The organism is Azotobacter tropicalis (assembly GCF_059739045.1).
Genome location: NZ_AP046061.1, coordinates 1 through 52,303 on the forward strand (window position 1 = coordinate 1; position 52,303 = coordinate 52,303).

Below are 52,303 nucleotides of genomic sequence, written 5' to 3' on the forward strand. Positions count from 1 at the left end.
TCAAACTTAACGATATTATTTAAGAAAACTTATTTTATGGCTAATTTGATCCTGCTATTCAAAGATGGCTTTTTTGCCAAAAATCCTCACTGATTATGGCAATTTTGCATCCATTTTCGCGCAATTCGACTGCCTTCTTGATCTTGTTTCCATAGCTGCTATGCAGCCACTGCTCATTGCCAACGCTGCCTACACCAAAAATTGATCTTTTTGCTGACGCTTGCTCCGATCAGGCCGCCCCGCTCGATGACCAGTGCCTCGCACTCTTTTCGAGGCCGTAGGCCATGACACCAGTGAAAATGAATATGCGCCCATGCCAAGTGAGCGTTGGGGCGGGCTTGTCGAGAGGCAGGGTTGTGGAGGCGATGAAGGGGTGGGAGGTGCCAAGCTGCAGGCCTGAAAACTGTTGCAGCATGTCGAGCAGTTCGGCTGACTCTTCTTGATCGAGGATGCCGTCACTCAGCATGTCTGCCAAGCGGCGGTAAAGGATATTCACAACGGGTCATCGATGTGGTTGAGGTTGCCCTCGATCCAGCTTTTTAGAAATGTGGCCTCGTGCTGGTTGATCGATCCGTCGGCTGTCATGCCAGCGGCAAGGCCAATCAAGGCATCTACAGAGCGCCTATCGATCCGCTTCTCATGAAAAAAAGCGACTATTCCTGAACTCCTGGTGCAGGTCCACCATCCGAGCTTTCTCCCTTGTCGTCATTGTCGGTTTGTTGGTTCGCGTATTTAGAGTGATCGGCGGTATAGGTCAAAATCATGCCCGTGCGGGTACAGGTGATTGTAAGCTCTGCGCCCAGGTCGATATTCAGATCCTCACCACGCAAGCCTTGCCATTCGGCGAGATAATTGAGTGATCCGAATTTCTCTCGCTTTTTCAATTGACGGCTGACGCCACCTTTCCAGGCTGAGGGCGGCAGTTCTCCAGCTCTGCATTTTTCGACCAGTCCTTCATCTGCGGCAGCCTTGGTTCTGCCATTTTCCCAGCACTTGATTAGGCCTCTGTCTTCCGCGGCCCATGTTTCATGCCATGACAGTCCTGTTCTGATTGGAGTGCTGATGTCTCGGCGGATCTTCATCCGTGGCTTCCTGCAAGGGGGGTTATAGAGCGCCGCCATGCCAGACAATGCGGCCGATGATCTGTAGATGGCCGACTTCGGTGTCGGTGGCGATTTCGTCAGGGTATTGGCGTTTGTCTTCGTTGTCGCTGCGGATGACCCAGCCATTGGTCATTGTCAGGATCAGGCGCTTGATGATCAGTTCGCCATCTGGCCGACGAATAGCGTAGATATGTCGGTTCTGGGGAGTGGTCTGGCTTTCATCGAGCAGCACCACATCTCCATCATCTATCGTGGGGGCCATGCTGAAGCCGCTGGCGTAGAACACGCTCAAGTTGCCTTCCTTGAGGCCCATGCGTTTTAGCCAATCGCGCTTGAAGACCAGGCTTCCTTTACCTCGACGTGGTCATTCATATGGCCATTGCCGGCCGAGCCTTTCGCTGTGTGCTGCGGGATCAAGGCGTAATCGGTATCGGTGACATTGTGCCTCTGCTCTCCGTGCCCTCTGCAAGCCACTGGGCTGAGACGTTGGTTGCTCTAGCCAGGGGGAAAAGGTGCTCAGCCTTAACACTGCCAATGCCGTCTTTGAGCTGGCTGATGCGAGCTGCGGAAATACCAATTTCCTTGGCTAAATCGCCTGGCTTTTTGCCGCATGTGGTGATCGCGTAAGCGATGCGTTCTGAGATTGTTTGCATTAAGAGAGCTTAACCAATGTTAGGTTAAGTTTGCTTTTGTGGTTGCAATGATTTTTTAAATGCTCTTAAATTTTGGGCAAGGCTTAAGGAGGTAAAAACATGCTCATAACTGACGCCGTAGCCTACTTTGGGTGTAAGTCAAAGCTTGCTGCTGCGCTTGGCATATCGCCCGCCGCTGTTTCCCAGTGGGGCGAACGTGTTCCGCAAATGAGGCAGTATCAGCTTCAGATTTTGTCTGGTGGGAAGCTCCTAGTAGGCGACTCTGCAGGATCTTGCAGTCCTGATAAAAACCAGGCGGCCTAACCAGCCGCCCGGCCTGCCCAGCGTCCTCACCACAAGGGCTCCGGGCGATGTGGTTGGCATGCCACCGAGCACACCACGTACCAACGGCATGCCATCCACATCCACCAGGGCACGGATGCCCTGGGTTGCCAGCTTCTCCACCACAGAGGGGCTGGCTGTCACGACGGGTGGCAGCAGGAGCTTCTACCCGTCGCTCGGGGAGCAGGCGGCATCTCCACCATAGAACCGTCGCCTGCCAAATGTGACCACGCTTGCGAGTGACCACGGCGCGACTGTATCAGAGCAGGCGGGGCGTGGCACTGGCAGCATCGGGGAGTAAATGCCAATGCGACGTTCGTTCGCCGATCAATTCGAGCGCCTTGACCGGGAGGTGATGACCCTGCCGGATGCGCTCTATCTCGTTTCCCGCAATGAGTCGATGTGCCGCGGTGGAGTGACGGGCTTTGCCTATGCCTTCAACCGCAATCCGACGACCATGGCGCACAAGTTCGACGCAGGCCACCCAGGCCATAACCTCAATACCATCGAGCTGATGGACTTTCTGCGCTATGTGAGCCCGAGGGGCGTGCGATCGTGCTGGATAGCTTCCATGCAGAACTCGGCGACTCGCAGTGGTTCAGCACCGCTCCCTATGAGGAGGAGGCTGAGGTGACCTTGCTGGTGGCCGGCGCCGGTGAGGTGCTGCACACGGCTGCAGACGCCGCGCAGACGGTGGCCTCGCATATCTCCGATGGAAAGATCGATGCGCAGGAGCTGGGCGAAGCCCGCAAGCTCGCGGCCCGCATTGTACGGGTGGGGGTTGGCCTGTGGCGCCGAGCGCTGCATGTCCATATGAGCAACCAGGGAGCGGAGGCCTCTCATGGTTGAGCGCATGGACGACGTTCTGGAGCAGTTCCGGCAGTTCGGCCTGGAGGTCGAGCTGCCGCTTTGTTTCGGCAAGCTGACCCGGGTGAAGGCCGAGGGCGACAAGGGCAAGGCCCGCACGGGCTGGTACATCGTCCACGAGTACCGGACCGAGCAGGGCGAGACGCTGGTCTTCGGCGCCTACGGCAACTGGCGTCTGGGGGCGTCGGAGAAGATCAAGATCAAGGGCGTGCGGCTGACCGACGAGGAGCGCGAGCTGATGCGCGCCCGCCAGGAGGAGGCCAAGCGCCGGGCCGCGGAGGCGCAACGGCACGCTGCGCGGCGCGCGGCCAGGCGGGCAGCGGCCTTGTGGCCAAGGATGGCGGAGAAGGGCGCGAGCGCCTATCTGCAACGCAAGCAGGTGGTCGGCTTCGGGGTGCGCTATGCGCCGAGGAGCGGGGCCGTCCTGGTGCCGATGCGTACCGCCCGCGGCGAGCTGGCCGGGCTGCAGGTGATCTACCCGCAGAAGCAGGAACAGTTGGGCCGCGACAAGACCTACTGGCCGGCCGGCATGGCGAAGGAGGGGGCGTTCCATCTGATCGGCCCGCACCCGGAGCCGGGCGAGCCGCTCTTGTTGTGCGAGGGTTACGCCACCGGCGCAAGCCTGCACATGGCGACCGGCTGTGCCGTGGCGATCACCTTCGACGCCGGCAACCTGCTGCCGGTGGGCAAGACGCTGCGGGAGCAGTTCCCCGGCCGGCCGCTGATCTTCTGCGCCGACGACGACTGGAAGACCACCCGCCCGAACGGCGAGCCGTGGAATCCGGGCGTGGAGAAGGCCACGAACGCCGCCACCATCCTCGGCGGCCAGGTGGTGGTGCCGGTGTTCGGCGCCAGGCGCGAGGAGAAGTGGACCGACTTCAACGATCTGCACGTCGTCGAGGGCTGGAAACGGTGCGCCGGCAGGTGCTGGCGGTGGTTCGTCCGCCGGCGGCCGGCGGCTGGAAGGACAAGCTGCAGCGCAGCGAGTCCGGCGCCTTGATCGCCCATGCCTTCAATGTGGCCCTGATCCTGGGCAATGACGAGCGCTGGGCCGGGGTGATCGCCTACAACGCCTTCAGTTCGAAGATCGTGAAGCGCCGTTCGCCGCCCTATGGCGGCGGAGTGGGAGAGTGGAGCGACCTGGACGATGCGCGCGTGGTGATGTGGCTGGCCGAGCAGTACAACCTGCGGGTGAAGGCGCCCAGCGTGGTCGAGGCGGTCAGCGTGGTCGCCAACGACCATGCCTTCCACCCGGTGCGGGAGTATCTGCAGGGGCTGGAATGGGACCGGGTGGCGCGTCTGGAGAGCTGGCTGCATCTGATCTTCGGCGTGCCGCTGTCGCCCTACAGCATGAAGGTGGGCAAGCGCTGGCTGATCTCGGCCGTGGCGCGGGTGATGAGGCCGGGCTGCAAGGCGGATGCGGTGCTGATCCTCGAGGGCGCGCAGGGTGCGGGCAAGTCCACGGCGCTGTCGGTCCTGGGCGGCGAGTGGTTCATGGATACGCCGTTCAACCTGGGCGACAAGGACGGCTTCCAGGTGATCCGCGGCAAGTGGATCGTCGAGCTCGGCGAGCTGGACAGCTTCAACAAGGCCGAGTCGACCCGGGCCAAGCAGTTCTTCTCGGCGTCCGTCGATACCTACCGGGAGAGCTACGGCCGCCGGGTGCTGGACGTGCCACGCCAGTGTGTTTTCGCCGGCACGACCAACCAGGAGGAGTACCTGAAGGACACCACCGGCAACCGTCGTTACTGGCCGGTGACCTGTCAGAAGGTGGAGCTGGAAGCGCTGCGGGAGCTTCGCGACCAGTTGTGGGCCGAGGCGATGTTCCGCTTCCAGGCCGGCGAGGGCTGGTGGGTTGAGCGGGGCGAGGCCGACCAGTTCGCCGAGGAGCAGGATGCCCGCTACACGGTGGACCAGTGGGAGCACCCGATCCGGGAGTGGCTGGAAGATCCGTCGAGGGGCGAAGCCGTCACCGGCGACCAGGTGTTGCGCGGCGCGCTGAACCTGGACTACGGGCACTGGGGCAAGCCGGAGCAGATGCGGGTGGGGCACATCATGCATCGCTTGGGCTGGCGGCGTAAGCGGCTGCCAGCGTCGACGCGCAGCGGTGTTCGGCCGTGGGTTACCAGCGGCCGGCCAGCTGGAAGGTCGCCAGCGAGCCGGAGGAGACGCCGTTTTGATCAAGTCTATCGACGACGTGCTCAAGCGCTGGGGCGAGCAGGTGGATGGTTATGCGGGCGGCTTCGGCGGCGGCAACCTGATCGCCATGCTGATGGACTGCCGGGGCGAGCTGATCCGGGGTACCCGAGGGAGCCGGGTGCTGATGGATGATGACCTGGCCCAGGTAGATCTGGTGGTCAACGGTTTGCGCTATGACCTGTTCCGCCTGGTGCACGAGCATTACCGTGGTGATCCGTTGAGCACGGTGGCTCAAAAGGCCAGTGCGCTGGGCTATCCGCGCATCGATGCCTATTACCGCGCGCTGGATACGGCGCATCGAAATATCTTGGCCGAGCTGCGGAAGAGGATGGCGGCGTGAGTCTGCCTGTCGCTGTCCGGCTGCCTTGCCTTGTCCCGCTAGCGTTTTCGCTGGCGGGCCGCCTGCGGGCTGCGTGGTTTCTGGCGTTGTCCCACTGTCCCACCTGCAACGCACCCGCGCAGGTGGGCGCGCATAGTGAATGCGCGCATTACGCGCAGCATTCTTTAGCCCTATACGCGATAAATCATGAGGACAGGTAGGACAGTAGTACAAGGCTAATAAATTCAATGTGTTATAGCGTCTAGCCTGTTTTTTTAAGGTGAGTCATACAGGGCAGGGAAGGAAAAAGCTGAAATCCAATAGGGAGAATTTACGACGTACCAAGGATGTTCAGCGGACGTAACAGGGATATTGATGGGATGGCAGCGAAAAGGGATTGCTGCCATGCGAATCGAGGGGTAAAAAGTCGTCATTCTTGTATAGGTGCGAGCACAGCAAGCGGCTCCACCCGATCCAGCAAACCCGGCCATCGCGCCGGGTTTTTATTTTCTCCCGGTGCTGTGGGGTTCCCCGCCCTGGTCACCTGCACCACGCCGGCGTCAGCCGGCACCTATCACTGCGGCCGGCCTGGTCGCTCTTGCCCGCTCCCCCTGCGGGCTTTTTTCTTCGAGGAGGACCGGCATGGCGGTCGAGCAAGGAGTCCAGCCGTCACTGGCTGATTTGCCCACCTGGATGCTGCTCCTGATTGCGGTAGCCGGTCTGGTCGGCGAGATGCGCCAGGCGGATGCCGCCGGCGTGGCGGTCGGCGAGATCGTCAAGCGAGTGCTGTTGCGGTTTGGGTCGTCTGCGCTGTTCGGCATGGCGTCGCTGTTCATCGCGCACTCGCTGATCGGTGATGTGTGGATCTCCGGCGGCATCGGCATTGTGGTCGGTCTGCTGGGGGCGGATATCGCCGGGGCGCTGTATGCGCGCTGGCTGGCGAAGCGGGCGGGGCTGGGTGATGTCGACTCGCGGGCCTGACCGGCGCGGCACGTCAGCCTCGCGGGGCTACGGCTATCGCTGGCAGCTGGCTCGGGAGGATCACCTGCGCCGGCATCCCTGCTGCTCGATGTGCAGCACCGAGGCGCGGCCCGTGCCGGCTTCGGTCGTCGACCACAAGCAGCCGCCGCGTCTGACCGAGGCGAAGGCGAGCGGTGATCCTGCGCAGATCGCCGAGGCTTGGCGGTTGTTCTGGTCGCGGGACAACTGGCAGTCGCTGTGCAAGCACTGCCACGACTCGGTCAAGCAGCGCCTGGAGAAGTCTGGGCGCTTGGCCGGCTGCAGCGCTGACGGCAGGCCGCTCGATCCTCGCCACCACTGGAACCGCCAGGGGTAGGGGGGGTGAAAAACTTCAGACCCTTTCCGTTCTAGACCGCGCCCTGAAGTCTTCTCGCAACGCCGGGAAAAATGGGGGGTGCCCCTTTCCGGATAAAGGTGTCCCTACATGAAATCTGAGGTGTTCTTATGGCTGGGAATTCGAATTCTGGCCGCCCGCCGAAACCGGCGGTAGTCCATCTGCTGACCGGCAATCGGAGCAAGCGCAATCTCCATGAGCTGCAAGATGAGGCCGCCAATCCAGCGGTTCCAGTAGCTGCGCCAGACAAGCCCGATTGGTTGGATGAGGATGCCAGTCGTGAATGGGATCGGCTGATTGAGGATCTGCTCACGCTGGGCTTGGTTTCTCGCCTGGATGGCCAAGCTCTGGCGCAGTACTGCGAGGCGGTGACCGAGTATCGCCGGTTCACCTTGCTGATTCGCGAGTTCAATAACAGCGCGCTGACGCCGCGCGGTGGTGATGTGCAGACATACCGCACAGGCGCCAAGGATCTCTCCATCTGGCGCAAGCTGCGCAACGACGCCCAGCGCCGGGCCGATGATATTGGTCGCCAGTTCGGGTTCACGCCGCTAGCGCGTCGGGGGCTCAAGCCTGCCGCGCCCCAGGGTGAGCTGTTCCCCCATGAGCCACGAGACGCCGCAGACCGATACTTCTCCTGATCGGGTCAGCGCCTTCGCCCAGGCCGTGCTGGCCGGCAAGATCGTCGCCGGTCCGGACGTGCGCAACGCCTGCCGTCGGCACCTGCGCGACCTGGAGGCCGGCGCCCTGCGCGGGCTGGTCTGGAACCAGGAGGCGGCCGACCGGGCCATGGGCTTCTTCGAGGACGTGCTCTGCCTCAACGGCGGCGACTACGAGGGGTTGCCCTTCATCCTCGCGCCCTGGCAGGCCTTCGTGGTCGGCAGCCTGTTCGGCTGGTACACAGACGACGGCTACCGCCGCTTCCGCACGGCCTACATCGAGACCGGCAAAGGGTCGGGAAAGTCTCCGCTGGTGGCCGGCATCGGCCTGTACGGGCTGATGGCCGACGGTGAGCAGCGCGCCGAGATCTACGCGGCGGCGACCAAGAAAGACCAAGCGCAGATCCTGTTCCGCGACGCGGTGAGCATGGTCAACATGTCCAAGGCGCTGCAGAGCCGCTTGGTGCAGTCTGGCCGAGACGAGAAAGTCTGGAACCTGTTCTACCCGAACACCAACAGCTTCTTTCGGCCGATCAGCTCCGACGAAGGCCAGTCCGGCCCGCGTCCGCACATCGGCCTGCTCGACGAGCTGCACGAACACAAGACGGCCAGTGCCGTGAACATGATGCGCGCCGGCACCAAGTTCCGACGCCGCGCGATGATCGTGATGATCACCAACAGCGGCTCGGACAAGAAGACCGTCTGCGGCCAGTATCACGACCTGGGCGTGCGCGTCTGTGCTGGCCAGGAGGACAACGACACCCTGTTCGCCTTCATCTGCTCGCTTGACGAAGGCGACGACCCGTTCAAGGACGAGGCCTGCTGGCCGAAGGTCAACCCCTCGCTGGACTTCATCCTCGAGGGCCAGACCGACGGCATCCCCGGGCGCAAGTACCTGCGCGAGCAGGTGCAAGAGGCGCGCGGCCTGCCCGCCAAGGAAGCGGTGGTCCGGCGCCTCAACTTCTGCGAGTGGACGCAGGCCGATTCCCCCTGGATCAGCTGGGACGTCTGGAGCCAGGCCGAGGAGCGCGTGCCCATGCGGGTGCTGCGCAACCGCCCGGCGGTGGCCGGCCTCGACCTGTCGAGCACCACCGACCTGACATCCTTCGTCCTGCTGTTCTACCCGACGGCCGCCGATCCGCACTGGCGGCTGCTGCCGTACTTCTGGATTCCCGACCATCAGCTCGAGGAGCGCGAGCGGCGGGACAAGGTGCCCTACAGCGTCTGGATCAAGGACAAGCACCTGGAAACCACGCCCGGGCGGGCGATCAGCAAGCTGCACGTTTTGCGCCGGCTGCAGACCATCTGCGACTACTTCGAGGTGCGTCAGATCGCCTACGACCGCTGGCGGATCGAGGACCTGCGCGAGCTGATGAGCGAGCACGACATCGTCCTGCCGGAGATGGTCGGCTTCGGCCAGGGCTTCAAGGACATGGGCCCGGCGGTCGACGAGTTCGAGCGCCGCCTGCTCGGCCAAGCGCCCGAGCCCGAGGGCGAAATCATCGACCTGGACCCGGACGACTACCAGCTGCTGGCCAGCGAGGCGCCCGAGGTCGAGACCCTGCGTCACGACGGCAACCCGGTGCTGACCTGGAATGCCGGCAACGCCGTCACCGTTTCCGATCCGGCGGGCAACCGCAAGGTCGACAAGGTCAAGGCCATCGGCCGCATCGACGGCATCGTGGCGGCACTCATGGCCACCGGCGTCAGCGGCTCGGCCGCGGGCGACGGCGGCTCCTCCATCTACGACGAGGGCGTAGGCATATGACAATCGTACTGGTGCTGCTGTCCTGGCTCGCCGGGCTGGCCGGCTTCGGCCTGCTGGTGTTCGGCGTGGCCCTGTTCCATCTGCCCTTGGCCTTCATCGTGGCCGGAGTTGGCTTGCTGGCCTGGGCCTGGCGGGCCGACCAGGCCGTGGCGCACCTCAAGCGGGGAGGCTGAGCATGTTCTTTTCCAGCCTGCTGGGCGCCGGGCAGGGCACGCTGACCAATCCGGACAGCGGATTCTGGCGTGGCCTGATCGGTAGCGGCCGCACCAGTGCCGGCGTTACCGTCACCCCGGACAGCGCCCTGGCCCTGCCGATCCTGCAGAACTGCGTCACCCTGCTGGCCGAGAGCGTCGCCCAGCTGCCGCTGGAGCTGTACCGCCGGCAGGACAACGGCCAGCGCGAGGCGGCCATCAACCATCCGCTGTACGACGTGCTGCGCTACCAGCCCAATGGCTTCCAGACGCCCTACGAGCTGCGCGAGTGCCTGCAGATGGCCGCCGGCCTGCGTGGCAATGCCTTCAGCCTGATCGAGCGCCGCGGCGACGGAAACGTCATCGGCCTCTGGCCGCTGCTCAACGACAAGGTGGTGGTCTGCAAGGGCGCCGACCTGCTGCCCTACTACCAGGTCGGCAGCTTTGCCGAGCGTCTGCCGATGCGGCAGATCCACCATGTGCGCTGGATCAGCGGCAACCACTACACCGGCCTGTCGCCGATCGAGCTGCATGCCGACGCGGTGGGGCTGGCCCAGGCCGTGCGCCAGTACACCGGCAAGTCCTTCGCCAACGGCGCGGCCGTCTCCGGTGTTATCGAGCGCCCGCGCGAGGCCTCGGCGATCAAGGACCAGGGCACCATCGACCGCATCCTCGACCAGTGGGGCAGCAAGTACGGCGGCATGGACAACGCCAAGAAGGTGGCCCTGCTGCAGGAAGGCATGACCTTCAAGCCGATCTCCATGACCAACGTCGATGCCGAGATCGTCGGCGTCCTCAAGCTGACGGCCGTCGACGTGGCGCGGATCTACAAGATCCCGCTGCCCATGGTCAACGACTTGGAGAAGGCCAACTACAACACCATCGAGCAGTTGCTGATCCAGTTCGTGGTGTTCGGCCTGCTGCCCTGGGTGAAGCGGCACGAGCAGGCGATGATGCGCGACTTCCTGCTGCCGGCCGACCGGCGCACGCACTTCATCGAGTTCAACCTGTCCGGCCTGCTGCGCGGCGACCAGAAGAGCCGCTACGAGGCCTACGCCATCGGCCGCCAGTGGGGCTGGCTGAGCGTCAACGACATCCGCAGGCTGGAGAACATGCCCCGGTCACGGGCGGCGACATCTACCTGCAGCCGCTCAATATGGTCGACGCTGGCAAGGGTACGCCCGACCTGACCAACCCCAACACGCGGGCGCAGCTCGAGCTGCAGCAGCGCGAAATCGAGAGGATCCTGGCGCAATGAAACACTACCTGCGCACGTCCAGCCTGCTGTTCAACCAGCCGCTACTGGTCGCGCCCGACATGCTCGATCTGGGGGTGCGCTGGGCCAACCAGGCGATGAACCTCAACATCGTCAACATCGGCGCCGCCGGCAACGCCAAGCTGATGGAGGACGACGACAGCTATGCCGAGCGCCTGGCCGTCGCTGAGGAGCAGCGCCGCGCCGCCATCGCCAAGACAGGCGTCGAGGTGCTGCCGGTGCACGGCGTGCTGGTCAGCCGCGGCAGCCACATCAACGCCTGCGAGACCATGACCAGTTACGAAGGCCTGCGGCAGCAACTGCGCCAGGCGGTCGCCGACCCGCTGGTCGAGCATATCGTGCTGGACATCGACAGCCCCGGCGGCGCCGCCACCGGAGCCTTCGAGCTGGCCGCCGATATCCGCGCCCTGGCCCGGCAGAAGCCCATCACCGGCATCGTCAACTACATGGCCTACAGCGGCGGCTACCTGATCGGCAGCGCCTGCAGTGAGCTGGTGGTCAGCCAGACCAGCGGCGTCGGCTCCATCGGGGTGATCGCCAGCCACATGGACCGCTCCAAGATGGAGGAGAACATGGGGGTGAAGGTCACCACCGTGTTCGCCGGCGCCCACAAGAACGACCTCAGCCCGCACGAGCCGCTCAGCGACCAGTCGCTGCAGTACCTGCATGACCTGGTGCAGGAGAGCTACCAGCTGTTCGTCAGCGCCGTGGCCGAGTATCGCGGCCTGCCGGTCGAGCGGGTGATCGCCACCGAGGCCGGCCTGTTCCGCGGCAAGGCGGGCATCGCCGCCGGCCTGGCCGACCGCCTGCAGAGCCCGCAGGACGCCGTCGACGACCTGTCCCGGGCGGTCGCCCTCAGCCGCTCCACCCGCCAGGGCGGTCGCATCGGCCTGCGTGCCGCCGCGCTCGACATCCAATCCCGACTCTGACCGCGTTCGCGGCAGTCAACCAGCCCGCCCGTGCGGGCTTTTTCATGCCCAGGAGGCACGCATGTCCCTTGTACTTCAACTGCGCAGCGAACGCGCCAAGCTCAACGACGAGCTGCAGGCCCTGGCCAAGCTCGAAGCCGGCGGCGAGACGCTCAGCGCCGAGCAGCTGGCTCAGTTCGCCGAGCTGGAATCCCGGATCAATGCCCTGACCGACAAGATCGGCCGCGCCGAGATTGCCGAGCGCGCCGCCGCGGCTGCCGCCGTGCCGGTCGTCGAGAGCGCCCAGGGCATCGCCGGCCCGCCGGCCGGCCGCATCGAAGGCCCCTACGCGCCCAAGCCGGTGGCCGGCGCCAAGATGGCCCAGATGGTGCGCCTGCTGGCCGCGGCCCAGGGCAACCAGCAGCAGGCCGCGCAGATGGCCCAGCAGGGCGGCTACTCCGCCGACGTGGCCATGGCCCTGTCCACCGTCACCGCCGGCGCCGGCGGCGTGCTGGTCCCGGAGAACTTCGCCACCGAGGTCATCGAGGCCCTGCGGCCGAAGTCCGTGGTACGCCGCATGGGCGCCGTCAGCCTGCCGCTGAACAACGGCAACCTGACCCTGCCGCGCATCACCGGCAACACCAGTGTCGGCTACGTCGGTACCGAGACCGACATCCCGCTGACCGGCATGACCTTCTCCGACCTCAAGCTGTCGGCGAAGAAGGCGGCCGCCATCGTGCCGATCTCCAACGATCTGCTGGCCTTCTCCGGCGTCAACCCGCGGGTCGATCAGCAGGTGGCCAGCGACCTGACCGTCAGCATGGGTCTGTCCGAGGACCTGCACTTCATCCGTGCCGACGGCTCCGGCGTACTGCCCAAGGGCCTGCGATACTGGGCGCCGGCCGGTAACCTGGTGCCAATGCCCGTTGGCACCGCCCTGGCGGATATCGACCTGTTCCTCGGCGGGCTGATGCTGCGCCTCGAGGCGGCCAACGTCGACCTGTCCGCCTGTGGCTGGCTCATGGCGCCGCGCACCATCCGCTGGCTGCAGACGCTGCGTGACGGCAACGGCAACAAGGCCTACCCGGAAATCGACCAGGGCAGGCTCAAGGGCTACCCGTTCGCGCTGACCACCCAGATCCCGACCAACCTGGGCGTCGGCACCAACGAGTCGGAGATCTACTTTGTCAACTTCGCCGACTGCTACATCGGCGAGGTGGAGAACCTGGTCATCAGCTTCAGCCAGGAAGCCTCCTACAAGGACGGCGAGGGCAACTGGGTCAGCGCCTTCCAGCGCGACCAGACCCTGGTGCGCGTGATCGCCAAGCACGACTTCGGCCCGCGCCACGTCGAGTCCGTCGCGGTCGGTACCGGCGTCACCTGGGGCACCGGCATGTGATTCCCGCGCTCCGCCTGAGTGCGGGGCGCATCCTTCCCGCTTTCCGAGGATTGCCCATGAGCAAGCTGACCCCTGTCACCTTCACCAAGTCCTGGCGCGGCTACAGCGCCGGCGAGATTGCCGGCTTCACCGCCGAGCAGGCCCAGGCGCTGATCGACGGCGGCGTGGCCACCAAACCCGGTCAGCCGCCGACCAAGGCCAAGGCGACCCCCGCCAAGGCCGAAGTGCCGGCGCCGGCCGCCGATCCGGCGGTTGTCGAGCCGGCCGACGACGAGAAGCCCTGATGGCCCGGCGGATCGCCTACACCGGGGCGCCGGTGCTGACCCTGGAGCAGGTGGCCGAGCAGTGCCGCCTCGATACCGCCGACCTGCAGCAGGTGCTGATCGAGCAGATCATCATCCCCGGCATCACCGCTCAGGCCGAGGCCCGCACCGGCGCCGCGATCCGCGAAGCCGAGTACGAGGAGGATTGGCCGGAGCACTACGATTCCGGCCATGCCCTCGATGTGGGCCAGGCCAGCGAGGTGCTGTCGGTCGGAGAGCTGCAGGCGGACGGCACAGTCACTCCATTGACAGTTGCCCGCTTCCTGCAGCGCGGCGGCCGAGAGAGCTTCCTGCACTTCCCAGACGGTCGCCCGCCCGGCGTGCTGCGTATCCGCTATAAGGCCGGCGCCGACCTGGACGCCTACGCGGGCGTGCGCAGCTGGCTGCTGATGCAGGCTGCCACCGCCCATGAGTTCAGAGAAACGCTGGTGATGGGCGGAGGCCTGGCCGAGATCCCAGCATCGTTTCTCGACTCGCTGCTGGCCGATATCGCCGTACCGCCGAGGTTCTGACCGCTATGACCCAAACCAGCATTCTCGCGCCCGGCAACACGGCCGCGACCAGTACTGACATCGTCGTGCCGGCCGGCATGAGTGTGACCGTCGGCCTGTATAGCGCCGCGCCTGGCGTTCTTCCGTGCTCGGTACCGTTCGTGGTTACTCAGGACACGCCTGGAGCGGACAACTATGTCACGAGCCTGCGGCAGGACGCTCGCTCTGCTGTGCTGAGCGGACCAGGCACTTATCGCGTCAGTCGGCCCGCTTACTCCGGCGATGCCTTTGGTGTGTTCATGGAGGACTGACATGCGCGCCGGACCGCTTCGCCACCGCATCACCCTCCAGCGCCGCCAGACCGGCACCGACGCCTTCGGCCAGCCGCTGGGCGGCTGGGAGGACATCGCCACCGTCTGGGCCTCGGTCGAGCCGATCAGCGGTCGCGAGCTGCTGGCCGCGCAGCAGGTCCAGGGCGAGATCACCCACCGCATCCGCTGCCGTTACCGTGACGGCCTGACCGCTGCCGATCGGGCGCTGTTCAAGGGGCGGGTGTTCGACCTGCAGCCCGCCATCAACCCGGGCGAGCGCGGGGTATCACTGGAAATCCTGGCAAAGGAGGGATTGACCGATGGCTGAGATCCAGATGCACGGCCTGCAGGAACTCAAGGCCACGCTGAAAGACCTGCCAGAGCGCCTGGGCGCCAAGGTGGTGCGCGGCGCGCTGCGCGCCTCCGCCCAGGTCATCCGCAAAGACGCGCAGGCGCGGGTGCCGGTCCTCGAGGAGCCGGACCCGCGCCGCAAGCCGGGCACGGTGCGCAAGGCCGTACAGGTGCGGCGCTCGAAAAAGGACAAGTACGGCGTGTTCGTCGGCGTCAAGCCGCTTGGCGGCAAGCAGCTGCGCGCCTTCAAGGCCGCCGGCGGCACGTCGCAGAACAATCCGGACGACCCGTTCTACTGGATCTTCCTGGAGTTCGGCACGGCCAAAATGCCCGCCGCGCCGTTCCTGCGCCCCGCCTTCGAGACCCAGCACCCGGCCGCGTTGCGCCGCTTCGAGGAATACGCCCAGCAACGGGTGGTCAAGGAGGCCGAGAAACTGGCCCGCGAGAAGGGAATGCGATGATCGAAGCCGACCTGCGCACCGCGCTGCTGGCCTCGGCTGCCGTTACCGCCCTGGTCGGCCAGCGCGTGGCCGCCGGCGTACTGCCGGAGGGCGAGGCGCGTCCCGCCATCGTCTACACCTTGGTTGCCGGGACGCGCCCCGGCTCGCTCACCAGCGCGGGGGCGACCCGCCAGGCGCGCATGCAGATCACCTGCTGGGCGACCAGCTACGGCCAGGCCAAGGCCCTGGGCGATGCGGCCCAGGACGCCATCGAAGCCTCGGCGCTGTCCGAGGCCGTGTTCAACGGCGACCAGGACACCTATGACCCGACAGCCAAGCTGCACGGCGTCATCCTCGACTACTCGCTCTGGCAGTCGCCCGCGTAATCCCACGCCCCGCCTTCGCGGGGCTTTTCATTTGGAGACCCCACCATGGCCCGCAAAAGCCGCGCCGTGTCCTCGCAGGGCACGCGCTTTTTCATTCAGCAAGCCGCTGCCGCCGGTACGCCGGTCACACTCACCGGCATCAGCAAGGCCGCCAAGGCCGTGCTGACCTTCGCCAGCCACGACTTCGTGGTCGGCGAGGTGCTGACCCTCGCCGGCGTCACCGGCATGACTGAAATCAACGGCCTGGACGGCGTCGTCGGCGCGGTGACGGCCACCGAGGTGACCCTGGAGAACATCGACTCCAGCGACTTCACCGCCTACACCAGCGGCGGTACCGCCACGCCGGTGACCCTGATCGAGACCGACCAGCACAAGAGTTATTCCGGCTTCGATGGCCAGGCCTCGGAGATCGACACCACCACCCTGGTGTCCACGGCGAAGGAGAAGGCCCTGGGCCTGCAGGACTTCGGCGGCATGTCGTGCGACATGCACTACGTCGAGGACGATCCCTTCCAGGTCGAGGCCAAGAAGGCCAAGGCCGATGGCGAGCCGCGCTGGTTCAAGCTGATCAAGAAGAACGGTTACCGCAAGCTCTGGCAGGGCTATGTGCGCAGCCTCTCCGACGCCGGCGCGATCGATGGCAGCAATGCCGCCAGCCTGGCCGTGACCATTACCGGCGACATCTACGAGGTGAAATGATGCTGACCCGCGAGCAGATTCTTTCCGCGCAAGACCGCCCGCAGAAAGTGATCCCGGTTCCCGAGTGGGGCGGAGACGTCACCCTGACCGGCCTGTCCGTGCGCGCCCGGGCGGAGTACATCGCCGAGGTGTCGGCGCTGTCCGGGAAGGAGGGGGGCGCCGTGCGCGGTATGGCCAATGTTCAGGTTCGCCTGGTGGCCATGTCGATCACCGACCCGGCCGGCACGCCGCTGTTCAGCCTGGATGACGTCGAGGCCCTGGCCGAGAAGTCGCCGGAGATCATCGGGCGTCTCGCCGACGAGGCCACGCTGCTGAACAAGTTCGTAGTCGCCGCCGTCGAGGCCGACGCAAAAAACTGAGGTGCCAGCCGGAGCGGTTCACCCTGTTCCGGCTGGCTCGCGACCTCGGCATGACCGTTGCAGAGCTGGAGCGGCGTCTGTCCTCGGCGGAGTTCGTCGAGTGGCAGGCGTTCTACCAGGTCGAGTACGAGATCAAGACCGACACCCTGCCGCCCCTTGAAATCGACGACCCCGACGCGCACTCGGCGGCCATCGATGCCCTGTTTTAGGAATCCTCATGGCACTCGGAACCCTGACGATCGACATCGCCGCGAATGTCGCGCGCCTGACGTCCGACCTCGGTCGGGCGGCTCGGATCAGCGAGCAGCATGCCGAGGAGATGCGGCAACTCTGGGAGCGGACGAGTCAGCTGGTCGGTGCGGCGGTGTCGCTCGTCGGTACCGGCGCCTTCGCCGTCTGGATCAAGTCGAGCATCGATGCAGCTGCCCAGCTCGAGCAGCTGGCCGCTACCGCCAATGCCTCGACCGCCGAATTCCAGAAAATGGCCTTCGGCGCGCAGATGGTCGGCATCCAGCAGGACCAGCTGGCGAGCATCCTGAAGGATGTGAACGACCGGGTGGGCGAATTCATGCAGTCCGGTGGCGGCGAGATGGCCGAGTTCTTCGAGCGCATCGCGCCGGAGGTCGGTGTCACCGCCGAGCAGTTCCGCCACCTGAGTGGCCCGCAGGCGCTGCAGTTGTATGTCTCCAGTCTGGAAAAGGCCAACCTGTCCCAGCAGGAGATGACCTTCTACCTGGAGTCCATGGCCGATGACGCCACGGCGCTGCTGCCGCTGCTGCGCAACGGCGGCGCGGGGATGCAGCAGTTCGCCGAGCAGGCCGAAGCGCTCGGCCTGATCCTCGATGCCGAAACCATTGCCCAGGCGGTGAAATTCAACCAGCAGCTGAGCGTGCTCGATGCGGTAACCGGCAATGCCGGTCAGCGCATTGCGGGCGAACTGCTGCCGTCGCTGCAGGACATGACCGGCCTGCTGATCGACGTTTCGAAGGATGCCCAGGCGGCGAGCGTATCCGCAGAGGCGTTTGGCGCCGTGCTGAAGGGCCTCGCAACGGTGGGTATTGCCGTCGGCAGCACGTTTGCCAGCGTGGGGCGTGGCATCGGTGCCGTGGCGGCCGCGGGCGTGGCGGCGGCTCAGGGCGAGTTCGCCCAGGCCGGCGAGATCCTGCGTATGGTCACCGCCGACAACGAGAAGAGCGCCGCCGACGCCGAGGAGCGCATCCGAAAGCTCTGGGCAGGCGAATACAAGGCAGCGGGCGAGCAGGCCGCCGCGGTGGGGAAAACGCTGTCGTCCTCGACGGAGACGATGAGCGCGAGCGCCAGGACCTACCTGAAGACGCTGCAGGATCAGTTGGATAAGCAGGAGGACAACAACAACGCGATCAAGGAGGCCGAGCGCTGGATCCGCGACCACGCCGATGCGACCGATGCCGACAAGGCCAAGATTCTGGAGGCGGCCAAGGCGATCGAGGCGCAGAAGAAGGCGAACGAGGCTGGCAAAAAGGCCAAGGATGAAGCCGCCAGCGCTACGAAGAAGCAGACGGAGGCCATCCGTTCGCAGCTCGCTGCGCTCCAGGAGCAGGCGGCGACCGTGGGCAAGACCACGGCGGAGGTCACCCTCTACAAGCTCGCCCAGGACGGGGCGACGGCGTCACAGCAGGCCGAGGCAAAAGCCGCGCTCGATACCGTGGCGGCCTACGAAAAGCACCAACAGGCGCTGGAGAAGCGCGCCGAGCTGGCCCGGCAGGTCGCGCAGGTGGAGGAGGCCGGCTGGTCGGACACCTCGCGTGCCCTGCTGGCTTACCAGCAGCAGGTGGAGATCCTGCAGGCCGGGGTGCTGGCCGGGGTCATCAGCGAGGCGCAGCGCGACCGGGTTATCGCCGGCCTCGAGGAGCAGGCTGCGGCGGCGGAGAGGTCTGCCGATCAGATGACAGTGTTCATGGACGAGGCCGCCCGGAACATCCAGTCGGCCTTCGCAGACTTCCTGTTCGACCCGTTTTCCGAAGGGCTGGACGGCATGGCGGTCGGCTTTCTCAAGGTCGTGCAGCGCATGGCCGCCGAAGCGGCCGCGGCCCAGTTGGCCAATCAGTTGTTCGGTGCAGCAAACGCCAGCGGCCAGCGCTCCGGCGGCTTGATCTCTGCCGGCCTCGACTGGGTGGGGGGCTGTTCGCCAACGCCAAGGGCAACGCCTTCGCCGGCGGCGAGGTGATTCCCTTCGCCAAGGGCGGCGCCTTCACCAACAGCATCGTGGACACGCCGACCCTGTTTCCGTTCGCCAAGGGCACCGGCTTGATGGGCGAAGCGGGACCGGAGGCGATCATGCCGCTGGGCCGTTCCAGCGACGGATCGCTCGGGGTGCGCATGATCGGCGGCGGCAACGGAGGCGGGCAGGCCGTGGTGATCAACGTGGAGGTCAACATCCAGTCGGACGGCTCGGTAACCGCCCAGGCCAACAGCCAGGCCGGCCAGCAGTTCGGCGCGGATGTCGGGCGCTACATCGATCAGCGTTACAAGCAGCTGATTGCAAAGGACCTGGCCCCGGGCGGGCAGATCTGGCGCAGCGTGAACGGGAGGTAACGTGCCAATCGAGACATTCACCTGGGCGCCGGCGCCCGATGCCCAGGGCGACATCAACTACCGCACCCGCACGGCCCAGTTCGGCGACGGCTACGCCCAGGTGGTCGGCGACGGGCTCAACAACAAGTCGCAGTCCTGGCCGCTGACGTTCGTCCGGAAGGAGGCCGAGGCCCAGGCCATCCGCGATTTCTTCGACCGCCATGCCGGCTACCGGGCGTTCCGCTGGACGCCGCCGCTCGGCGAGCTGGGCCTCTGGCGAGTCGCCACGTACAGCCTGCGCCCCATGGGTGGCCGGATCTACACCATCGCGGCAACGTTCGAGCAGGCGTTCGCACCCTGATTATTGAGGTAATCCATGGCAGTTCAACTCATCGACCTCGGTACTCCGCCAAGTGGCCAGGACGGAGACAGTGGGCGCACTGCGTTCGATAAGATCAACCAGAACTTCAGCGACGCGGCCAATGCTGCCTCCCGGGTCGTTGGCCAGGAGGCCGGCCAGGTGCTCGTCGCGGGCGGCGCCGCGGGCCTTGCGTCTACCGCCGAGACCATCACCGACTGGAACAACGTCACCAAGACCGGCTGGTTTATGGGGCGAACCTCCCCAATGCGCCCTATGCCGGCGCCTGGTTCGTCGGCCACTACGAGAAGCACAACGACTCCTACGGCACCCTGGTCGTCCAGGCCTTCACCATGTCCTATCCGGAGACCTATACCCGGAACAAGGTGGCGGGCGTCTGGGGGGCTGGCAGCGGACGCTGACGCCGGCCGGGCTGGTCGGGACCGTGGCCGTCGACGGGAACGGCAAGCCCTCCGGCGCGGCGCTCGAAACCGGGAGCAATGCCAACGGCTGGTATGTCCGGTTCGCCGACGGAACCCAGATTTGTGGCCTGGCCACCGTGGTCACCGCGAATACGGGCGCCTCTGGGGCGCTGTTCATGGACGAGTTTGCGGGCGGCTCCTTGTGGACCTACCCGGCCCAGTTCATAGCGCCGCCGGCCGCGCATGGGCATCTCAATATCAGCAGCGCGTGGCTGACGGGTCAGTATCCGGCGACCATCAGTCTCGCCCAGGTGCGTTTCACCCTGCTGTCTGCGTGGTCGCTATCGAGCATTTCGATTGGCGCGTACTTCATGGCCATTGGCCGCTGGAGGTAAGCATGATCCTGAGTCTCTCTCCCGTGCGCTGCGACGAGGCGCTTTCCGTCGCGCGTGCTGGCGACACGTTGACCATCAATGGCGTCGCCTTCGACTTCTCCCAACTGCCCGAGGGCGCCTTCTTGCCGGCGGAGGCGATCGCTTCCGACTGGTTCGTCGGGCCGGTCGAGCGGATCGACGGCGAGCTGCACGTCACGCTGCGGCTGCCGCATGGGCCAACCCCCAGCCCGGAGCAGGCCGCCCCGCAACCGATCGCCATCGCGGCGGACGGCCCGGTGGCGTTGCCCCAGGCGCCCGCGCCCGAGCCGGCCCCGCTGCTCGAAGGTCTCGGAGCCCAGGAGACCGCCGCATGATCGACTGGAGCAAGCTGAAGACCGCCGAGCAGCGGGCCATCGATTCCGCGCAGGCGGCCTACGACAATGCTGTTGCGCAGCGCCTGGCGGCATATCGGGCCGAGTCCGACCCCCTCCGGCTGGAGATCGAGTACGACGCCGCTCTGGAGGGAATTGCGCCCGATTACACCCGATGGCGAGAGAAAGTCACCGAGATCAAGCAGCGCATCCCGCTACCCGAAGCCCCTCAGCCCGAGGGGCTTCCTGTTTCTGAGGGGACTACATGATCACGGCCGACGTCCAGCTGCTGGAGCCCGGCAGCGAGATCCGCCTGCTCGAGGTGGACTGTACTGCCTTCGGCGGCGACCTGCGCCGCTTCCACGGCCACGCCATCCCGCACACGGCGGCGGAGCTGGCAGCCTTCACGGGGGAGCCAGAGGAACTGCCGGCTAAGTCCATCTGGTGGAACGGCGAGGAGTACGCCGCCTGGCCGGTCGAGGTCGAGGGGCTGGAGGTCACTGGCGACGGCCGGGCGCCGACCCCGACGCTGCGGGTCGGCAACATCGGCGGCTCGATCAGCGCCCTGTGCCTGCTGTTCGACGACCTACTGCAGGCCAAGGTGATCATTCGCGAGACCTTCGCCCACTACCTGGACGCGGCCAATTTCGAGGGCGGCAACCCGCAGGCCGACCCGACGCAGGAGCGGGTCGACACTTGGTACATCGACCAGAAGACCAGCGAGACGGGGAGGTCGTCGAGTTCGCCCTGTCGTCGCCCGGCGATGTGCAGGGCCAAATGATCCCGGCACGGCAGATCCACGGCCTGTGCCACTGGGCGTTGTGCGGCGAGTACCGCGGCGCGACGGGCTGCGGTTACACCGGGCCGCCGGTTTCCACCGAAGACGGCACGCCGACCGACGATCCCGCCCTGGATCAGTGCGGCGGGCGGCTGAGCGACTGCAAGCCGCGGTTCGGCGAAAACGAGCCGCTCAGCTTCGGCGGGTTCCCTGCCTCCTCTCTTATTCGATAGCTATTCGAAAATTATCGGAGATATCCAGTGATTATTCAGAGTAAGAACTACGTTCCTGGCGTGTCCGGCTTCAAGATCCATAAAGATGGAAGCATTGAGGTTAATGACGGCCCTTGTCCATTTCGCCTTGAGATCTTGGATAAGTCCGAGCCGGATCGGAGCGGTAAGAACGAAAGCCAAAGTGGATTCGATGAGGCGATGGCCAAGGGAGCACAGGCCGTTATCGACTATATGGCCAGCCAGATCTCGGAAACTGCGATTGTCCGGGACGAAAAGTCGGCGCGATGTGAGGATGGCGGAAAAGAACAGATTATCCCGATGCAGCGTAAGTCTGGCGATGCCAGGCCTTTCGTGGTTATCGATGGAGCAGTCTATATCAACAGCGCAATGCTGGAAGCCGGCGTTTCGCCGGAGCAAAAGCCTTCCCTTGAGGAGAAGATCCTCGAGGTGATCAAAAGGCAGCTTCGCCCAGGCGGCCTGCTCTGGCGCACCAAGCTTGGCCGCTGATCATGGAGCAACACCTGATCGACGCTATCCGCGCCCATGCGGCGGCGGAATACCCGGCCGAGTGCTGCGGCCTGGTCGTGCGGATCGCTGACCAGCCGCGGTACGTGCCCTGCCGCAACCTGTCCGACCAGCCGGGCGGCCGCTTCGAGCTGGCTCCCGAGGACTACGCCGCTGTCGAGGACCTGGGCGAGATCGTCGGTATCGTCCACTCGCACCCGGACGCCACCAGCCGCGCCTCTCCGGCCGATGTCGCGCTGTGCAATGCCGGCGGGGTGCCTTGGCACATCCTCAGCTGGCCGGAAGGCGACCTGAACACGATCCGCCCGGCGCCGGTCCCGCTGCTGGGCCGGGCGTTCGTGCACGGCGTGCAGGACTGCTGGCAGGTCTGCGCGGACTGGTACCGCCGGGAGTGGGGGCTGGAGTTCCCGGGCTACGATCGCGCCGACCGCTGGTGGGAGGACGCCCGGGGCGAGAGCCTCTACGAGGCGCGCTATGCGACCGCCGGCTTCTACCGGGTCGACGAGCCGCGCCGCGGCGACATGCTCGTGATGCGGGTCGGCCGCACGGCCCACCCGAACCATGCCGGCATCTACTTGGGTGACAACCCAAGCCTTCCGGAGGAGGCGGCCCAGGTGTTCGGTCCCGGCCCGTTCCTGCTCCACCACCTGTACGGCCGTCGCTCGGAGGTCATCGTGTTCGGCGGCCAGTGGCTCGAGCGCACGATGCTGATTCTGCGGCACAGAGAGGCGAGGCAACCCGCATGACCCTGACCACCATCAAGCTCTCCGGCAGCCTGGCCAGGATCTTCGGCCGCGAGCACCGCCGCCAGTTGGACAGCGGCACGACGCACGAAGCCTTCCGGGCGCTGACGCGCACTGTGCCCGGCTTCGAGGCCTTCGTCCGCGCGGCCGAGAAGAAGGGCCTGCGCTATGCGATCTTCCGCAACCGCCGAAACGTCGGCGAGGAGGAGTTCGAGCTGGGCGGCACCCATGAGATCCGCATCGTGCCGGTGATCGCCGGCCGCAAGTCCGGCGGCATCTTTCAGACCGTGCTCGGCGCCGTGCTGATTGCGGCCTCCACCTTCGCCACCGGCGGCCTGGCTACGGCCCTGGTCAGCGCCGGCGCCTCCATGGCCATCGGCGGCGTGATCCAGATGCTCTCGCCGCAGCTCAAGGGCCTCAGTTCGCGGGAGGACCCCGACAACCAGCCCAGCTACGCCTTCGGCGGCCCGGTCAACACCGTCGCCCAAGGCAACCCGGTCGGCGTGCTCTACGGCAAGCGGCGCATCGGCGGGGCGATCATCTCCGCCGGGATCTACGCCGAAGACCAGCAGTAAGCCTCTCGCAGACACCCAGGCCCAGCCCCGCGCTGGGCTTTTTTATGCCCGCAGGAAACCCCATGACCGCAGCAGTCCCGATCCGTGGCCGCAAGGGCGGCGCGTCGAAGCCCCGCCAGCCGAAAGAGTCGCCGGACGACATCCAGTCCATCGCCTACGCCAAGCTCCTCCTGGCCCTGGGCGAGGGCGAGTTCGCCGGCGGCGTCACCGCCAAGGATATCTACCTCGACGGCACGCCGCTGGAAGCGGCCGACGGCACGCCGAACTTCAGCGGCGTCACTTGGGAGTTCCGGCCGGGGACTGTCGAGCAGACGCACATCGCCGGCCTGCCGAGCGTCGACAATGAGATCGCCGTCGGCGTTGAGCTGCGTAGCGAAACGCCCTGGGTGCGCGCCGTCACCAATACCCAACTCTCGGCCGTGCGGATCAGGCTTGGGTGGCCGGCTCTGCAGCAACAGAAGGACAACGGCGACATCGTCGGTTACCGGATCGACTACGCCATCGACGCGGCCACCGACGGCGGCGCCTATCAGCAGGTGGCGACCTACACCGTCAACGGAAAGACCACCAGCCTCTACGAGCGCAGCCACCGCGTCGACCTGCCGGAGGCCGTGTCAGGCTGGCAGGTGCGCGTGCGCCGGCTGACCGCCAATCAGGACAACAACAAGGTCGCCGACACCATGCGCGTGCAGGCGATCACCGAAGTCATCGACAGCAAGCTGCGCTATCCCAACACCGCGCTGCTGTTCGTCGAGTTCGATGCCTCTCAGTTCCAGAACATCCCGCAGGTGTCGGTCGAAACCCGCGGCCGGGTGATCCGCGTGCCGAGCAACTACGACCCGGAGACACGCGCCTACACCGGCGTCTGGGACGGTACTTTCCAGTGGGCCTGGAGCGATAACCCGGCGTGGGTCTGGTACGACCTGGTGCTCTCCGAGCGCTTCGGCCTGGGCCGGCGGATCACGGCGGCACAGGTCGACAAGTGGGAGCTGTATCAGATCGCCCAGTACTGCGACCAGCTGGTGTCGGACGGGCAGGGCGGCCAGGAACCGCGCTTCACCTGCAACGTCTATTTCCAGAGCCGCACGGAAGCCTGGACGGTGCTGCGCGACCTGTCCGCCATTTTCCGCGGCATGAGCTACTGGGCGAATTCGCAGATGGTCGCCATGGCCGACATGCCGCGCGACATCGACTACGTCTACAGCCGGGCCAGTGTCGTCGACGGGCGCTTCACCTATGCCTCGTCCCGCGAGAAAACCCGCTACAGCCAGGCGCTGGTCAGCTACGACAACCCCGACAACGGCTATCAGAGCGAGGTCGAGGCCGTTTCCGACAATGCCCTGGTGCGCCGCTACGGGGTCAACCAGCTGGAGCTGACCGCCATCGGCTGCACTCGGCGCAGCGAGGCCAGCCGCCGCGGGCGCTGGGCGCTGCTGACCAACTCTCGGGACAGAACGGTGACCTTCCGCGTCGGCCTCGACGGGCAGATCCCGCTGCCGGGCCGGATCATCGGCGTGGCCGACGAGCTGCTGGCCGGCCGGCCGCTGGGCGGGCGCATCAGTGCCGTGTCCGGGCTGGCGATCACCCTCGATCGCGACGTCCAGGTGCAGGCCGGCGACCGCCTGGTGCTCAACCTGCCCAGCGGCGTGGCCGAGGGGCGCACCGTGCAGAGCGTGGCCGGGCGCGTCGTGACCGTTACGACGACCTACAGCGAGACGCCGAGGGTCCAGGCCGTCTGGGCAATCGACGCTGCGGACCTTGCCGTCCAGCAGTACCGGGTGATGGGCATCAGCCGGCCGGAGCCGGGCATCTACGAGATCACCGGCGTCCAGCACGACCCGGACAAGTTTTCCGCCGTGGACACCGGCGCACGCCTCGATCCGCTGCCGATCTCGGTCATCCCGGCGGGCACGCAGGCGGCGCCGGCCAGCGTCACGATCGACAGCTACTCGACCGTCGATCAGGGCATCGCCGTCACCACGATGCGGGTGTCCTGGCCGGCGGCCAGTGGCGCTGTCGCCTACGTGGCCGAGTGGCGCAAGGATTCTGGCGACTGGGTATCGGTACCGCGGACGTCGGCGCTGGGCTTCGAGGTCTCCGGCATCTATGCCGGCCGCTACGTCGCCCGGGTGCGCGCCGTGTCGGTGGTCGACGTGTACTCGGTCTGGGCGACCAGCGCCGAAACCGAGCTGACCGGCAAGACCGGCACGCCGCCGGCCGTGTCCTACCTGACCGCCACGCCGCTGGTCTTCGGCATCCGGCTGGATTGGGGTTTCCCGGCAGAGGGCGCCGCGGACACCCAGCGCACCGAGATCCAGTACAACACCAGCGCGGTCGAGGCGGGCGCTCTGCACCTGGGCGACTATGCCTACCCGACCGACAGCCACACGCTGACCGGGCTGGCGGCAGGGGTGACGCGCTATTTCCGCGCCCGGCTGATCGACCGCTCGGGAAACATCGGCCCCTGGTCGAGCTGGGTGATGGGCCAGTCGAGCGCCGACGCGACCGAGATCCTCGGCTACATCGCCGGGCAGATCGGCGAGACCCAGCTAGCCGCCAGCCTGCTGGCGGAGATCGACCTGATCACCGCGCCGTCGAGCACCTCGGGATCGGTGGATGCCCGGATCTCCTCGGCGCGCAGTGCGCTGGAGGCGCAGCTCTCCACGATCAACGCGCAGCTGGCCGATATCGTCGGAGCCCAGGCCTACGACAACGCCACGCCCTACGTGCTGGGCGACCTGGTGACCTACGAGGGCGGCTTATACCGCGCCCTGCAGGCCACCACCGGCAACCTGCCGACCAACACAACCTACTGGGAGAAGATCGGCGACTACGCCAGCCTGGGCGAGGCCGTCAGCGCGCTGGCCGTGGAGCTGGACGAGCTGACCACCCGCGTGCAGGCCGGCGAGGATGCCCTCACTGCCGAGGTCGAGCGGATCGACGGGATCTTCGCTCAGGTCAATCCGCCGATGGCCGGCGACACCGGCTGGTATGCCGGCAGCGAGACGGTGCTGGCCGGCGTCTGGTCCGAGCAGTACGCCCGGGCGAGCGAAGACGGCGCCCTTGGCCGGCGCCTCGATGCGGTAGTAGCCCAGGCGCAGGGCAATGCCGCGGCGATCACCGCCGAGGCTACAGCCCGGGCGGATGCGGTAGAGGCACTTGCCGAGCAGATCGACACGCTGACGGCGACGGTCGAGGAGGACATCACCGCCGCGATCCAGTCCGAGGCGACTGCCCGGGCGGGCGCAGATAGCGCGCTGTCGTCGCGGATCGACACCGTCGAGGCCACGGCCGGCGACAACTCGGCGGCGATCCAGCAGACCAGCGAGGCCCTCGCCGGGCTCGACGGCGAGCTGTCGGCGATGTGGAGCGTCAAGCTTGCAGTCACCCAGGACGGCACCTACTACGGCGCCGGCATGGGCATCGGCATCGAGAATACGCCCGAAGGGATGCAGACGCAGATCCTGTTCCAGGCCGACCGCTTCGCCGTGATCAACGTCGCCAACGGCCAGATCGCCACGCCGTTCGTGATCCAGGGCGGCCAGGTGTTCATCAACTCGGCGGTCATCGGCGACGGCACCATCGACATGGCCAAGATCGCCACGGCGCTGCAGTCGACGAACTATGCGCAGGGCCAGGCCGGCTGGCGGCTGAGCAAGGACGGCAACTTCGAGATCAACGCCTCGGTAGCGGATGACGGTCGGATGTTGATCAACAATAACGGGGTCTATATCTATGACGATAATAACGTCTTGCGCGTTGAACTTGGAAAGCTCAACTGATGTTCGCCCTTAGAGTAAGGGATGGAGCGGGAGCGGTAATTCTGGATTCCAGCGATTTCACATATGAAGTGATCTACAACGAGGTTTTGGATTGGTCGGCGGTCAACTCGACCATCGAAACGACTATCACCATTGATGGGTTCGATCCATCGACGTGTGTGCTTTGTACGTTCTTGGAGTATCCCGGCAACTACAACCCTACCGCCGGGAATACCAGTTATCCGGGAATGCCCTATATCTATCCGGTCACGGGTAACCAGATCACCCTGCGAAGTTCCACGCCGGGGAATACCTCCGGTATCGCCTTTGCCACCGGAGTATTCCGGCTGATCGCCTTCAGGATGTTGTGATGTTTGGATTCCGCGCCCGAAACGATGGCGGATCGGTTCAGGTATCTGCCGAGCGTCCCTATATGAGTCTGCATGCCGAGGGCTCTCTTAACCTCGGCACGGCCTATCAGACGGTGATCAGCTTCCCGACCGTCTGCACGACCACACAGCCGCCGATGATCTTCGTCAGGCCTACCTGGACGAGCCAGGGGGAACTGCTGTCGCTCAAATGCGGGGTGATCGGCTCCCCGGGAAACTGGACGGGATTCCGGCTGGTCAACGGTAACACTTCACAGGTCAGCCAATTGGATTGGTTTGCCGCCGTATGGGCGCCGTTGACCGCCTCGGGAAACTACGGGATGAGGGTAAGAGACGGAAACGGGAATATCTGTTTTCACTCGTCCAGTCAGCTGATCAAAGTCAGTCGATTCATTACGTCATGGACGCGGGTTGCCTGGGATACGTTTCTCGCCGAGTTCAGAAGTAACGTCACCTTGGCGAGTGACGAATATGTGCTGGTGAGTCACTGCCATTCCTATTCGGTCGTGAGTTACAACGGGACACGGCATATCGGGGTGTCGGTCACGGCATCCGGTGTTGTCGGGCTCACCCTCAACGGATCAACGTCCAGTGTGGGTGTCGGTTATTTCCCCGTGCTGCTGGCCAAGAAAAGTTAATTGCTGACAACCCTCCAATCACCGGCCCGCTAATGCGGGCTTCGTTATTTATGGGGCCCCCATGCTAACCCGACCAATAACTAAGCCGGTTATGCGGCCTTTGGTAAGTTCTGTGTTAAAGCCCAATCAATCTACTCCGGCAAATATGGTTGTCTCCGGTGGGCAGGTTGTTTTCTCCAATGGTTCAGTCGTTGTGAGTAGCTGATATGCCAGTTCAACTAATTGACGAACTAGACCGGTTGAAGGTCAAGCGCACCGACTTGCTCAGCTTCAAGCCGCTGGACCGCTGGATTAACTGCCCCGGCGACAGCCGTACCGCCAACGGTTTCGGCGGCACCGCGCCGAGCATCACCGGGGAGAACTACGGCCACTCGGCCCATTACTGCAGCCAGACCAACGGCCGGGTGCGTACAGACAAGGCACGCAACACCGCCACGCCGGGACACACCACGGCCGACTGGCTCAACGATATGCCGAACAAGCTCGCTGCCGGCGGCGACGTGTTCGTCAACCTGATCGGCACCAACGACCGCAACCCGACCAACAACTTCTCGCTGAACCGCAGCAAGCGGAACATCGAGTCCGGGCTGAAGATGCAGCTGGACGCCGGCAAGATCCCGATCATGATCGCCGAGCTGCCCCGTGGGGGTGACTATGTGCTGACCGGCGATCAGCTGAGCTATCACCTGGGACTGCGTGAATGGGTGCTGGAGCGCATGCCCGAGCTGGGCATCCGGGTCTCGGACCCTTGGCCGCTACTGGTCGATCTGGCCAATGAGGCGCTGGCCCTGCCCAGGCCGGAGTTCTTCGTCGACCAGCTGCACCCGAACCAGCCGGGCGGCATCCTGATCGCGAAGACCACGGCGCCGCACCTGATCGATCTGTTCGGCACGCCTTTGATCCTGCCGACCTACGACGAGCCCTACGACGCCACCTACTGCAAGGGCGGCTGGCTGACCGCCAACCCGCTGATGCTCGGGACCGGCGGCACCAAGTCGGCTTCGGCCAATGCTACCGGGCCGGTAGCGAACAACTGGAACGTGGCCGGCTCCAGCTGGACCGGCGGCTCGGTGATCTGCTCGAAGGAAACGAACCCGGCCGGTGGCGAGTACCAGGTGTTCGAGCTGGGCGGTACGCCGACCCTCGCCGGCTCGAACCTGATCCTCGAGCAGGTCATCCCCCTGGCCTCGCTGGCCACCGGCAACATCCTGCGCGGCATTGGCAAGGTGGTTTATTCGGGGCTATCGGGCGTGGGCGGGGTGTCGCTCGATCTGCGCTTCGTGCGTGGCGGCACCGCCTACTTCATGAAGAGCTTGGACCGCTATGCCGAGGGCTGGCAGATGAGCCCAGGCCCGGAGGCCGGCCCGCAAGAGACGCCCTACCTGACCGCCGACCTGACAGAAACCGAGATCAAGCTGCGCGCCGTGATCTACGGCTGTCAGGGCGTGCCGATCCGCGGCACCGTGAAATTCGGCCAGATGACGTCGCACAAGATCCTGTAAGCCAGTTTTTCAATTCAACCCGAACCCGCCGCCTTGGCGGGTTTTTCGTTTTCACCCTACCTGAATGAGGTCACGATGGATCTTTCCCAATTCAACCTTGTCACCCCGAAGCCGGCGCAGACGGCAACGCCAAGACCTACTGGCCAGGCGAGTTTCCCGATAACGAATACTTCACCGTCTTGGAAAGTGGCGAGGTGGATCTCTGGACCCCGACCAAAGGCGACGCCACGACGCAGAACTCGGATCGTTCGCGCACCGAATTTCGGGAGATCGTTCCCGGTACCAAGACCCTGAAGAACTGGCAGCTGGGCGAGCATCCGGCGCAGTACCTGCGGCCAGCGATGACCCTGTTCCAGTTCAACGGTAACGGGCGGGTCTGTATCGGCCAGATCCACATCAAGGACATCTCCCGCCCTGTCCTGAAGATCATCGCCGACGCCAGCAAGGACCCGGAGCGCAAGGTATTCAGCATCCAGGCCAAGGTTCGCCAGGCCTGCAACCAGAGTGACGACCCCGGCTTCGTGCTGCTCGAAGGCGTGCCGATCGATGAACGCTTCAGCTATTCGGTGGCGGTCAGCGGCGGCGGGGTGGTGTCGATCAACGTCGCCCACGGTACTCGCCGTGGCGAGTGTCGCTTCAACTTGCTGCCGTCGTACCTCGGCCGCCTGCTGTACTTCAAGGCCGGGCTCTACGTCCAGGAAGACGCCACGGAGCTGACACCGTCGACTGACGGTGCACGGGCACGGCTGCATAGCCTTGTCGTCGAGCGCCCGTAACGCCGAGCTATCCCCTCTGATCATTACTCCGAACCCGCCGCCGGCGGGTTTGCTGTTTCTGGAGACTCCCCATGGCCCGACTCTCTGCCGCCGTCGCCGGCGGCGCGAACGTGTGCGCCTTTCTGGATCTGATCGCCTGGAGCGAGGGCACGGATAACGGCCGGCAGCCGACCCGAGACTGCGGCTACGACGTGCTGGTAGGCGGCGGGTTGTTCGCCGGCTATGCAGATCACCCGCGTAAGCTGATCAGCCTGCCGCTGCTCGGCATCAAATCGACGGCCGCCGGACGCTATCAGATCCTGTCGCGCCACTACGACCACTACAAGCAGGCGCTGGGCCTGTCGGATTTCAGTCCGATCAGCCAGGACAAAATCGCGCTGCAGCTGATCCGCGAATGCCGGGCGCTCGATGACATCAAGGCCGGCCGCATCGAGCAGGCGCTCCGCAACTGCCGCTCTCGGTGGGCGAGCCTGCCCGGCGCTGGCTATGGCCAGCACGAGCATGCCGCCGATGACCTGCTCGCCCAGTTCATCGCCGCCGGCGGAGTGCTGGCATGAGCCTGCTCGCTACCGCCACGGCGCTGCTGCCGACCGTCGCCGGACTGCTCGACCGGCTGATCCCCGACCCCGAGCAGAAGGCCGCGGCCCAGCTCGAGCTGCTCAGGCTGCAGCAGGAGGGCGCCTTCAAGGAGCTGGACGCGGCCCTGCAGATCAACCTGGCCCAGGCGAAGATCAACGAAGTCGAGGCGGCGAGCCAGTCCGGCTTCCAGGCCGGCTGGCGGCCGCTGGCGGGTTACGTCTGCGTGGCAGGCCTGGCCTACGAGTTTCTGGTCAGGCCGCTGTTGCCGTGGCTGCTGACCGTGGCCGGCACTACCGATGTCCCGCCGCTGCCGTCGCTCGACGACGTGCTGTTCGAGCTGGTGTTCGGGATGCTCGGCCTCGGGACGCTGCGGACGGCAGATCGCTGGAAGCGGATGAACGCGATCACGCCGAAATCGAAATGAAGGAGAGCGGCGGCCCCAGTGTTCCAGCACCCGGGCCGCCGCCGAACCTGCAGACTGTCCCTGCAAGCCCAGCCAAGGCTCCCCGCTCCGTGCACGAAGCGGGCGGGAGCCTATCACCTGTTCTTTTATACAGTAAAGGCTTGCACCTTATGACCAATCCCATCATCCCGTGGATGGGCGGCAAGCGCCGCCTGGCCGACCGCCTGATCCCACTCTTTCCGCGGCATGACTGCTACGTCGAGGTCTTTGCCGGCGGCGCGGCGCTCTACTTTCTTCGGCCCGTTCCCGCGCCCGTTGAGGTCCTTAACGACATCAACGGCGACCTGGTCAGTCTCTACCGTGTCGTGCAGAACCACCTCGAGGAGTTCGTCCGCCAGTTCAAATGGGCCTTGAGCAGCCGGCAGGTCTTCGAATGGCAGAAGATGACCCGCCCGGAAACCCTCACGGATATCCAGCGGGCCGCGCGTTTCTTCTACCTGCAACATCATGCCTTCGGCGGCAAGGTCTCCGGGCAGACGTTCGGCACGGCCACCACCGGCCCGGCCATCAACCTGCTGCGCATCGAAGAAAACCTCTCCGCCGCCTGGCAGCGCCTGGCCGGCACCTACGTCGAAAACCTGCCCTGGCTGGAGTGCGCCAAGCGCTACGACCGGCCGCATACCTTCTTCTACATGGACCCGCCGTATTGGCAGGCCGAAGGCTACGGGGTGGACTTCCCGTTCGAGCAGTACGAGCAGATGGCCGCGTTCATGCGCTCGTGTAAAGGCAAGGTGATGGTCAGCATCAACGACCATCCCGATATCCGCCGAGTCTTCGAGGGCTTCCATATGGAGCGCCTGGATATCCGCTACAGCAATACCAACCAGCGGCAGGGAAAGGCCGAAGTGACTGGCGAGCTGGTGATCATGAATTGGGAGCCGGATGCGCTGGCGGGATTGTTATGAGTTGAGCTCATTGGGGTAAGCCTTTCAGGCGAAAAGCTGTTGCCCTGGCGGCTGACGGTGGCCGGCGTGCAAGACGTGCCGCCACCGCTGGCGGAGCAGAACGGAAGGGTTCAACGGCGAGCCAATCCTTGGATTTCCGATTATGAGTTGGTTTATTACATACCGTACGTAGCCGGGATGGTATGTATCGATCAGCGCCGGCACGTCCGGCACCGCGGCCGAAGTGCTCCGATGGGATAATGAAGCTTTATCCCCGGGCAGCAGGCGCCGGGCAGCAAAAAGCCCGCACGCGGCGGGCTCGGACGGTACGGCGGGTGTACTGCACTCACTCGCCGCTTTGCGCGTCGTTCCACTCGACAAACAGATCGCTCAGCTCGTACAGCGTCATGGCGCTCAGCCAACGGAGCGGAGGAGTCCCAGCTGGGGCGAGCCCGGCCAGGTGGCTGATGAAATCCGGATCGGCCGTCAGCATCCGCAAGGGATTCAGGTACCAGTCGATATGGTCCTCGGCTGGTAGGTAGACCCCCAGCTTTCGCGCCAGGGCGGCCAGGGTGTAGCTGCGGCTGGACACGTCGCCGAGCGGGCTGACGATATGGAACCGCCCCTCCTGGTACTGCAACTGCTCCCCGCCGGCCGCCAGCTTGGCGGCGATCTTCTGTTTCATGGCACTGCGGTTGTGGTCGGACACATTAAGCTCCTTGCTCGCTCCGTTCTTCGGCATGCACTTCCATCGTGCGTCATCCATCATATTCCATGCGTCATGCGTCATGCGTCATGGCTTGTAGCCGGCCTTCTTCAGGGCCGCCAGTACCAGGGCGCTGACGTTGTGGCCGTCCTTCTTGCCCTTGTGCTTGTTCTCCAGCGCCAGCGCCTCCAGCTGCTCGACGACGGTGCTTGGCAGGCTGAGGGTAATCGACCGCCTGCGCTTCGGCTGCTCAGGCGCCTTGGCTGGCTCGGCCTGTATCTCCGGTGCCGACTCGCCCCCGAAGGGACGGTCTGCCAACTCTCGAGCAAGGCGCTCTACTTCCTCATGGCTTGGGGCCGGCTTCGCGCCGGCCCGCTCCCCTGCACGCTTAACGACCATCGCCGAATACCTCATTGCATAACGCTTCGATTTCCGCAGCAGCCTGCGAGTTGTCCGACTCCAGTACCGAGTGGCCGGTAGCCATCACGTCGCGGTAGGCCTTGCGGTAGAAACCCACTGCCTCGATTACCGAAATCTCGGGGAAGTCAGAGATGAACGCCAGGAACTCCTGGCGCTCGGCTTCCCGGACGGAGGGATTGGTGCTGGCCATCGTGTGATAGGCCGCCGCTCGCAAGCCAGGGTTCAGGTCGCGGACCCTGACGAGTTGGTCCTGCAGTTCCGCCAGGGTGTCCAAATCCAGCTGACTGCATTGGTGGGGCGCGATGATGATGTCGGCGGCCGTGGCGCCGGTGATCAGCTCACGGCTGTTGCGCCCCGCTACATCGACGATCACATAGTCAAACTTCTCGCCCAGCGTTTTCAGGGCGCTGGCGATGTTGTCCCGCTTTTCGACCAGGGTGATCGCCGGCTCCAGGCCGGCGGCCTCCCGCTCGGCATGCCAGCGACATGCCGACCGCTGCGGGTCGGCGTCAACCAGGCACACGTCATGCCCACGCTTGGCCAGCGCCACAGCGAGGTTGGTTGCCGTGGTGGTCTTTCCTGCGCCGCCCTTGTTGCTACCAACAATGGTGATCATATACATGAAGTCCTGTTCATGAAGAATGAAGAATGAAGAATGAAGAATGAAGAATGAAGAATGAACCATTGAATCATAGCTCATGCTTCATGTAAGTGAAGTATTACTAATGAAATCATGCGTCATGCGTCATGCGTCATGCGTCATGCGTCATGCGTCATGCGTCATGCGTCATGCGAGATTATGCCAGGACTGCATTCAGGCGGCGCAAGGCCGCATCGGTTGTCTCGCCAGGGTAGGCTAGGCGGCCCAGTTCGGCCTCGCTGATGGAGCGTGGTTTCTCTAGGTCGAGAGACGCTTTGGCTTTTGTGGGGGTCTTGCGCTTGGCTGCCCCTTGGGGGCGAAGGTGAAGATCAGGTGGCTAACCGTCCGTCCGGTCTTACGCTGGGTCCAGGACACCTTCAGCGGGCTATGCTCGTTGATCTGTTCGACGGCGGGATCAAGCACCCATTTTTTGAAATCCTTGATTGATTGATACCGGTCTTCAAGCTGGAGCCATTCGCGCAGCTGCTCAATCTCAAGCTCCCGCTTCCCTATACTGTCCCACTGCATCAGGATCTCGAACAGCCGGATTGCATAGGCGCTGGTCATCTTGGCCACGTCGGATAGCGCATAGCGGGTGAACTGCTCGGTCAGTTCGGACAGATAGGGGAGGATGGTCTTTCCGAAACGCAGCTCTACCCGGCCTTCCCCTGGCTTGTAAACGACATCCTGCACCCAGCGTGTCACCTGCCTTTCCGGATGTTTTTGCCCGTCTGGCTGCTTGAGGATCGTTATCCGACGCTCGAACAAGCGCTCAGCCGCGGCGCTGAGATCACGATAGGCGCCCTCCATGCTGGTACCGCACATTTCCGCAATCTCCGCCGCGCTCACGCTGTACAGCGTCTCATCGGTCAGGGGCTGGCCCCGGTGTAAACGAGAGATCGCGGTTAGCAGTATTCGCTGCTCGGCAACGCTCAGGCGATACGATGCCTCGATGATGTGATTCGACTTCACTACTTGGGGGTCTTGGGATGACAGATTATTGGCCACGAACGTACTGCCTTATGATAGGAGATTTATTCAGTTCTCCCATAATACCAACAATCCCTCCCTTTTTGGCTAACAATCCCTCCCTTTATAACTAACAATCCCTCCCCTTTTGACTAACAATCCCTCCCTTAATTGGCGCTGTAGCCCGCGGCTGGTGCGGCCTGCAGCCTGCCTAAAAGCTTTTAAAAGGAAAAGTAAAAAAAGGGTTTCGCCCTTATAGGGCTGTGGAAAAGCACAAAGCAGGGCTAGAAGAAGGGCTTAAACTCCTCCGCTCCACTAGCTAACAATCCCTCCCTTAATGAGCCTGGAAGCCGCGGGTGGCGTGGTCTACAGCAGACCTGTGACACATTTCCAATTTCTCCCTGCAAGACAACCAAAACCTCCCTTTATTGGGCTAGCCAGCCAGTCGTGACCGACGTATTTCTGATGCAATCGCATTTTTTCAAATCGGAAATCATCGATGCGGCTTCAGCGGAAATAAAAAAGCCCCGTGCAAGACGGGGCCTTGTTGATGCCGTATACGCTCAGGTCAGGCTCTTGATCGCTGCTCGGCCTGCTCCGGCGCTGATCCCCTTTCGCTGATGCGGCAGCCTGCGGTATATAGCGCCTCGATTCCTGCGAGCGTGTCCCATACTCCCCCGCTTCTGGCGGATTCCTCGAACAGCACCAGCATTTCAGCCTGGGCCGCTATGCGATCCTCTGCAGCGGCCTGCTCCGGCGCTGCAGTGTCGCCTGCCGCTTGATGTCGCAGCGGACTGAGCAGCCGCTTCCGCTTCAAGTAGTCCACCGCTTTCGCGGCAAGTGGCTCGTCATGGCCGGCCTCTTTGGCTGCAATGCGATCCAGCCGCTCGATCTCCGCCAGAATCAGTGCCCCGGCCTTCACCAGGTCGCGGCGTGCACTGGTGGGCTTCCAGTGTGATTCGCTCCACGGCCATCGCGGCGGTGGGATGGGGCTGGTATGGCCGATGGCGTGCCAGTAGGCCGAGGTGGCGTAGCTGGCTGCGGCGCTGGCGAGTTGTCCGCAGGTGTATTGGTCGTCGTGCTCGGGGCACCATTGTTCCTGCTCGATCTGCCGGTGGCGTTCGGCGATCACGTCGACAGCCGCTGGGCTGGCCGGATGGAGGTAGAGCGGTTTCAGCTGCTGTTCGCCGTTGGTCGCGGCGTCGAGTTTCGAGCGATAGACGCCGGCGGCGCCGAGCCAAGCGTAGGGATGTGCTGAGTGCCCTTTGCGCAGTGCGTCGTTTTCGGCGCTGAGTTGGTCGCGCTGCGCCATGAGCTTCCGGCCGGTTTCGGTCAATGAGTCGATTGCGGCTTGCTGTTCAGTTTTCATGCCGCGGCCTCCTGCTGCTCGGGGGCCAAGGTGGCGGCCAGGTCGCGCAGCTGCTGGGCATTGGTGCGTGCGTGGCGGGCCTTGGTGGTGGCAGTCATGGACTCCCAGGTGGTGGCGGCCATTTCGAGGTTGTTGGCGGCCTGGCGCAGCAGCGCGGCGTGCCCGGTGTTCAGGCCCTGTGCCGCTTCAAGGCGCAGGGTGATTTCCTCCAGGGCCTCGGCCGCCTGCCGGCGTTCGCGGGGGCGTTCGTTCTGCACCTGACGAAGCTCGGCCTGGGTGGCGGCGAGGATGCGTTCGGCGCTGGTCAGGCGCTGGCCGGCCTCGAGCAGCTCAGCGGTAAATTGCTCGCGGGCGGCGTCGTGGCCGTCGCGGTGGCCGCGTTGCAGGCCGAGGCGGATGCCTTCGGCTTTGCCGGCAGTTTTGCCGGTTAGGTAGCAGGTGGCGGTGGTTAGAGCGGTAGATAGGGTGATGCCAATCACGGTGGCAATATCGGTGGGTGCGATTTCCATGTGGTGTGCTCTGCAGGTAGCCGGGCTGCCGGTGGTGGAGACAGCCGAACTTGGTTGAGTTGCGGTTGGGTTATTCCTGCCCGCTGCCATCCGGTGGCGACAGACGGCGGGCGAGTTCTTCGTCGGCCAGCCAGGCGCGCTCTTCGATGTAGGCGGCCAGGTGGCGGAGGTGGACGTACTGCTGGCGGTTGTTGGTGGTCACCAGCGAGATAAGCGGGAGCGGGATGCGTTTGGTGCCGACTTCTGCCTTGAACGTCTGCTCGTTCATGTTGCGGAAGTAGCGCGCGCGCAGCTGTTCGAGGGGTATCAGCTCGTCGCCGAAGATCTTGAACAGCCGGTCGAGCGCATCCTGAGGCGGAGCGATCGCCAGGCGCAGCGGCGGCTGCTGGATGCGGTCATTGGGCTTGGTCACGGTTTCTTCTTCCTTGCCCGGAGGTTCCAGGCTGACTCGACGTGATCTTTCACCAGCTCGCGCAGTTCCTCTGGCACCTCGGCGAGCGCCTGCTGGCGTTCTTCCTTGGTGCGGAGGACGAGGATCTGCGCGGCGTATTGCCTAGGCGACATCGCGGCCTTCCCGCTCGAGCGGAGGCGGCGGCAGGTCGATATCCAGTTGCGCGGCCAGCCAGTACAGGCCGGCCCGCGTCACCCGCGTGGAACGGCTGTACTGCATGCCCAGCGTCGGGTGATACCAGTGGCCTTCGTGGACCGTCAGGTGCAGGCGGTCGCGCTCCGGGTGGGCCGGCAGGTTGCCGGCGTCGAGCAGGCCGGAGGTACGCATCCGCTTGATCAGCTGCGGGCGGCTGATGCCGAGGCGCGCGGCGGCGTTGGCGAGTGTGTGGGCCATCGGCGGACCTCTCAGGCAGCGCTGGCCGCCGGGGTGGCGGCGAGGGACAGGTGCTCGATGGCCTCGACGATTCGCGTGTAGGCCTTGTTCTCGTTCTCGTAGTTGGTGAGCAGGATGGTGCGCGGTCGCGATTCGCCGATGGCCAGGATGCCGGTGACGCCCGGCCGGGGCCGGTTGCGGTGGATGGCGACGCGGATCGGGTAGGCGTGGCCCAGGTGCAGGTCGAGGAAGCCGCCGCGCTTCACGACATGGCGCAACTGCTGTTCCTGTTCGCTGTCGAGCAGCGGCTCGTCCTCCGGCGGGATGACGGCGACCACGCGGACCGGGGCCGGCTCGGCGGAGTCCAGGCGGCCGTTGGCGATGGCCTCGACGAAGTCCGCCAGCAGGTGCGCCGGGCGAAACTCGCCGTGATGCAGGGTGAGGCTGTGGCGCTGGCCGCCAAGCTCGACGGTTGCCTCGGTGCTGGACGGGCCGCGCTCGACCTTCAGGCGGAACATGATGCTGTGCCGGGAAAAGGCCGAGCGGCAGGTGTGGTTGAAGCTGCCGTTCAGGTTGAGCTGGGCGGCGAGCAGGGTCAGGGTCTGGTCGCTGAGGGTGAAGGTGTTCATTACGCGGCATCTCCGCCGAAGGGGTAGTCGGAGGAGGGCGCAGCAGCTTTGAGCCTGGGCTTGCCGCCGTTGATGATCACAAGGCGTTTGGTGTCGGCCTGGAGCTGCTCGAGCAGCCGACGGTTGGAGGCGCACGCTGGGTGGACGTGCAGGGTTGCTGTGGTGTGCATGTTGACCTCGGCTCTATGGTGAAGAGACAAGGTCATTAAAGTGTTCTTACGAATAAGCGTCAATCAAACTTAACGATATTATTTAAGAAAACTTATTTTATGGCTAATTTGATCCTGCTATTCAAAGATGGCTTTTTGCCAAAAATCCTCACTGATTATGGCAATTTTGCATCCATTTTCGCGCAATTCGACTGCCTTCTTGATCTTGTTTCCATAGCTGCTATGCAGCCACTGCTCATTGCCAACGCTGCCTACCACCAAAAAATTGATCTTTTTGCTGACGCTTGCTCCGATCAGGCCGCCCCGCTCGATGACCAGTGCCTCGCACTCTTTTCGAGGGCCGTAGGCCATGACACCAGTGAAAATGAATATGCGCCCATGCCAAGTGAGCGTTGGGGCGGGCTTGTCGAGAGGCAGGGTTGTGGAGGCGATGAAGGGGTGGGAGGTGCCAAGCTGCAGGCCTGAAAACTGTTGCAGCATGTCGAGCAGTTCGGCTGACTCTTCTTGATCGAGGATGCCGTCACTCAGCATGTCTGCCAAGCGGCGGTAAAGGATATTCACAACCGGGTCATCGATGTGGTTGAGGTTGCCCTCGATCCAGCTTTTTAGAAATGTGGCCTCGTGCTGGTTGATCGATCCGTCGGCTGTCATGCCAGCGGCAAGGCCAATCAAGGCATCTACAGAGCGCCTATCGATCCGCTTCTCATGAAAAAAGCGACTATTCCTGAACTCCTGGTGCAGGTCCACCATCCGAGCTTTCTCCCTTGTCGTCATTGTCGGTTTGTTGGTTCGCGTATTTAGAGTGATCGGCGGTATAGGTCAAAATCATGCCCGTGCGGGTACAGGTGATTGTAAGCTCTGCGCCCAGGTCGATATTCAGATCCTCACCACGCAAGCCTTGCCATTCGGCGAGATAATTGAGTGATCCGAATTTCTCTCGCTTTTTCAATTGACGGCTGACGCCACCTTTCCAGGCTGAGGGCGGCAGTTCTCCAGCTCTGCATTTTTCGACCAGTCCTTCATCTGCGGCAGCCTTGGTTCTGCCATTTTCCCAGCACTTGATTAGGCCTCTGTCTTCCGCGGCCCATGTTTCATGCCATGACAGTCCTGTTCTGATTGGAGTGCTGATGTCTCGGCGGATCTTCATCCGTGGCTTCCTGCAAGGGGGGTTATAGAGCGCCGCCATGCCAGACAATGCGGCCGATGATCTGTAGATGGCCGACTTCGGTGTCGGTGGCGATTTCGTCAGGGTATTGGCGTTTGTCTTCGTTGTCGCTGCGGATGACCCAGCCATTGGTCATTGTCAGGATCAGGCGCTTGATGATCAGTTCGCCATCTGGCCGACGAATAGCGTAGATATGTCGGTTCTGGGGAGTGGTCTGGCTTTCATCGAGCAGCACCACATCTCCATCATCTATCGTGGGGGCCATGCTGAAGCCGCTGGCGTAGAACACGCTCAAGTTGCCTTCCTTGAGGCCCATGCGTTTTAGCCAATCGCGCTTGAAGACCAGGCTTCCCTTTACCTCGACGTGGTCATTCATATGGCCATTGCCGGCCGAGCCTTTCGCTGTGTGCTGCGGGATCAAGGCGTAATCGGTATCGGTGACATTGTGCCTCTGCTCTCCCGTGCCCTCTGCAAGCCACTGGGCTGAGACGTTGGTTGCTCTAGCCAGGGGGAAAAGGTGCTCAGCCTTAACACTGCCAATGCCGTCTTTGAGCTGGCTGATGCGAGCTGCGGAAATACCAATTTCCTTGGCTAAATCGCCTGGCTTTTTGCCGCATGTGGTGATCGCGTAAGCGATGCGTTCTGAGATTGTTTGCATTAAGAGAGCTTAACCAATGTTAGGTTAAGTTTGCTTTTGTGGTTGCAATGATTTTTTAAATGCTCTTAAATTTTGGGCAAGGCTTAAGGAGGTAAAAACATGCTCATAACTGACGCCGTAGCCTACTTTGGGTGTAAGTCAAAGCTTGCTGCTGCGCTTGGCATATCGCCCGCCGCTGTTTCCCAGTGGGGCGAACGTGTTCCGCAAATGAGGCAGTATCAGCTTCAGATTTTGTCTGGTGGGAAGCTCCTAGTAGGCGACTCTGCAGGATCTTGCAGTCCTGATAAAAACCAGGCGGCCTAACCAGCCGCCCGGCCTGCCCAGCGTCCTCACCACAAGGGCTCCGGGCGATGTGGTTGGCATGCCACCGAGCACACCACGTACCAACGGCATGCCATCCACATCCACCAGGGCACGGATGCCCTGGGTTGCCAGCTTCTCCACCACAGAGGGGCTGGCTGTCACGACGGGTGGCAGCAGGAGCTTCTACCCGTCGCTCGGGAGCAGGCGGCATCTCCACCATAGAACCGTCGCCTGCCAAATGTGACCACGCTTGCGAGTGACCACGGCGCGACTGTATCAGAGCAGGCGGGGCGTGGCACTGGCAGCATCGGGGAGTAAATGCCAATGCGACGTTCGTTCGCCGATCAATTCGAGCGCCTTGACCGGGAGGTGATGACCCTGCCGGATGCGCTCTATCTCGTTTCCCGCAATGAGTCGATGTGCCGCGGTGGAGTGACGGGCTTTGCCTATGCCTTCAACCGCAATCCGACGACCATGGCGCACAAGTTCGACGCAGGCCACCCAGGCCATAACCTCAATACCATCGAGCTGATGGACTTTCTGCGCTATGTGAGCCCCGAGGGGCGTGCGATCGTGCTGGATAGCTTCCATGCAGAACTCGGCGACTCGCAGTGGTTCAGCACCGCTCCCTATGAGGAGGAGGCTGAGGTGACCTTGCTGGTGGCCGGCGCCGGTGAGGTGCTGCACACGGCTGCAGACGCCGCGCAGACGGTGGCCTCGCATATCTCCGATGGAAAGATCGATGCGCAGGAGCTGGGCGAAGCCCGCAAGCTCGCGGCCCGCATTGTACGGGTGGGGGTTGGCCTGTGGCGCCGAGCGCTGCATGTCCATATGAGCAACCAGGGAGCGGAGGCCTCTCATGGTTGAGCGCATGGACGACGTTCTGGAGCAGTTCCGGCAGTTCGGCCTGGAGGTCGAGCTGCCGCTTTGTTTCGGCAAGCTGACCCGGGTGAAGGCCGAGGGCGACAAGGGCAAGGCCCGCACGGGCTGGTACATCGTCCACGAGTACCGGACCGAGCAGGGCGAGACGCTGGTCTTCGGCGCCTACGGCAACTGGCGTCTGGGGGCGTCGGAGAAGATCAAGATCAAGGGCGTGCGGCTGACCGACGAGGAGCGCGAGCTGATGCGCGCCCGCCAGGAGGAGGCCAAGCGCCGGGCCGCGGAGGCGCAACGGCACGCTGCGCGGCGCGCGGCCAGGCGGGCAGCGGCCTTGTGGCCAAGGATGGCGGAGAAGGGCGCGAGCGCCTATCTGCAACGCAAGCAGGTGGTCGGCTTCGGGGTGCGCTATGCGCCGAGGAGCGGGGCCGTCCTGGTGCCGATGCGTACCGCCCGCGGCGAGCTGGCCGGGCTGCAGGTGATCTACCCGCAGAAGCAGGAACAGTTGGGCCGCGACAAGACCTACTGGCCGGCCGGCATGGCGAAGGAGGGGGCGTTCCATCTGATCGGCCCGCACCCGGAGCCGGGCGAGCCGCTCTTGTTGTGCGAGGGTTACGCCACCGGCGCAAGCCTGCACATGGCGACCGGCTGTGCCGTGGCGATCACCTTCGACGCCGGCAACCTGCTGCCGGTGGGCAAGACGCTGCGGGAGCAGTTCCCCGGCCGGCCGCTGATCTTCTGCGCCGACGACGACTGGAAGACCACCCGCCCGAACGGCGAGCCGTGGAATCCGGGCGTGGAGAAGGCCACGAACGCCGCCACCATCCTCGGCGGCCAGGTGGTGGTGCCGGTGTTCGGCGCCAGGCGCGAGGAGAAGTGGACCGACTTCAACGATCTGCACGTCGTCGAGGGGCTGGAAACGGTGCGCCGGCAGGTGCTGGCGGTGGTTCGTCCGCCGGCGGCCGGCGGCTGGAAGGACAAGCTGCAGCGCAGCGAGTCCGGCGCCTTGATCGCCCATGCCTTCAATGTGGCCCTGATCCTGGGCAATGACGAGCGCTGGGCCGGGGTGATCGCCTACAACGCCTTCAGTTCGAAGATCGTGAAGCGCCGTTCGCCGCCCTATGGCGGCGGAGTGGGAGAGTGGAGCGACCTGGACGATGCGCGCGTGGTGATGTGGCTGGCCGAGCAGTACAACCTGCGGGTGAAGGCGCCCAGCGTGGTCGAGGCGGTCAGCGTGGTCGCCAACGACCATGCCTTCCACCCGGTGCGGGAGTATCTGCAGGGGCTGGAATGGGACCGGGTGGCGCGTCTGGAGAGCTGGCTGCATCTGATCTTCGGCGTGCCGCTGTCGCCCTACAGCATGAAGGTGGGCAAGCGCTGGCTGATCTCGGCCGTGGCGCGGGTGATGAGGCCGGGCTGCAAGGCGGATGCGGTGCTGATCCTCGAGGGCGCGCAGGGTGCGGGCAAGTCCACGGCGCTGTCGGTCCTGGGCGGCGAGTGGTTCATGGATACGCCGTTCAACCTGGGCGACAAGGACGGCTTCCAGGTGATCCGCGGCAAGTGGATCGTCGAGCTCGGCGAGCTGGACAGCTTCAACAAGGCCGAGTCGACCCGGGCCAAGCAGTTCTTCTCGGCGTCCGTCGATACCTACCGGGAGAGCTACGGCCGCCGGGTGCTGGACGTGCCACGCCAGTGTGTTTTCGCCGGCACGACCAACCAGGAGGAGTACCTGAAGGACACCACCGGCAACCGTCGTTACTGGCCGGTGACCTGTCAGAAGGTGGAGCTGGAAGCGCTGCGGGAGCTTCGCGACCAGTTGTGGGCCGAGGCGATGTTCCGCTTCCAGGCCGGCGAGGGCTGGTGGGTTGAGCGGGGCGAGGCCGACCAGTTCGCCGAGGAGCAGGATGCCCGCTACACGGTGGACCAGTGGGAGCACCCGATCCGGGAGTGGCTGGAAGATCCGTCGAGGGGCGAAGCCGTCACCGGCGACCAGGTGTTGCGCGGCGCGCTGAACCTGGACTACGGGCACTGGGGCAAGCCGGAGCAGATGCGGGTGGGGCACATCATGCATCGCTTGGGCTGGCGGCGTAAGCGGCTGCCAGCGTCGACGCGCAGCGGTGTTCGGCCGTGGGGTTACCAGCGGCCGGCCAGCTGGAAGGTCGCCAGCGAGCCGGAGGAGACGCCGTTTTGATCAAGTCTATCGACGACGTGCTCAAGCGCTGGGGCGAGCAGGTGGATGGTTATGCGGGCGGCTTCGGCGGCGGCAACCTGATCGCCATGCTGATGGACTGCCGGGGCGAGCTGATCCGGGGTACCCGAGGGAGCCGGGTGCTGATGGATGATGACCTGGCCCAGGTAGATCTGGTGGTCAACGGTTTGCGCTATGACCTGTTCCGCCTGGTGCACGAGCATTACCGTGGTGATCCGTTGAGCACGGTGGCTCAAAAGGCCAGTGCGCTGGGCTATCCGCGCATCGATGCCTATTACCGCGCGCTGGATACGGCGCATCGAAATATCTTGGCCGAGCTGCGGAAGAGGATGGCGGCGTGAGTCTGCCTGTCGCTGTCCGGCTGCCTTGCCTTGTCCCGCTAGCGTTTTCGCTGGCGGGCCGCCTGCGGGCTGCGTGGTTTCTGGCGTTGTCCCACTGTCCCACCTGCAACGCACCCGCGCAGGTGGGCGCGCATAGTGAATGCGCGCATTACGCGCAGCATTCTTTAGCCCTATACGCGATAAATCATGAGGACAGGTAGGACAGTAGTACAAGGCTAATAAATTCAATGTGTTATAGCGTCTAGCCTGTTTTTTTAAGGTGAGTCATACAGGGCAGGGAAGGAAAAAGCTGAAATCCAATAGGGAGAATTTACGACGTACCAAGGATGTTCAGCGGACGTAACAGGGATATTGATGGGATGGCAGCGAAAAGGGATTGCTGCCATGCGAATCGAGGGGTAAAAAGTCGTCATTCTTGTATAGGTGCGAGCACAGCAAGCGGCTCCACCCGATCCAGCAAACCCGGCCATCGCGCCGGGTTTTTATTTTCTCCCGGTGCTGTGGGGTTCCCCGCCCTGGTCACCTGCACCACGCCGGCGTCAGCCGGCACCTATCACTGCGGCCGGCCTGGTCGCTCTTGCCCGCTCCCCCTGCGGGCTTTTTTCTTCGAGGAGGACCGGCATGGCGGTCGAGCAAGGAGTCCAGCCGTCACTGGCTGATTTGCCCACCTGGATGCTGCTCCTGATTGCGGTAGCCGGTCTGGTCGGCGAGATGCGCCAGGCGGATGCCGCCGGCGTGGCGGTCGGCGAGATCGTCAAGCGAGTGCTGTTGCGGTTTGGGTCGTCTGCGCTGTTCGGCATGGCGTCGCTGTTCATCGCGCACTCGCTGATCGGTGATGTGTGGATCTCCGGCGGCATCGGCATTGTGGTCGGTCTGCTGGGGGCGGATATCGCCGGGGCGCTGTATGCGCGCTGGCTGGCGAAGCGGGCGGGGCTGGGTGATGTCGACTCGCGGGCCTGACCGGCGCGGCACGTCAGCCTCGCGGGGCTACGGCTATCGCTGGCAGCTGGCTCGGGAGGATCACCTGCGCCGGCATCCCTGCTGCTCGATGTGCAGCACCGAGGCGCGGCCCGTGCCGGCTTCGGTCGTCGACCACAAGCAGCCGCCGCGTCTGACCGAGGCGAAGGCGAGCGGTGATCCTGCGCAGATCGCCGAGGCTTGGCGGTTGTTCTGGTCGCGGGACAACTGGCAGTCGCTGTGCAAGCACTGCCACGACTCGGTCAAGCAGCGCCTGGAGAAGTCTGGGCGCTTGGCCGGCTGCAGCGCTGACGGCAGGCCGCTCGATCCTCGCCACCACTGGAACCGCCAGGGGTAGGGGGGGTGAAAAACTTCAGACCCTTTCCGTTCTAGACCGCGCCCTGAAGTCTTCTCGCAACGCCGGGAAAAATGGGGGTGCCCCCTTTCCGGATAAAGGTGTCCCTACATGAAATCTGAGGTGTTCTTATGGCTGGGAATTCGAATTCTGGCCGCCCGCCGAAACCGGCGGTAGTCCATCTGCTGACCGGCAATCGGAGCAAGCGCAATCTCCATGAGCTGCAAGATGAGGCCGCCAATCCAGCGGTTCCAGTAGCTGCGCCAGACAAGCCCGATTGGTTGGATGAGGATGCCAGTCGTGAATGGGATCGGCTGATTGAGGATCTGCTCACGCTGGGCTTGGTTTCTCGCCTGGATGGCCAAGCTCTGGCGCAGTACTGCGAGGCGGTGACCGAGTATCGCCGGTTCACCTTGCTGATTCGCGAGTTCAATAACAGCGCGCTGACGCCGCGCGGTGGTGATGTGCAGACATACCGCACAGGCGCCAAGGATCTCTCCATCTGGCGCAAGCTGCGCAACGACGCCCAGCGCCGGGCCGATGATATTGGTCGCCAGTTCGGGTTCACGCCGCTAGCGCGTCGGGGGCTCAAGCCTGCCGCGCCCCAGGGTGAGCTGTTCCCCCATGAGCCACGAGACGCCGCAGACCGATACTTCTCCTGATCGGGTCAGCGCCTTCGCCCAGGCCGTGCTGGCCGGCAAGATCGTCGCCGGTCCGGACGTGCGCAACGCCTGCCGTCGGCACCTGCGCGACCTGGAGGCCGGCGCCCTGCGCGGGCTGGTCTGGAACCAGGAGGCGGCCGACCGGGCCATGGGCTTCTTCGAGGACGTGCTCTGCCTCAACGGCGGCGACTACGAGGGGTTGCCCTTCATCCTCGCGCCCTGGCAGGCCTTCGTGGTCGGCAGCCTGTTCGGCTGGTACACAGACGACGGCTACCGCCGCTTCCGCACGGCCTACATCGAGACCGGCAAAGGGTCGGGAAAGTCTCCGCTGGTGGCCGGCATCGGCCTGTACGGGCTGATGGCCGACGGTGAGCAGCGCGCCGAGATCTACGCGGCGGCGACCAAGAAAGACCAAGCGCAGATCCTGTTCCGCGACGCGGTGAGCATGGTCAACATGTCCAAGGCGCTGCAGAGCCGCTTGGTGCAGTCTGGCCGAGACGAGAAAGTCTGGAACCTGTTCTACCCGAACACCAACAGCTTCTTTCGGCCGATCAGCTCCGACGAAGGCCAGTCCGGCCCGCGTCCGCACATCGGCCTGCTCGACGAGCTGCACGAACACAAGACGGCCAGTGCCGTGAACATGATGCGCGCCGGCACCAAGTTCCGACGCCGCGCGATGATCGTGATGATCACCAACAGCGGCTCGGACAAGAAGACCGTCTGCGGCCAGTATCACGACCTGGGCGTGCGCGTCTGTGCTGGCCAGGAGGACAACGACACCCTGTTCGCCTTCATCTGCTCGCTTGACGAAGGCGACGACCCGTTCAAGGACGAGGCCTGCTGGCCGAAGGTCAACCCCTCGCTGGACTTCATCCTCGAGGGCCAGACCGACGGCATCCCCGGGCGCAAGTACCTGCGCGAGCAGGTGCAAGAGGCGCGCGGCCTGCCCGCCAAGGAAGCGGTGGTCCGGCGCCTCAACTTCTGCGAGTGGACGCAGGCCGATTCCCCCTGGATCAGCTGGGACGTCTGGAGCCAGGCCGAGGAGCGCGTGCCCATGCGGGTGCTGCGCAACCGCCCGGCGGTGGCCGGCCTCGACCTGTCGAGCACCACCGACCTGACATCCTTCGTCCTGCTGTTCTACCCGACGGCCGCCGATCCGCACTGGCGGCTGCTGCCGTACTTCTGGATTCCCGACCATCAGCTCGAGGAGCGCGAGCGGCGGGACAAGGTGCCCTACAGCGTCTGGATCAAGGACAAGCACCTGGAAACCACGCCCGGGCGGGCGATCAGCAAGCTGCACGTTTTGCGCCGGCTGCAGACCATCTGCGACTACTTCGAGGTGCGTCAGATCGCCTACGACCGCTGGCGGATCGAGGACCTGCGCGAGCTGATGAGCGAGCACGACATCGTCCTGCCGGAGATGGTCGGCTTCGGCCAGGGCTTCAAGGACATGGGCCCGGCGGTCGACGAGTTCGAGCGCCGCCTGCTCGGCCAAGCGCCCGAGCCCGAGGGCGAAATCATCGACCTGGACCCGGACGACTACCAGCTGCTGGCCAGCGAGGCGCCCGAGGTCGAGACCCTGCGTCACGACGGCAACCCGGTGCTGACCTGGAATGCCGGCAACGCCGTCACCGTTTCCGATCCGGCGGGCAACCGCAAGGTCGACAAGGTCAAGGCCATCGGCCGCATCGACGGCATCGTGGCGGCACTCATGGCCACCGGCGTCAGCGGCTCGGCCGCGGGCGACGGCGGCTCCTCCATCTACGACGAGGGCGTAGGCATATGACAATCGTACTGGTGCTGCTGTCCTGGCTCGCCGGGCTGGCCGGCTTCGGCCTGCTGGTGTTCGGCGTGGCCCTGTTCCATCTGCCCTTGGCCTTCATCGTGGCCGGAGTTGGCTTGCTGGCCTGGGCCTGGCGGGCCGACCAGGCCGTGGCGCACCTCAAGCGGGGAGGCTGAGCATGTTCTTTTCCAGCCTGCTGGGCGCCGGGCAGGGCACGCTGACCAATCCGGACAGCGGATTCTGGCGTGGCCTGATCGGTAGCGGCCGCACCAGTGCCGGCGTTACCGTCACCCGGACAGCGCCCTGGCCCTGCCGATCCTGCAGAACTGCGTCACCCTGCTGGCCGAGAGCGTCGCCCAGCTGCCGCTGGAGCTGTACCGCCGGCAGGACAACGGCCAGCGCGAGGCGGCCATCAACCATCCGCTGTACGACGTGCTGCGCTACCAGCCCAATGGCTTCCAGACGCCCTACGAGCTGCGCGAGTGCCTGCAGATGGCCGCCGGCCTGCGTGGCAATGCCTTCAGCCTGATCGAGCGCCGCGGCGACGGAAACGTCATCGGCCTCTGGCCGCTGCTCAACGACAAGGTGGTGGTCTGCAAGGGCGCCGACCTGCTGCCCTACTACCAGGTCGGCAGCTTTGCCGAGCGTCTGCCGATGCGGCAGATCCACCATGTGCGCTGGATCAGCGGCAACCACTACACCGGCCTGTCGCCGATCGAGCTGCATGCCGACGCGGTGGGGCTGGCCCAGGCCGTGCGCCAGTACACCGGCAAGTCCTTCGCCAACGGCGCGGCCGTCTCCGGTGTTATCGAGCGCCCGCGCGAGGCCTCGGCGATCAAGGACCAGGGCACCATCGACCGCATCCTCGACCAGTGGGGCAGCAAGTACGGCGGCATGGACAACGCCAAGAAGGTGGCCCTGCTGCAGGAAGGCATGACCTTCAAGCCGATCTCCATGACCAACGTCGATGCCGAGATCGTCGGCGTCCTCAAGCTGACGGCCGTCGACGTGGCGCGATCTACAAGATCCGCTGCCCATGGTCAACGACTTGGAGAAGGCCAACTACAACACCATCGAGCAGTTGCTGATCCAGTTCGTGGTGTTCGGCCTGCTGCCCTGGGTGAAGCGGCACGAGCAGGCGATGATGCGCGACTTCCTGCTGCCGGCCGACCGGCGCACGCACTTCATCGAGTTCAACCTGTCCGGCCTGCTGCGCGCGACCAGAAGAGCCGCTACGAGGCCTACGCCATCGGCCGCCAGTGGGGTGGCTGAGCGTCAACGACATCCGCAGGCTGGAGAAACATGCCCCGGTCACGGGCGGCGACATCTACCTGCAGCCGCTCAATATGGTCGACGCTGGCAAGGGTACGCCCGACCTGACCAACCCCAACACGCGGGCGCAGCTCGAGCTGCAGCAGCGCGAAATCGAGAGGATCCTGGCGCAATGAAACACTACCTGCGCACGTCCAGCCTGCTGTTCAACCAGCCGCTACTGGTCGCGCCCGACATGCTCGATCTGGGGGTGCGCTGGGCAAACCAGGCGATGAACCTCAACATCGTCAACATCGGCGCCGCCGGCAACGCCAAGCTGATGGAGGACGACGACAGCTATGCCGAGCGCCTGGCCGTCGCTGAGGAGCAGCGCCGCGCCGCCATCGCCAAGACAGGCGTCGAGGTGCTGCCGGTGCACGGCGTGCTGGTCAGCCGCGGCAGCCACATCAACGCCTGCGAGACCATGACCAGTTACGAAGGCCTGCGGCAGCAACTGCGCCAGGCGGTCGCCGACCCGCTGGTCGAGCATATCGTGCTGGACATCGACACCCCGGCGGCGCCGCCACCGGAGCCTTCGAGCTGGCCGCCGATATCCGCGCCCTGGCCGGCAGAAGCCCATCACCGGCATCGTCAACTACATGGCCTACAGCGGCGCTACCTGATCGGCAGCGCCTGCAGTGAGCTGGTGGTCAGCCAGACCAGCGGCGTCGGCTCCATCGGGTGATCGCCAGCCACATGGACCGCTCCAAGATGGAGGAGAACATGGGGGTGAAGGTCACCACCGTGTTCGCCGGCGCCCACAAGAACGACCTCAGCCCGCACGAGCCGCTCAGCGACCAGTCGCTGCAGTACCTGCATGACCTGGTGCAGGAGAGCTACCAGCTGTTCGTCAGCGCCGTGGCCGAGTATCGCGGCCTGCCGGTCGAGCGGGTGATCGCCACCGAGGCCGGCCTGTTCCGCGGCAAGGCGGGCATCGCCGCCGCCTGGCCGACCGCCTGCAGAGCCCGCAGGACGCCGTCGACGACCTGTCCCGGGCGGTCGCCCTCAGCCGCTCCACCCGCCAGGGCGGTCGCATCGGCCTGCGTGCCGCCGCGCTCGACATCCAATCCGACTCTGACCGCGTTCGCGGCAGTCAACCAGCCCGCCCGTGGGGCTTTTTCATGCCCAGGAGGCACGCATGTCCTTGTACTTCAACTGCGCAGCGAACGCGCCAAGCTCAACGACGAGCTGCAGGCCCTGGCCAAGCTCGAAGCCGGCGGCGAGACGCTCAGCGCCGAGCAGCTGGCTCAGTTCGCCGAGCTGGAATCCGGATCAATGCCCTGACCGACAAGATCGGCCGCGCCGAGATTGCCGAGCGCGCCGCCGCGGCTGCCGCCGTGCCGGTCGTCGAGAGCGCCCAGGGCATCGCCGGCCCGCCGGCCGGCGCATCGAAGGCCCTACGCGCCAAGCCGTGGCCGGCGCAAGATGGCCCAGATGGTGCGCCTGCTGGCCGCGGCCCAGGGCAACCAGCAGCAGGCCGCGCAGATGGCCCAGCAGGGCGGCTACTCCGCCGACGTGCCATGGCCCTGTCCACCGTCACCGCCGGCGCCGGCGGCGTGCTGGTCCCGAGAACTTCGCCACCGGTCATCGAGGCCTGCGGCCGAAGTCCGTGGTACGCGCATGGGCGCCGTCAGCCTGCCGCTGAACAACGGCAACCTGACCCTGCGCGCATCACGGCAACACCAGTGTCGGCTACGTCGGTACCGAGACGACATCCCGCTGACCGCATGACCTTCTCCGCCTCAAGCTGTCGGCGAAGAAGGCGGCCGCCATCGTGCCGATCTCCACGATCTGCGGCCTTCTCCGGCGTCAACCCGCGGGTCGATCAGCAGGTGGCCAGCGACCTGACCGTCAGCATGGGTCTGTCCGAGGACCTGCACTTCATCCGTGCCGACGCTCCGGCGTACTGCCAAGGGCCTGCGATACTGGCGCCGCGGTAACTGGTGCCAATGCCCGTTGGCACCGCCCTGGCGGATATCGACCTGTTCCTCGGCGGCTGATGCTGCGCCTCGAGGCGGCCAACGTCGACCTGTCCGCCTGTGGCTGGCTCATGGCGCCGCGCACCATCCGCTGGCTGCAGACGCTGCGTGACGGCAACGGCAACAAGGCCTACCCGGAAATCGACCAGGGCAGGCTCAAGGGCTACCCGTTCGCGCTGACCACCAGATCCCGACCAACCTGGGCGTCGGCCCAACGAGTCGGAGATCTACTTTGTCAACTTCGCCGACTGCTACATCGGCGGGGGGAGACCTGGTCATCAGCTTCAGCCAGGAAGCCTCCTACAAGGACGGCGAGGGCAACTGGGTCAGCGCCTTCCAGCGCGACCAGACCCTGGTGCGCGTGATCGCCAAGCACGACTTCGGCCGCGCCACGTCGAGTCCGTCGCGGTCGGTACCGGCGTCACCTGGGCACCGGCATGTGATTCCGCGCTCCGCCTGAGTGCGGGGCGCATCCTTCCGCTTCCCTGATTGCCCATGAGCAAGCTGACCCCTGTCACCTCACCAAGTCCTGGCGCGGCTACAGCGCCGGCGAGATTGCCGGCTTCACGCCGCGAGCAGGCCAGGCGCTGATCGACGGCGGCGTGGCCACCAAACCCGGTCAGCCGCCGACCAAGGCCAAGGCGACCCCCGCCAGGCCGAAGTGCCGGCGCCGGCCGATCCGGCGGTTGTCGAGCGCCGCCGACGACGAGAAGCCCTGATGGCCCGGCGGATCGCCTACACCGGGGCGCCGGTGCTGACCCTGGAGCAGGTGGCCGAGCAGTGCCGCCTCGATCCGCCGACTGCAGCAGGTGCTGATCGAGCAGATCATCATCCCCGGCATCACCGCTCAGGCCGAGGCCGCACGGCGCCGCGATCCGCGAAGCCGAGTACGAGGAGGATTGGCCGGAGCACTACGATTCCGCCATGCCTCGATGTGGGCCAGGCCAGCGAGGTGCTGTCGGTCGGAGAGTGCAGGCGGACGGCAACAGTCACTCCATTGACAGTTGCCCGCTTCCTGCAGCGCGGCGCCGAGAGAGCTTCCTGCACTTCCCAGACGGTCGCCCGCCCGGCGTGCTGCGTATCCGCTATAAGGCCGGCGCCGACCTGGACGCCTACGCGGCGCGCGCAGCTGGCTGCTGATGCAGGCTGCCACCGCCCATGAGTTCAG

Annotated in this window: 68 protein-coding genes and 6 pseudogenes; 54 read left to right on the plus strand and 20 right to left on the minus strand. The window is 64.8% G+C overall.

What is annotated here, in order from left to right:
- Nucleotides 1-58 precede the first annotated feature (58 nt).
- The 4 genes and pseudogenes from Atro_RS23835 to Atro_RS23850 all read right to left on the minus strand — a co-directional run bounded on the left by Atro_RS23835 (nucleotide 59) and on the right by Atro_RS23850 (nucleotide 1,756).
- Nucleotides 59-685, minus strand: a pseudogene (locus Atro_RS23835) (BRCT domain-containing protein).
- Entirely contained in the window at nucleotides 654-1,082 is a 429-nt protein-coding gene (locus Atro_RS23840; RefSeq protein ID WP_497928037.1) for a hypothetical protein, read from the minus strand. Before Atro_RS23840 ends, Atro_RS23835 begins: the two are co-directional and overlap by 32 nt.
- Nucleotides 1,083-1,104: 22 nt before the next feature.
- Entirely contained in the window at nucleotides 1,105-1,389 is a 285-nt protein-coding gene (locus tag Atro_RS23845; RefSeq protein ID WP_497928078.1) for a S24 family peptidase, read from the minus strand.
- Between the two features lie 127 nt (nucleotides 1,390-1,516).
- A complete protein-coding gene (locus Atro_RS23850) occupies nucleotides 1,517-1,756 on the minus strand; it encodes a helix-turn-helix domain-containing protein (protein ID WP_497928052.1) in 240 nt (79 codons plus the stop codon).
- A 99-nt stretch (nucleotides 1,757-1,855) separates the two neighbouring features.
- On the opposite strand from Atro_RS23850, the gene Atro_RS23855 reads away from it, so the two are divergent.
- Nucleotides 1,856-2,059, plus strand: coding sequence for a Cro/CI family transcriptional regulator (locus tag Atro_RS23855; RefSeq protein ID WP_497928039.1), 204 nt, complete (start codon nucleotides 1,856-1,858; stop codon nucleotides 2,057-2,059).
- A 277-nt stretch (nucleotides 2,060-2,336) separates the two neighbouring features.
- Here the strand turns inward: Atro_RS23855 and Atro_RS23860 are convergent, their stop codons facing one another.
- Complete coding sequence (locus Atro_RS23860; protein ID WP_497928053.1) at nucleotides 2,337-2,570, minus strand: hypothetical protein; 234 nt, start codon at nucleotides 2,568-2,570, stop codon at nucleotides 2,337-2,339.
- Nucleotides 2,571-2,632: 62 nt separating this feature from the next.
- On the opposite strand from Atro_RS23860, the gene Atro_RS23865 reads away from it, so the two are divergent.
- The 38 genes and pseudogenes from Atro_RS23865 to Atro_RS24050 all read left to right on the plus strand — a co-directional run bounded on the left by Atro_RS23865 (nucleotide 2,633) and on the right by Atro_RS24050 (nucleotide 32,322).
- Nucleotides 2,633-2,926 carry a hypothetical protein gene (locus Atro_RS23865; protein ID WP_497928054.1) on the plus strand — a complete coding sequence of 98 codons (294 nt, stop codon included), beginning with the start codon at nucleotides 2,633-2,635 and terminating at the stop codon, nucleotides 2,924-2,926.
- A gap of 4 nt (nucleotides 2,927-2,930) precedes the next feature.
- Nucleotides 2,931-5,124, plus strand: a pseudogene (locus Atro_RS23870) (VapE domain-containing protein).
- 41 nt (nucleotides 5,125-5,165) lie between these two features.
- Nucleotides 5,166-5,483, plus strand: a complete 318-nt coding sequence (locus Atro_RS23875) for a PA0613 family protein (RefSeq protein ID WP_497928075.1) — start codon at nucleotides 5,166-5,168, stop codon at nucleotides 5,481-5,483.
- A 621-nt stretch (nucleotides 5,484-6,104) separates the two neighbouring features.
- Entirely contained in the window at nucleotides 6,105-6,443 is a 339-nt protein-coding gene (locus Atro_RS23880) for a phage holin family protein (RefSeq protein WP_497928043.1), read from the plus strand.
- Complete coding sequence (locus Atro_RS23885; RefSeq protein WP_497928044.1) at nucleotides 6,424-6,798, plus strand: HNH endonuclease; 375 nt, start codon at nucleotides 6,424-6,426, stop codon at nucleotides 6,796-6,798. The genes Atro_RS23880 and Atro_RS23885 overlap by 20 nt, the downstream gene beginning before the upstream one ends.
- Nucleotides 6,799-6,926: 128 nt before the next feature.
- Nucleotides 6,927-7,457: a phage terminase small subunit P27 family gene (locus tag Atro_RS23890; RefSeq protein ID WP_497928045.1), complete on the plus strand. Its 531-nt coding sequence runs from the start codon at nucleotides 6,927-6,929 to the stop codon at nucleotides 7,455-7,457.
- On the plus strand, nucleotides 7,420-9,243 hold the full coding sequence (locus Atro_RS23895) for a terminase large subunit (RefSeq protein WP_497928046.1): 1,824 nt from the start codon (nucleotides 7,420-7,422) through the stop codon (nucleotides 9,241-9,243). The genes Atro_RS23890 and Atro_RS23895 overlap by 38 nt, the downstream gene beginning before the upstream one ends.
- Nucleotides 9,240-9,416 carry a hypothetical protein gene (locus Atro_RS23900; protein ID WP_497928047.1) on the plus strand — a complete coding sequence of 59 codons (177 nt, stop codon included), beginning with the start codon at nucleotides 9,240-9,242 and terminating at the stop codon, nucleotides 9,414-9,416. The genes Atro_RS23895 and Atro_RS23900 overlap by 4 nt, the downstream gene beginning before the upstream one ends.
- 2 nt (nucleotides 9,417-9,418) lie before the next feature.
- Nucleotides 9,419-10,692 (plus strand): annotated as a pseudogene (locus Atro_RS23905) (phage portal protein).
- Nucleotides 10,689-11,639, plus strand: coding sequence for a S49 family peptidase (locus tag Atro_RS23910; RefSeq protein WP_497928055.1), 951 nt, complete (start codon nucleotides 10,689-10,691; stop codon nucleotides 11,637-11,639). Before Atro_RS23905 ends, Atro_RS23910 begins: the two are co-directional and overlap by 4 nt.
- A gap of 61 nt (nucleotides 11,640-11,700) precedes the next feature.
- Nucleotides 11,701-13,017 (plus strand): phage major capsid protein, encoded by a 1,317-nt coding sequence (locus Atro_RS23915; protein WP_497928056.1) that lies wholly within the window; start codon nucleotides 11,701-11,703, stop codon nucleotides 13,015-13,017.
- A 56-nt stretch (nucleotides 13,018-13,073) separates the two neighbouring features.
- Nucleotides 13,074-13,301 carry a hypothetical protein gene (locus Atro_RS23920; RefSeq protein WP_497928057.1) on the plus strand — a complete coding sequence of 76 codons (228 nt, stop codon included), beginning with the start codon at nucleotides 13,074-13,076 and terminating at the stop codon, nucleotides 13,299-13,301.
- Nucleotides 13,301-13,852, plus strand: coding sequence for a hypothetical protein (locus Atro_RS23925; RefSeq protein WP_497928058.1), 552 nt, complete (start codon nucleotides 13,301-13,303; stop codon nucleotides 13,850-13,852). Before Atro_RS23920 ends, Atro_RS23925 begins: the two co-directional genes overlap by 1 nt.
- Nucleotides 13,853-13,857: 5 nt before the next feature.
- A complete protein-coding gene (locus tag Atro_RS23930; RefSeq protein WP_497928059.1) occupies nucleotides 13,858-14,142 on the plus strand; it encodes a hypothetical protein in 285 nt (94 codons plus the stop codon).
- A gap of 1 nt (nucleotide 14,143) precedes the next feature.
- Complete coding sequence (locus tag Atro_RS23935) at nucleotides 14,144-14,470, plus strand: phage head closure protein (protein WP_497928060.1); 327 nt, start codon at nucleotides 14,144-14,146, stop codon at nucleotides 14,468-14,470.
- A complete protein-coding gene (locus tag Atro_RS23940; protein WP_497928061.1) occupies nucleotides 14,463-14,954 on the plus strand; it encodes an HK97-gp10 family putative phage morphogenesis protein in 492 nt (163 codons plus the stop codon). The genes Atro_RS23935 and Atro_RS23940 overlap by 8 nt, the downstream gene beginning before the upstream one ends.
- Nucleotides 14,951-15,319 carry a DUF3168 domain-containing protein gene (locus Atro_RS23945; protein ID WP_497928062.1) on the plus strand — a complete coding sequence of 123 codons (369 nt, stop codon included), beginning with the start codon at nucleotides 14,951-14,953 and terminating at the stop codon, nucleotides 15,317-15,319. Before Atro_RS23940 ends, Atro_RS23945 begins: the two co-directional genes overlap by 4 nt.
- A 45-nt stretch (nucleotides 15,320-15,364) precedes the next feature.
- A complete protein-coding gene (locus Atro_RS23950) occupies nucleotides 15,365-16,018 on the plus strand; it encodes a phage tail tube protein (protein ID WP_497928063.1) in 654 nt (217 codons plus the stop codon).
- Nucleotides 16,015-16,377, plus strand: coding sequence for a phage tail assembly chaperone (locus Atro_RS23955; protein ID WP_497928064.1), 363 nt, complete (start codon nucleotides 16,015-16,017; stop codon nucleotides 16,375-16,377). The genes Atro_RS23950 and Atro_RS23955 overlap by 4 nt, the downstream gene beginning before the upstream one ends.
- A gap of 50 nt (nucleotides 16,378-16,427) precedes the next feature.
- Entirely contained in the window at nucleotides 16,428-16,586 is a 159-nt protein-coding gene (locus Atro_RS23960; RefSeq protein ID WP_497925768.1) for a hypothetical protein, read from the plus strand.
- A gap of 8 nt (nucleotides 16,587-16,594) precedes the next feature.
- Nucleotides 16,595-18,583 carry a hypothetical protein gene (locus Atro_RS23965; protein WP_497928065.1) on the plus strand — a complete coding sequence of 663 codons (1,989 nt, stop codon included), beginning with the start codon at nucleotides 16,595-16,597 and terminating at the stop codon, nucleotides 18,581-18,583.
- Nucleotides 18,580-18,951, plus strand: coding sequence for a phage tail tape measure protein (locus tag Atro_RS23970; protein WP_497928066.1), 372 nt, complete (start codon nucleotides 18,580-18,582; stop codon nucleotides 18,949-18,951). The genes Atro_RS23965 and Atro_RS23970 overlap by 4 nt, the downstream gene beginning before the upstream one ends.
- A gap of 1 nt (nucleotide 18,952) precedes the next feature.
- Entirely contained in the window at nucleotides 18,953-19,291 is a 339-nt protein-coding gene (locus tag Atro_RS23975; protein WP_497928067.1) for a phage tail protein, read from the plus strand.
- Between the two features lie 442 nt (nucleotides 19,292-19,733).
- On the plus strand, nucleotides 19,734-20,105 hold the full coding sequence (locus tag Atro_RS23980) for a hypothetical protein (protein ID WP_497928068.1): 372 nt from the start codon (nucleotides 19,734-19,736) through the stop codon (nucleotides 20,103-20,105).
- Between the two features lie 2 nt (nucleotides 20,106-20,107).
- Nucleotides 20,108-20,458, plus strand: coding sequence for a hypothetical protein (locus Atro_RS23985; protein ID WP_497928069.1), 351 nt, complete (start codon nucleotides 20,108-20,110; stop codon nucleotides 20,456-20,458).
- The gene (locus tag Atro_RS23990; RefSeq protein ID WP_497928070.1) at nucleotides 20,455-20,724 is read left to right on the plus strand and encodes a hypothetical protein; all 270 of its coding nucleotides are present in this window, start codon (nucleotides 20,455-20,457) and stop codon (nucleotides 20,722-20,724) included. The genes Atro_RS23985 and Atro_RS23990 overlap by 4 nt, the downstream gene beginning before the upstream one ends.
- Nucleotides 20,721-21,466, plus strand: a pseudogene (locus Atro_RS23995) (phage minor tail protein L). Before Atro_RS23990 ends, Atro_RS23995 begins: the two are co-directional and overlap by 4 nt.
- Nucleotides 21,467-21,493: 27 nt before the next feature.
- Entirely contained in the window at nucleotides 21,494-21,973 is a 480-nt protein-coding gene (locus Atro_RS24000) for a hypothetical protein (RefSeq protein ID WP_497928071.1), read from the plus strand.
- Between the two features lie 2 nt (nucleotides 21,974-21,975).
- Nucleotides 21,976-22,737 (plus strand): C40 family peptidase, encoded by a 762-nt coding sequence (locus Atro_RS24005; RefSeq protein WP_497928072.1) that lies wholly within the window; start codon nucleotides 21,976-21,978, stop codon nucleotides 22,735-22,737.
- The gene (locus tag Atro_RS24010; protein ID WP_497928073.1) at nucleotides 22,734-23,309 is read left to right on the plus strand and encodes a tail assembly protein; all 576 of its coding nucleotides are present in this window, start codon (nucleotides 22,734-22,736) and stop codon (nucleotides 23,307-23,309) included. The genes Atro_RS24005 and Atro_RS24010 overlap by 4 nt, the downstream gene beginning before the upstream one ends.
- Before the next feature lie 62 nt (nucleotides 23,310-23,371).
- Nucleotides 23,372-27,091, plus strand: a complete 3,720-nt coding sequence (locus Atro_RS24015; RefSeq protein ID WP_497928074.1) for a TipJ family phage tail tip protein — start codon at nucleotides 23,372-23,374, stop codon at nucleotides 27,089-27,091.
- On the plus strand, nucleotides 27,091-27,441 hold the full coding sequence (locus Atro_RS24020) for a hypothetical protein (protein WP_497928020.1): 351 nt from the start codon (nucleotides 27,091-27,093) through the stop codon (nucleotides 27,439-27,441). The genes Atro_RS24015 and Atro_RS24020 overlap by 1 nt, the downstream gene beginning before the upstream one ends.
- Complete coding sequence (locus Atro_RS24025; RefSeq protein WP_497928021.1) at nucleotides 27,441-28,097, plus strand: hypothetical protein; 657 nt, start codon at nucleotides 27,441-27,443, stop codon at nucleotides 28,095-28,097. Before Atro_RS24020 ends, Atro_RS24025 begins: the two co-directional genes overlap by 1 nt.
- Nucleotides 28,098-28,303: 206 nt before the next feature.
- Nucleotides 28,304-29,599: an SGNH/GDSL hydrolase family protein gene (locus Atro_RS24030; protein ID WP_497928022.1), complete on the plus strand. Its 1,296-nt coding sequence runs from the start codon at nucleotides 28,304-28,306 to the stop codon at nucleotides 29,597-29,599.
- An 89-nt stretch (nucleotides 29,600-29,688) separates the two neighbouring features.
- Nucleotides 29,689-30,375 carry a polysaccharide lyase family 7 protein gene (locus tag Atro_RS24035; protein WP_497928076.1) on the plus strand — a complete coding sequence of 229 codons (687 nt, stop codon included), beginning with the start codon at nucleotides 29,689-29,691 and terminating at the stop codon, nucleotides 30,373-30,375.
- Between the two features lie 71 nt (nucleotides 30,376-30,446).
- On the plus strand, nucleotides 30,447-30,932 hold the full coding sequence (locus tag Atro_RS24040; RefSeq protein ID WP_497928023.1) for a glycoside hydrolase family 24 protein: 486 nt from the start codon (nucleotides 30,447-30,449) through the stop codon (nucleotides 30,930-30,932).
- The gene (locus tag Atro_RS24045; RefSeq protein WP_497928024.1) at nucleotides 30,929-31,378 is read left to right on the plus strand and encodes a holin family protein; all 450 of its coding nucleotides are present in this window, start codon (nucleotides 30,929-30,931) and stop codon (nucleotides 31,376-31,378) included. The genes Atro_RS24040 and Atro_RS24045 overlap by 4 nt, the downstream gene beginning before the upstream one ends.
- A 149-nt stretch (nucleotides 31,379-31,527) precedes the next feature.
- Nucleotides 31,528-32,322, plus strand: coding sequence for a DNA adenine methylase (locus tag Atro_RS24050; RefSeq protein ID WP_497928025.1), 795 nt, complete (start codon nucleotides 31,528-31,530; stop codon nucleotides 32,320-32,322).
- 325 nt (nucleotides 32,323-32,647) lie between these two features.
- On the opposite strand, the gene Atro_RS24055 is transcribed toward Atro_RS24050, so the two are convergent.
- From Atro_RS24055 to Atro_RS24120, 14 genes are all read right to left on the minus strand, one after another.
- On the minus strand, nucleotides 32,648-33,010 hold the full coding sequence (locus Atro_RS24055) for a hypothetical protein (protein WP_497928026.1): 363 nt from the start codon (nucleotides 33,008-33,010) through the stop codon (nucleotides 32,648-32,650).
- Between the two features lie 84 nt (nucleotides 33,011-33,094).
- Nucleotides 33,095-33,406, minus strand: coding sequence for a hypothetical protein (locus tag Atro_RS24060; protein WP_497928027.1), 312 nt, complete (start codon nucleotides 33,404-33,406; stop codon nucleotides 33,095-33,097).
- A complete protein-coding gene (locus Atro_RS24065) occupies nucleotides 33,396-34,049 on the minus strand; it encodes an AAA family ATPase (protein ID WP_497928077.1) in 654 nt (217 codons plus the stop codon). The genes Atro_RS24060 and Atro_RS24065 overlap by 11 nt, the downstream gene beginning before the upstream one ends.
- Nucleotides 34,050-34,325: 276 nt before the next feature.
- Entirely contained in the window at nucleotides 34,326-35,075 is a 750-nt protein-coding gene (locus Atro_RS24070; protein ID WP_497928028.1) for a RepB family plasmid replication initiator protein, read from the minus strand.
- Between the two features lie 529 nt (nucleotides 35,076-35,604).
- Nucleotides 35,605-36,405 carry a hypothetical protein gene (locus Atro_RS24075; protein ID WP_497928029.1) on the minus strand — a complete coding sequence of 267 codons (801 nt, stop codon included), beginning with the start codon at nucleotides 36,403-36,405 and terminating at the stop codon, nucleotides 35,605-35,607.
- The gene (locus Atro_RS24080) at nucleotides 36,402-36,914 is read right to left on the minus strand and encodes a hypothetical protein (RefSeq protein WP_497928030.1); all 513 of its coding nucleotides are present in this window, start codon (nucleotides 36,912-36,914) and stop codon (nucleotides 36,402-36,404) included. Before Atro_RS24080 ends, Atro_RS24075 begins: the two co-directional genes overlap by 4 nt.
- A 70-nt stretch (nucleotides 36,915-36,984) precedes the next feature.
- Nucleotides 36,985-37,326: a pyocin activator PrtN family protein gene (locus Atro_RS24085; protein ID WP_497928031.1), complete on the minus strand. Its 342-nt coding sequence runs from the start codon at nucleotides 37,324-37,326 to the stop codon at nucleotides 36,985-36,987.
- A complete protein-coding gene (locus tag Atro_RS24090) occupies nucleotides 37,323-37,478 on the minus strand; it encodes a hypothetical protein (protein WP_497928032.1) in 156 nt (51 codons plus the stop codon). Before Atro_RS24090 ends, Atro_RS24085 begins: the two co-directional genes overlap by 4 nt.
- A complete protein-coding gene (locus Atro_RS24095) occupies nucleotides 37,468-37,758 on the minus strand; it encodes a phage antirepressor KilAC domain-containing protein (protein ID WP_497928033.1) in 291 nt (96 codons plus the stop codon). The genes Atro_RS24090 and Atro_RS24095 overlap by 11 nt, the downstream gene beginning before the upstream one ends.
- 11 nt (nucleotides 37,759-37,769) lie before the next feature.
- Nucleotides 37,770-38,366, minus strand: a complete 597-nt coding sequence (locus tag Atro_RS24100) for a hypothetical protein (RefSeq protein ID WP_497928034.1) — start codon at nucleotides 38,364-38,366, stop codon at nucleotides 37,770-37,772.
- Nucleotides 38,366-38,536, minus strand: a complete 171-nt coding sequence (locus tag Atro_RS24105; protein ID WP_497928035.1) for a hypothetical protein — start codon at nucleotides 38,534-38,536, stop codon at nucleotides 38,366-38,368. The genes Atro_RS24100 and Atro_RS24105 overlap by 1 nt, the downstream gene beginning before the upstream one ends.
- A 117-nt stretch (nucleotides 38,537-38,653) precedes the next feature.
- On the minus strand, nucleotides 38,654-39,286 hold the full coding sequence (locus Atro_RS24110) for a BRCT domain-containing protein (protein WP_497928036.1): 633 nt from the start codon (nucleotides 39,284-39,286) through the stop codon (nucleotides 38,654-38,656).
- Nucleotides 39,255-39,683: a hypothetical protein gene (locus Atro_RS24115; protein ID WP_497928037.1), complete on the minus strand. Its 429-nt coding sequence runs from the start codon at nucleotides 39,681-39,683 to the stop codon at nucleotides 39,255-39,257. Before Atro_RS24115 ends, Atro_RS24110 begins: the two co-directional genes overlap by 32 nt.
- A 22-nt stretch (nucleotides 39,684-39,705) precedes the next feature.
- Nucleotides 39,706-40,359 carry an XRE family transcriptional regulator gene (locus Atro_RS24120; protein ID WP_497928038.1) on the minus strand — a complete coding sequence of 218 codons (654 nt, stop codon included), beginning with the start codon at nucleotides 40,357-40,359 and terminating at the stop codon, nucleotides 39,706-39,708.
- A 99-nt stretch (nucleotides 40,360-40,458) separates the two neighbouring features.
- On the opposite strand from Atro_RS24120, the gene Atro_RS24125 reads away from it, so the two are divergent.
- The 15 genes and pseudogenes from Atro_RS24125 to Atro_RS24195 all read left to right on the plus strand — a co-directional run bounded on the left by Atro_RS24125 (nucleotide 40,459) and on the right by Atro_RS24195 (nucleotide 51,595).
- Entirely contained in the window at nucleotides 40,459-40,662 is a 204-nt protein-coding gene (locus Atro_RS24125; RefSeq protein ID WP_497928039.1) for a Cro/CI family transcriptional regulator, read from the plus strand.
- A gap of 324 nt (nucleotides 40,663-40,986) precedes the next feature.
- Nucleotides 40,987-41,529 carry a hypothetical protein gene (locus tag Atro_RS24130; protein WP_497928040.1) on the plus strand — a complete coding sequence of 181 codons (543 nt, stop codon included), beginning with the start codon at nucleotides 40,987-40,989 and terminating at the stop codon, nucleotides 41,527-41,529.
- Entirely contained in the window at nucleotides 41,522-43,729 is a 2,208-nt protein-coding gene (locus tag Atro_RS24135; protein WP_497928041.1) for a VapE domain-containing protein, read from the plus strand. The genes Atro_RS24130 and Atro_RS24135 overlap by 8 nt, the downstream gene beginning before the upstream one ends.
- A complete protein-coding gene (locus tag Atro_RS24140; RefSeq protein ID WP_497928042.1) occupies nucleotides 43,726-44,088 on the plus strand; it encodes a PA0613 family protein in 363 nt (120 codons plus the stop codon). Before Atro_RS24135 ends, Atro_RS24140 begins: the two co-directional genes overlap by 4 nt.
- 621 nt (nucleotides 44,089-44,709) lie before the next feature.
- Nucleotides 44,710-45,048 (plus strand): phage holin family protein, encoded by a 339-nt coding sequence (locus tag Atro_RS24145; protein WP_497928043.1) that lies wholly within the window; start codon nucleotides 44,710-44,712, stop codon nucleotides 45,046-45,048.
- Nucleotides 45,029-45,403 carry an HNH endonuclease gene (locus tag Atro_RS24150; protein WP_497928044.1) on the plus strand — a complete coding sequence of 125 codons (375 nt, stop codon included), beginning with the start codon at nucleotides 45,029-45,031 and terminating at the stop codon, nucleotides 45,401-45,403. Before Atro_RS24145 ends, Atro_RS24150 begins: the two co-directional genes overlap by 20 nt.
- 128 nt (nucleotides 45,404-45,531) lie before the next feature.
- Complete coding sequence (locus tag Atro_RS24155; RefSeq protein ID WP_497928045.1) at nucleotides 45,532-46,062, plus strand: phage terminase small subunit P27 family; 531 nt, start codon at nucleotides 45,532-45,534, stop codon at nucleotides 46,060-46,062.
- The gene (locus tag Atro_RS24160; RefSeq protein WP_497928046.1) at nucleotides 46,025-47,848 is read left to right on the plus strand and encodes a terminase large subunit; all 1,824 of its coding nucleotides are present in this window, start codon (nucleotides 46,025-46,027) and stop codon (nucleotides 47,846-47,848) included. The genes Atro_RS24155 and Atro_RS24160 overlap by 38 nt, the downstream gene beginning before the upstream one ends.
- Complete coding sequence (locus Atro_RS24165; RefSeq protein WP_497928047.1) at nucleotides 47,845-48,021, plus strand: hypothetical protein; 177 nt, start codon at nucleotides 47,845-47,847, stop codon at nucleotides 48,019-48,021. Before Atro_RS24160 ends, Atro_RS24165 begins: the two co-directional genes overlap by 4 nt.
- A 2-nt stretch (nucleotides 48,022-48,023) precedes the next feature.
- A pseudogene (locus Atro_RS24170) lies at nucleotides 48,024-49,293 on the plus strand (phage portal protein).
- Nucleotides 49,290-49,841 (plus strand): Clp protease/crotonase-like domain-containing protein, encoded by a 552-nt coding sequence (locus Atro_RS24175; protein ID WP_497928048.1) that lies wholly within the window; start codon nucleotides 49,290-49,292, stop codon nucleotides 49,839-49,841. The pseudogene Atro_RS24170 and the gene Atro_RS24175 overlap by 4 nt, the downstream one beginning before the upstream one ends.
- Nucleotides 49,842-49,852: 11 nt before the next feature.
- On the plus strand, nucleotides 49,853-50,440 hold the full coding sequence (locus Atro_RS24180; RefSeq protein ID WP_497928049.1) for a S49 family peptidase: 588 nt from the start codon (nucleotides 49,853-49,855) through the stop codon (nucleotides 50,438-50,440).
- Between the two features lie 150 nt (nucleotides 50,441-50,590).
- Nucleotides 50,591-50,887 carry a hypothetical protein gene (locus Atro_RS24185; protein ID WP_497928050.1) on the plus strand — a complete coding sequence of 99 codons (297 nt, stop codon included), beginning with the start codon at nucleotides 50,591-50,593 and terminating at the stop codon, nucleotides 50,885-50,887.
- Between the two features lie 319 nt (nucleotides 50,888-51,206).
- A pseudogene (locus Atro_RS24190) lies at nucleotides 51,207-51,260 on the plus strand (hypothetical protein); the annotation flags it as partial.
- 107 nt (nucleotides 51,261-51,367) lie between these two features.
- The gene (locus Atro_RS24195; protein ID WP_497928079.1) at nucleotides 51,368-51,595 is read left to right on the plus strand and encodes a hypothetical protein; all 228 of its coding nucleotides are present in this window, start codon (nucleotides 51,368-51,370) and stop codon (nucleotides 51,593-51,595) included.
- 159 nt (nucleotides 51,596-51,754) lie between these two features.
- On the opposite strand, the gene Atro_RS24200 is transcribed toward Atro_RS24195, so the two are convergent.
- Nucleotides 51,755-51,967, minus strand: a complete 213-nt coding sequence (locus Atro_RS24200) for a hypothetical protein (protein ID WP_497928051.1) — start codon at nucleotides 51,965-51,967, stop codon at nucleotides 51,755-51,757.
- Nucleotides 51,968-52,303 lie beyond the last annotated feature (336 nt).

Bases quoted from the DNA above. Each gene is read 5' to 3' on its own strand.
- Atro_RS24050 (WP_497928025.1), top strand. From the start codon at position 31,528: ATGACCAATCCCATCATCCCGTGGATGGGCGGCAAGCGCCGCCTGGCC.
- Atro_RS23900 (WP_497928047.1), top strand. From the start codon at position 9,240: ATGACAATCGTACTGGTGCTGCTGTCCTGGCTCGCCGGGCTGGCCGGC.
- Atro_RS24020 (WP_497928020.1), top strand. From the start codon at position 27,091: ATGTTCGCCCTTAGAGTAAGGGATGGAGCGGGAGCGGTAATTCTGGAT.
- Atro_RS23910 (WP_497928055.1), top strand. From the start codon at position 10,689: ATGAAACACTACCTGCGCACGTCCAGCCTGCTGTTCAACCAGCCGCTA.
- Atro_RS23840 (WP_497928037.1), bottom strand. From the start codon at position 1,082: ATGAAGATCCGCCGAGACATCAGCACTCCAATCAGAACAGGACTGTCA.
- Atro_RS24030 (WP_497928022.1), top strand. From the start codon at position 28,304: ATGCCAGTTCAACTAATTGACGAACTAGACCGGTTGAAGGTCAAGCGC.
- Atro_RS24115 (WP_497928037.1), bottom strand. From the start codon at position 39,683: ATGAAGATCCGCCGAGACATCAGCACTCCAATCAGAACAGGACTGTCA.
- Atro_RS23930 (WP_497928059.1), top strand. From the start codon at position 13,858: ATGACCCAAACCAGCATTCTCGCGCCCGGCAACACGGCCGCGACCAGT.
- Atro_RS23955 (WP_497928064.1), top strand. From the start codon at position 16,015: ATGATGCTGACCCGCGAGCAGATTCTTTCCGCGCAAGACCGCCCGCAG.
- Atro_RS24155 (WP_497928045.1), top strand. From the start codon at position 45,532: ATGGCTGGGAATTCGAATTCTGGCCGCCCGCCGAAACCGGCGGTAGTC.
- Atro_RS23925 (WP_497928058.1), top strand. From the start codon at position 13,301: ATGGCCCGGCGGATCGCCTACACCGGGGCGCCGGTGCTGACCCTGGAG.
- Atro_RS24180 (WP_497928049.1), top strand. From the start codon at position 49,853: ATGGACCGCTCCAAGATGGAGGAGAACATGGGGGTGAAGGTCACCACC.
- Atro_RS24135 (WP_497928041.1), top strand. From the start codon at position 41,522: ATGGTTGAGCGCATGGACGACGTTCTGGAGCAGTTCCGGCAGTTCGGC.
- Atro_RS24185 (WP_497928050.1), top strand. From the start codon at position 50,591: ATGGTGCGCCTGCTGGCCGCGGCCCAGGGCAACCAGCAGCAGGCCGCG.
- Atro_RS24080 (WP_497928030.1), bottom strand. From the start codon at position 36,914: ATGGAAATCGCACCCACCGATATTGCCACCGTGATTGGCATCACCCTA.
- Atro_RS24095 (WP_497928033.1), bottom strand. From the start codon at position 37,758: ATGGCCCACACACTCGCCAACGCCGCCGCGCGCCTCGGCATCAGCCGC.
- Atro_RS24045 (WP_497928024.1), top strand. From the start codon at position 30,929: ATGAGCCTGCTCGCTACCGCCACGGCGCTGCTGCCGACCGTCGCCGGA.
- Atro_RS24145 (WP_497928043.1), top strand. From the start codon at position 44,710: ATGGCGGTCGAGCAAGGAGTCCAGCCGTCACTGGCTGATTTGCCCACC.
- Atro_RS23985 (WP_497928069.1), top strand. From the start codon at position 20,108: ATGATCCTGAGTCTCTCTCCCGTGCGCTGCGACGAGGCGCTTTCCGTC.
- Atro_RS24090 (WP_497928032.1), bottom strand. From the start codon at position 37,478: ATGTCGCCTAGGCAATACGCCGCGCAGATCCTCGTCCTCCGCACCAAG.
- Atro_RS23945 (WP_497928062.1), top strand. From the start codon at position 14,951: ATGATCGAAGCCGACCTGCGCACCGCGCTGCTGGCCTCGGCTGCCGTT.
- Atro_RS23855 (WP_497928039.1), top strand. From the start codon at position 1,856: ATGCTCATAACTGACGCCGTAGCCTACTTTGGGTGTAAGTCAAAGCTT.
- Atro_RS24150 (WP_497928044.1), top strand. From the start codon at position 45,029: ATGTCGACTCGCGGGCCTGACCGGCGCGGCACGTCAGCCTCGCGGGGC.
- Atro_RS24065 (WP_497928077.1), bottom strand. From the start codon at position 34,049: ATGTATATGATCACCATTGTTGGTAGCAACAAGGGCGGCGCAGGAAAG.
- Atro_RS24175 (WP_497928048.1), top strand. From the start codon at position 49,290: ATGAAACACTACCTGCGCACGTCCAGCCTGCTGTTCAACCAGCCGCTA.
- Atro_RS24125 (WP_497928039.1), top strand. From the start codon at position 40,459: ATGCTCATAACTGACGCCGTAGCCTACTTTGGGTGTAAGTCAAAGCTT.
- Atro_RS24105 (WP_497928035.1), bottom strand. From the start codon at position 38,536: ATGCACACCACAGCAACCCTGCACGTCCACCCAGCGTGCGCCTCCAAC.
- Atro_RS23850 (WP_497928052.1), bottom strand. From the start codon at position 1,756: ATGCAAACAATCTCAGAACGCATCGCTTACGCGATCACCACATGCGGC.
- Atro_RS23880 (WP_497928043.1), top strand. From the start codon at position 6,105: ATGGCGGTCGAGCAAGGAGTCCAGCCGTCACTGGCTGATTTGCCCACC.
- Atro_RS24100 (WP_497928034.1), bottom strand. From the start codon at position 38,366: ATGAACACCTTCACCCTCAGCGACCAGACCCTGACCCTGCTCGCCGCC.
- Atro_RS24015 (WP_497928074.1), top strand. From the start codon at position 23,372: ATGACCGCAGCAGTCCCGATCCGTGGCCGCAAGGGCGGCGCGTCGAAG.
- Atro_RS24120 (WP_497928038.1), bottom strand. From the start codon at position 40,359: ATGCAAACAATCTCAGAACGCATCGCTTACGCGATCACCACATGCGGC.
- Atro_RS23860 (WP_497928053.1), bottom strand. From the start codon at position 2,570: ATGGCCTGGGTGGCCTGCGTCGAACTTGTGCGCCATGGTCGTCGGATT.
- Atro_RS24005 (WP_497928072.1), top strand. From the start codon at position 21,976: ATGGAGCAACACCTGATCGACGCTATCCGCGCCCATGCGGCGGCGGAA.
- Atro_RS24025 (WP_497928021.1), top strand. From the start codon at position 27,441: ATGTTTGGATTCCGCGCCCGAAACGATGGCGGATCGGTTCAGGTATCT.
- Atro_RS24160 (WP_497928046.1), top strand. From the start codon at position 46,025: ATGAGCCACGAGACGCCGCAGACCGATACTTCTCCTGATCGGGTCAGC.
- Atro_RS24130 (WP_497928040.1), top strand. From the start codon at position 40,987: ATGCGACGTTCGTTCGCCGATCAATTCGAGCGCCTTGACCGGGAGGTG.
- Atro_RS24060 (WP_497928027.1), bottom strand. From the start codon at position 33,406: ATGGTCGTTAAGCGTGCAGGGGAGCGGGCCGGCGCGAAGCCGGCCCCA.
- Atro_RS24110 (WP_497928036.1), bottom strand. From the start codon at position 39,286: ATGGTGGACCTGCACCAGGAGTTCAGGAATAGTCGCTTTTTTCATGAG.
- Atro_RS24200 (WP_497928051.1), bottom strand. From the start codon at position 51,967: ATGATGATCTGCTCGATCAGCACCTGCTGCAGTCGGCGGATCGAGGCG.
- Atro_RS23920 (WP_497928057.1), top strand. From the start codon at position 13,074: ATGAGCAAGCTGACCCCTGTCACCTTCACCAAGTCCTGGCGCGGCTAC.
- Atro_RS23950 (WP_497928063.1), top strand. From the start codon at position 15,365: ATGGCCCGCAAAAGCCGCGCCGTGTCCTCGCAGGGCACGCGCTTTTTC.
- Atro_RS23965 (WP_497928065.1), top strand. From the start codon at position 16,595: ATGGCACTCGGAACCCTGACGATCGACATCGCCGCGAATGTCGCGCGC.
- Atro_RS23940 (WP_497928061.1), top strand. From the start codon at position 14,463: ATGGCTGAGATCCAGATGCACGGCCTGCAGGAACTCAAGGCCACGCTG.
- Atro_RS23935 (WP_497928060.1), top strand. From the start codon at position 14,144: ATGCGCGCCGGACCGCTTCGCCACCGCATCACCCTCCAGCGCCGCCAG.
- Atro_RS24165 (WP_497928047.1), top strand. From the start codon at position 47,845: ATGACAATCGTACTGGTGCTGCTGTCCTGGCTCGCCGGGCTGGCCGGC.
- Atro_RS24010 (WP_497928073.1), top strand. From the start codon at position 22,734: ATGACCCTGACCACCATCAAGCTCTCCGGCAGCCTGGCCAGGATCTTC.
- Atro_RS24040 (WP_497928023.1), top strand. From the start codon at position 30,447: ATGGCCCGACTCTCTGCCGCCGTCGCCGGCGGCGCGAACGTGTGCGCC.
- Atro_RS23915 (WP_497928056.1), top strand. From the start codon at position 11,701: ATGTCCCTTGTACTTCAACTGCGCAGCGAACGCGCCAAGCTCAACGAC.
- Atro_RS23960 (WP_497925768.1), top strand. From the start codon at position 16,428: ATGACCGTTGCAGAGCTGGAGCGGCGTCTGTCCTCGGCGGAGTTCGTC.
- Atro_RS24075 (WP_497928029.1), bottom strand. From the start codon at position 36,405: ATGAAAACTGAACAGCAAGCCGCAATCGACTCATTGACCGAAACCGGC.
- Atro_RS23885 (WP_497928044.1), top strand. From the start codon at position 6,424: ATGTCGACTCGCGGGCCTGACCGGCGCGGCACGTCAGCCTCGCGGGGC.
- Atro_RS23890 (WP_497928045.1), top strand. From the start codon at position 6,927: ATGGCTGGGAATTCGAATTCTGGCCGCCCGCCGAAACCGGCGGTAGTC.
- Atro_RS23895 (WP_497928046.1), top strand. From the start codon at position 7,420: ATGAGCCACGAGACGCCGCAGACCGATACTTCTCCTGATCGGGTCAGC.
- Atro_RS23990 (WP_497928070.1), top strand. From the start codon at position 20,455: ATGATCGACTGGAGCAAGCTGAAGACCGCCGAGCAGCGGGCCATCGAT.